The sequence below is a fragment of the Bacillus sp. Root131 genome (genome assembly GCF_001429475.1).
In the GTDB taxonomy this organism is placed as follows: Bacteria; Bacillota; Bacilli; order Bacillales; family Bacillaceae_G; genus Bacillus_A; species Bacillus_A thuringiensis_S.
Genome location: NZ_LMJQ01000012.1, coordinates 120,951 through 178,090 on the forward strand (window position 1 = coordinate 120,951; position 57,140 = coordinate 178,090).

Here is a 57,140-nt window from a genome sequence, read left to right on the forward strand (position 1 = left end):
ATTCTCTTTAAACCAATCATGCATCAATGTCTCTTTCACTAAATATTCAGAGGCAGAGTGTGACACCCCAATTAGAGACATATTCGTTTCTTTTACATAATCCATAATGAGAGAGTATTTATGTCGGCCGTAATCATTGTCGATATGGCAATGGATTTCTCCTGTAATATATGCTTCAGCACCTTTTTCTTCTGCTTCCTTCATTAAAGATACAACATCGCCACATCCAGCGATAATTGCGATTTTTTTGATGGAATCATGTCGTTTACCTTCGAAGTCTGTGTAAGGAATCTGGAAGAGTTGTTTTAGATGTTTTTGGAGTGCTTCTGTTGATGTTTCATCTATTTCACAAATAAGGCCAACTGGTTCTTGTTCTGGACCTCCATATGCAAAGTCGTCCACTACAGTAGCGTTTAATGCTTTTGCAATTGAAATACTCGTTCCATGCGTTTGATGAAAATCCATTGGTACGTGACATGTATATATAGAAAGTTGTTTTTCTTTTATTCCTTGCAAATATTTTTCAGGAATTGGTATGAAACCGCGGCCTGATCTTCCAATTGGATCACCGCACTCCATTACAAGGGGATGGTGCATAAAGAGTAAATCACCAGGTGTGGATTGTGAAATGAATGTTTCAAGAACGTCATCTGTAGGGAATACAGCTAAAAATACTTTGTTTACATTTTCAGATCCGTGCATCATAAGGCCGTTAAATAAATCTACAAAATTTGCTTCGAAAAATTGTTGCCAAGGAAATTTGATAGGATCATATACGGCTGGGATAAATCGACTAAAGGCGCTATCTTTTCCGTATTTTTCAATTTGGAATAAGTGATCGAGTGATTGCTCTATTTTTTTTAAGGCTGGCATGTTCAATAATCCTCCTTAAGATGATTCTTGCTTTATGAGTTGTTTGTATTCTTCGTAGCGAAATAAGAAGCGGATAGGAAACAAATAAAACCTAGAATCCAGCCGATAGAAGGAGAATAGGGAAGTACATGCTGTAATAGCATTTCGCTAGAAATGAAGAAACTACCAAATAGACTTAATAAAATAGGATATCGTTGTAGTTTGAACACGGATAGCAAACCTCCTTTCTCCTGCATGAACTACTCATAAAAGCTCGATTGCTGAAACTTTATCACATACATTGTATATTAGTCTTAATTTTCTGTATATAAATTTTAAGAAAAATGGTGATACAATATATGAATGATAAGAGAAGAGAGGATGAAGATTAACATATGTACGTTACTGTAACAGAAGCAGCATATAAAAAGATTATGGATACGATTCCAAGTGAAGCGAAATATATAAAGTTATTTTACGATAATGAGGGTTGCGGTTGTGTCATGAGCGGAATCATCGATTTAGTAGCTGTAGCAGAGAAAGATGAGCGCGATGTGGATATTGAATCAAGCACAATGAATTTTATCGCTGATCGTACAAAGCTTGTATTTATGGACGATAAGTTAACGGTTGATTGGCATGAAAGTGGAGGAACTTTTCAGTTGAAGAGCCCAAGCCAGTTTTATAATCCAAATATGAAATTACACGTTCGAGTATAGTAAAGGAAATGTGAGTCCAAAATGTATTTTGGACTCACATTTTTTTATTTTATAAGTCGCTATTATTGTCGATTTTTGTTGATAAGTCGATATATTGAAAAAATCGCTGATATAAATGGAGTTGCGCTGATATATTCAGAAAATCGCCGATATAATTTCATTTACCAAAACGGCCCAATAGTAAAAAGATTTTTTCACATAATGAAATGTACATGTGATTGAATTTTCTGTATAATCTTCTTTGCGGAGGGGATACGCATGAGAAGATGGGGAATTGAGTTATTAATTTTAAGTGTTGTTATTATTTGGGGGATTAACTATACGATTGCAAAGTATGGATTTTTAGAATTTACAGCAATTGAATTTACTGCACTTCGTATGATGGCGGCGGCACCGCTCCTGTTACTTCTTACTTTTTTTATTGAAAAGTCAGTTTATATGGAGCGAAAGGATATACCTAGATTAATCATCGTTAGCGTTGTAGGTATTGTACTGTATCAAACGTTATTTATGGAAACTGTCAAATATACATCCGCTACAAATGCCTCTTTACTCATTTCTATTTCACCTATTTTTACAACTGTATTTGCGATTTTTCTGAAACAAGAAAAGTTTTCTTCTCGAAAGCTCATAGGTTCTATCATTGCCTTTAGTGGTGCAGCATTAGTTTTAGTAGCAGGACATTCACTTGCTAGTTCTTTTTATGGCAATGGAATTGGACTTATTACATCAATATGCTGGGGGCTTTATCCTGTTTTAGCAGGACCATTAATTAAAAAATATTCAGCACTACGTGTTACCGCATGGTCAGCCTTAGTTGGCGCGATTCCGCTTTTATTGTTAAGTGGACCATATGTATTTATAATGCCATTTCACATTACACACGGAATGACACTATTCGCCTTACTATATTCCATTTTCTTTGTAACAGTATTCGGCTTAGTCATGTGGTATGTTGGTGTTCAAAAAATTGGGGCGTCACATACGATGGAATATATGTATATAACGCCGCTTGTAGCTGTTTTATTTGCAGCTATCTGGGCAAATGAATATGTATCGTTTCAACAAATCATCGGTGGAATTATTATTTTTTTCGGTCTATGGTTTGTGAAATCAGAGAAAGTAAAAGTTCATTCTACTGCGGGGGAACCTATATCAAAATAGGAAAACAGATCACCTATGATCTGCTTTCCTATTTTTTTATTTTTGGTAAGAAGATGAGAAATAAGATAGCAGTAATAAGTGGAATTAAGTTTAAAAATGGAATACGGAAGAGTGTAATAAGAATAATACCTGGAAGAAGAACACCGAGGACAGCGTAAAAAATGCTATGATTTTTCGTGTACCAATACAATGAAAGTCCGATAAGTGCAGGGATAATGAGGTGAATGAGAGCCATTAAAAAATAAATCATTAGACGCCCCCTTTATTTGTGTGTTTATTATATCATATCCGTATGTTCATAGATTGATATCATTTTTTTCATAAATGGACGAAAAAGTTTGAAAAACCGTCACAAAATATGAGAATATGATGTTCGAAATCTTGTATAATATTATTTTCTAAAAACATTTAAACAACATGAACATACTGTTTATGTTGTTTTTTAAGTTGAGTGAAATGAATTTTAAGTAGTATGAACTCGAAAGAACTGAGTTATACAGCTTTTGTTGGATAGATAAAAATTACTGAAGAGGAGAACAGCATGATTAGTATGTCACTAAGATCATTTAAAATCCAATCGTATTATATACTAGGTATTTTGTTACTAGGTTGGATGTTAACACCGTTTTCAGCACACTTTTTAGGCGCTGGAATTGGGCTTATTGTAAGTATGTATTGCGTTTGGCTTTTAGGGAGAAGAATTGAGAAGCTTGGAGATAGTATTGTAAAGAAGACGAAAGCACCGACACTCGGTATGTTTAACCGTTTTGCAGCTGCCATTTTGGGTGCTATTATTATGTACGAAATTGAGCACCACATGGTTATGTGGGCATTTGCAGTAGGGATTATGGGTGGTTATTTCTTAATTGTTGTTAATTTAGGATACTATAGCATGAAAGATGAGAAAGAATTAACGAAGAGCTAAAAAAGATAAAAAGATAAAAAACCTCTTTTGGATGGAATAGAGGATCCAGCGAGGGATAGAAGCGGTCAGAGCCTCTTTTAGCCCCATGCGATGTGAAACCAGAGAGATGTAATGAGTAGGGATATAATTTATATGTTCGAAACCGTGATTTGTCCCTGTGGAAATAGGTTTACTCTGGGATAAGTGATTCAGTGATGGATAGTACAACAGGAAGCGAAACTTTGCCTGAAATGCAGGTTTCTGCTACTAATAAGTTAACATGAAATCACGTATTAGTAGGACTTTTATGTTCTTTAAAAAATTTGGATATAATACAACAAATTATTCCGGTAATTAGAATAATATATTTTATCGTTTCACTTGTATGCTCAAATAAATTAACGTTAAGCATTACAAGTCCCCAAAATATTTGGAACGCTCCGTAAATGAATAAAATTTTTCCTGCACGAGAAAAATTTTTCATAGGCTTCACCCTTTCCTGTATATGTAAATTGTATCATAAAAAACTAAAAACGAATGATTATAAAATGAATTTTCTGTAATTTATCGAACTAAGTCACAGATGAAGAGATTAACGTTTCACTTTATATAAGATATAAAAAGAAGCTTACGTAAAAACATAAGCTTCTTTTTTATGTAAGTGTGTGTAACCGTTAAGCCGCATTGGGTTTTGTCGGTGAGTACGCGAAACTTTACGGTTACACGACACTTATTCATATGAGTAAAGGGTTATTCCAACAGAAAGTGTTAATTTAAGCGATTGGGCCGCCTAAGTTAATAATATCTTCAGAAACGCTTTCGAACTTTTTGAAGTTCTCTTTGAATTCATTTGCAAGCTCGATTGCTTTTGCTTTGTAAGCAGCTTTATCAGCCCAAGTTTGTTCAGGCATTAACACTTCGTCAGGTACACCTGGTACGTGAAGTGGAACTTCAAGACCGAAGATGTCATGTTTAGCTGTTTCAGTTTTTGCAAGTTCACCGCTTAATGCTGCTTGAATCATTGCACGAGTATAACCTAAGTTCATACGTTTACCAACGCCGTATTCGCCGCCAGTCCAGCCAGTGTTTACTAGGAATACTTTCGCATCGTGTTTCTCGATTTTTTCACCAAGCATTTCAGCGTAGCGAGATGCATCAAGTGGTAAGAATGGTGAACCGAAGCAAGTTGAGAATGTAGCTTGCGGAGATGTAACGCCGCGCTCTGTTCCTGCTAGTTTACTAGTGTAACCACTTAAGAAATGATACATAGCTTGCTCTTTTGATAACTTACTGATTGGAGGCAATACGCCAGATGCATCAGCAGTTAAGAAAATAATAGTATTTGGGTGTCCAGCAACACTTGGCAGTACGATATTGTCGATCGCATGCATAGGGTATGCAGCACGAGTATTTTCTGTTAAAGTAGTATCGTTGTAGTCTGCGATACGCGTTTGGTTATTAATGATAACGTTTTCTAAAACGGATCCGAATTTGATTGCATCGAAAATTTGTGGTTCTTTCTCGTGAGAAAGGTTTACACATTTTGCATAGCAACCGCCTTCAATATTGAATACACCGTTATCAGACCAACCGTGCTCATCATCACCGATTAATTTACGGTTTGGATCAGCAGATAAAGTTGTTTTACCTGTTCCAGATAAACCGAAGAATAGTGCTACGTCACCTTCTTCACCTACGTTTGCAGAGCAATGCATAGAAAGAATATCTTGTTCAGGTAGTAAGAAGTTCATAATAGAGAAGATTGATTTTTTCATTTCTCCAGCGTATTCTGTACCACCAATTAGTACAATACGTTTTTCGAATGAAACCATAATGAATGCTTCAGAGTTTGTACCGTCAACAGCTGGATCAGCTTTGAAATTCGGTGCAGAAACAATTGTGAACCCTGACTCATGAGTTGTTAATTCTTCTTCAGTTGGACGAATGAATAATTGATGTACAAATAAATTGTGCCATGCATATTCATTAATAACTTGAATTGGTAGGCGGTAATTGCGGTCAGCGCCTGCAAATCCTTTGAAGACGAATAACTCTTCTTTTTCTTTTAAGTATTCTAAAACTTTAGTATATAATTTATTAAAATGTTCTTCAGAAATCGGTTGGTTCACAGCTCCCCAAGCAATTTTGTCAGCAACCGATGCTTCTTTCACAATAAATTTATCTTTAGGAGAACGTCCTGTATATTTTCCTGTTGAAGTAGAAACGGCACCAGTAGAAGTTAATTTCCCTTCATTTCGCATTAATACTTTTTCCACTAATTGCGGAACACTTAGTTGAATCTGTGCATTGCTTCCGTTCAATAATTCGTGTAAACCAATTTGGACATTCACAGTACTCATATTTATATACCATCCTTTTCATTTAATGAAATATTTCTCGTAATCCCCAACAAGAGTATAACACAATTATATAAATAATGTATACTATTTATTTCTTTTTGTTTGTGTGAATGTATTATTTCCCTATTAATATTTCATTTTAGGCGTATTGAGAAAAACTTTCAGGAAAATGTGAATATTAATTGACAAATGAATATCATTTCTTTAGTATAGGTTGGGACGGATACTCTCTTATCCCGAGCTGGCGGAGGGACAGGCCCGATGAAGCCCAGCAACCTCACTTGTATTGATAAATGCAGGTGAATAGGTGCTAAAACCTGTGCGAGGCTACAGGTCTCGAACGATAAGAGCGAAGGGCAAAAAGCAGTATGCAAGTAGCAAATTAAACCTTTCCTCTATGTAAAGTAGGAAAGGTTTTTCTGTATGCTTGTGTGGGAGAATAAATGTATGTCGCAGTTTGTGGCAAATTAAGGATGAGTTCCGTACAATATATACAATTACTGTAGGGAGGTTTACCACATGACAAAAAAACGTCATCTGTTCACATCTGAGTCTGTAACTGAAGGACATCCAGATAAAATTTGTGACCAAATTTCTGATTCAATTTTAGATGCGATCTTATCAAAAGACGCAAATGCACGTGTAGCTTGTGAAACAACTGTAACAACTGGTTTAGTATTGGTAGCGGGGGAAATTACGACTTCTACTTACGTAGATATTCCGAAAATCGTTCGTGAAACAATTCAAGGCATTGGTTACACACGCGCAAAATACGGATTCGATGCAGAAACTTGTGCTGTTTTAACATCTATCGATGAGCAGTCTGCTGACATCGCTATGGGTGTTGACCAAGCGCTAGAAGCACGCGAAGGTCAAATGACTGACGCTGAGATTGAGGCAATTGGTGCAGGAGACCAAGGTTTAATGTTTGGTTTTGCATGTAATGAAACACAAGAATTAATGCCACTTCCAATCTCGCTTGCTCACAAATTAGCTCGCCGTTTAACTGAAGTACGTAAAGATGATACATTATCATACTTACGTCCAGATGGAAAAACGCAAGTTACAGTTGAGTATGATGAAAATGGTAAACCAGTACGTGTTGATACTATCGTAATTTCTACACAACATCACCCAGATGTTACATGGGAAGAAATCGATCGCGACTTAAAAGAGCACGTAATTAAAGCTGTAGTACCAGCAGAATTAATGGATGGAGAAACGAAATTCTTCATTAATCCAACTGGCCGCTTCGTAATTGGTGGACCACAAGGTGATGCTGGCTTAACAGGACGTAAAATCATCGTTGATACTTACGGTGGATACGCTCGCCACGGTGGCGGTGCATTCTCTGGTAAAGATGCAACAAAAGTTGACCGTTCTGCAGCATATGCAGCTCGTTATGTTGCGAAAAACATCGTAGCAGCTGGTCTTGCTGACAAAGCAGAAGTACAACTTGCATACGCAATCGGTGTAGCACAACCAGTATCAATTTCAGTTGATACATTCGGCACAGGTAAAGTATCTGAAGACGTACTAGTAGAACTAGTTCGTAACAACTTCGATCTTCGCCCAGCTGGTATTATTAAAATGCTAGACTTACGTCGCCCAATTTACAAACAAACAGCAGCTTACGGCCACTTCGGACGTACTGATGTAGATCTTTCATGGGAACGTACAGACAAAGCTGCAGCTTTAAAAGAGCAAGCTGGTCTATAATATATGAAAAAAAGCTTTGCGCGGTGAGCGCAAAGCTTTTTTTATTTCGTTTTACTTACAATTTGAATACATGAACTACAATATACTTCTCCATCTAGCTCAATATACTTTTTCATATTAGTCATGCCACTTGCTGGAAATGGCATATGAATCCAAGCCTTTTCATACGTTTGTATTTCCTTTTTACATGATTTACAAAGGGTGGGTTTCTTCTGGAACATATGTAATCAACCGTTCATTTGACGTGCTTTACCTGCGCAAAAGGCACTGCTTAGTAAAAATAGTGTCGCGAATATAATGCTTACTAATGTAGCGTATGGAATTGCGCCTTTTAAGGAAAAGCCGACAGTGATTGAAGCGATGAATAAGAGGATAAATGTTGTTGTTAATTTTTTATATAGTTCCATAATATGTAGACCTCCAATTTATTTTTTAGTACAAGTTTTAAAATTGAATTCTATTATGTAGAAAATATAAGGAGTAGCTAAAGATGTGTAGTCTAGGAGTATAAGAAAGTGCACTTTCCTTTTTGTGGATTAGTATACTTATATTGTATCATGTCGCATGATTGGCTTCATACATAATTGTGTAAAGATATGTATGATAAAATGAAGAAAAGTCTTTAAGAAAGGAAAGATAAAAAATGAGTGTAACTGAACATAAAAAACAAGCCCCAAAAGAAGTGCGTTGCAAGATTGTTACGATTTCCGATACACGTACGGAGGAAACGGATAAGAGCGGACAACTATTACATGAATTGTTAAAAGAAGCGGGCCATACAGTAACCTCTTATGAAATTGTAAAAGATGATAAAGAAAGTATTCAGCAAGCAGTGTTAGCTGGTTATCATAAGGAAGATGTAGATGTTGTATTAACAAATGGCGGTACTGGTATTACGAAGCGTGATGTAACAATTGAAGCAGTGTCAGCTCTATTAGATAAAGAGATTGTCGGGTTTGGTGAGTTGTTCCGCATGATTAGTTATTTAGAAGATATCGGAAGCAGCGCAATGTTAAGTAGAGCGATTGGGGGTACAATTGGGCGCAAAGTAGTTTTCTCGATGCCAGGATCGAGCGGGGCGGTTCGCCTTGCGATGAATAAATTAATTTTACCGGAATTAGGCCATATTACATTTGAGCTACATCGCCAATGAGTAGGTGGGCTGGAATTGTATTAGCGGGCGGTATGTCGAGTAGATTTGGTGAGCCGAAAGCGTTAGCGAGCTGGCAAGGTAGTACTTTTATTGAGCATATTTTGAAAGAGATGACAAGTGCGCTCCAAGAAGTTGTAGTCATTAGTCATTCTGATATAAAAGAGCGAGTAGAGCAATTCGTACAAGTTCCTGTTATAGAAGATATCCCGCACTATAAAGGGAATGGACCGCTGGCCGGTATTGTATCAGGAATGGAATACATAGAAGCAGATTGGTATGCTATTATGCCTTGCGATGCGCCAAATGTTTCGCATGAATGGTTTACCATTTTACTGGAGCAAACGAGCAATGAATATGATGCAGTTGTACCTATTATTAATGGAAGAAAACAGCCGCTACTTGCAGCGTATCATAACCGCGTGAAAGAAAAGATTTATGCTTTACTTCAGGAAGAGAAAAGAAGTATGGGGCAGCTTTTATCACAATGTAATGTGAAGTATGTTGCTGGAGAAGATGTACAAGCGAATACAGATTGGTTTATAAATGTAAATACAAAAGAAGAATATGTGCAGGCTCAAAAAGACCTTTCAAATGAATGAAAGGTTTTTTGATATACAGAATTGGGGAACAATTGCTGTATAAAGGTATGTGAGTAAGTTGATTTTAAGGGGAATTCTTAAAATCATTATACAGCAAAAACACTGTATAACCATATATTAATTTTTATGGGTTTTTATTACAAGTCTGTTTAGTTATGTTTATTTTTGCTATAATGAATATGGAAATAAATGATATTTCACCTTATGTATCATTCATTCAACTAAAATTTACAAGTGTGTAATAAACTCCCTTCGTTTTTTGAAGGGAGTTTTTCTGTTCAAGCAAGTAACTCTGATGCGGTATGCTGAAGGACTTCTTCATACTGGTTAAGTAAGCCGCGAAAGATCTCATCCCAGCTTTTTGATTTTGCAAAAGATGAAGCTGCTATTCCCATCTGCTCAAGTTTTTCTTCATTTTGCAATAAAGAATAAATGGATGATAGAAATGCATCCTCATTTTTAGGGGGACAAAGAATTCCCGTTTTTCCATCTGTAATAATATTTTTAACCCCGCCACTATTTGCACCAATGACAGGTGTGCCACATGCGAGTGATTCAAGTACGACATTTCCGAATGTTTCAGTAGCTGATGGAAATACCATTATGTTAGAACAAGCATATGCTTCAGCTAAATCTGCACTTTGTAAATAGCCAGTAAAAGTGACATTTGTTTGTGGAACAGCTTCACGCAAATTTGTTGCTAGAGGTCCGTCTCCTGCGATGAGCCAATGAATGTCGTTTCGAGTATGCGATGTTTTAACGATAAGGTTTTGCAACGTATCAATATCTTTTTCAGGAGCAATTCGTCCTACATAGGAAAGAACGTACTTAGCTGTAATATTATATTTTTTTCGGAATAGGTCTGTATTGTAAGCTGGATGAAAGAGTGTGCAATCTACACCACGTCCCCAAATGGAGAGGGCCTGAAAGCCTTTATTTTTTAATTGATGTAATGTTTCAGAGGAGGGAACAAAATTTTTTTGCATATGACTATGAAACCATTTTAAATAGTTCCAAAGCATATTGGAGAGAAATTCAATTTTGTAATAGCGTAAATACGCATCGAAATCAGTATGATAAGAACCGACAACTGGGATGTTTAACTTTTTGGCGTAATACAGTCCACAAAGTCCCATGTTGAAAGGTGTGGCAATGTGAATAATGTCAGGTTTAAAGGAATGAAGTTCCCGTTTAATACGCGGAGTAGGAAAAGAAAAGCGACATTCTGGATATAATATTGTTAACGGGATACTTCTCATCTTGTTCACATTAGCTACGAAATTATCTTCAGCTGTATGCTGAGGGGCGAAAACAGAATAGGCGATCTGTTCTTTCTGAAAGTAACTTGTTAATCGTTCTAACGTTTTCGCAACCCCGTTAACTTGTGGCGTAAAAGTATCGGTAAAAATGGCGACTCTCATCATATCACTCCTTTATGTGAAAAGTGGGATGAATTGATAAAAAGAGATGATGCCAGAGCAAGTGCCAAGGCACATGCCGACGAACACATCTGACGGATAGTGAAGTCCTAAATAAATACGTGAAATACCGACGCATAATGCTAACGGTAATAGGAAAGCAAGTAAGCTTGGATTATAGCAAATAAATGGAATGAAGACAGAGAAAACGGCTGTTGTATGACCAGACGGGAAAGAGTGGTCTTTTAATGGATGGACTGGATATTTCGCATCCTGAATTGTTAAATAAGGACGTTTTCGTGGATACCACCTTTTTAATATTTGTACAGGAATATGGCTAATTGCTAAAGAAATAGCAGTAGCGATTGCTGCTTGGTGTAAAGTCCCTTTTGCAAAAATTAAAAAGAAAAGTGTAAGTGCAATGGAGAAAGTAGCACCACCGATATGGGTAATATTGCTGAAAAAGATGTTTAATGTTTTTTGATCAAAGTAGCGATTAATTCCTTTAAAAATGTAACATTCTATTTTATATAATCCACTGACCTTCATGAAAATTCTCCTCCCTCGTTTACATATATATGGAGATATTAGCTTTTATTTTAATAAGATTTTGTTGAGGGAGTAATAATATTTTGTAAAGAAAAAGTTAGATTTTATATAAAAAAAGCTGCCAATCTTATGGCAGCGGAAATTTACTTCTGTAATGATTTATAATATTGACCTTTTTCAACGTATTGCGTACGAATACGCTCCATATCTTTACGGTCTTCTTCTGTTAATTCACGAATGACTTTCGCGGGACGACCGAAAGCTAACGTGTTTGGTGGAATTTTCTTTCCTTGTGAAACGAGGCTTCCGGCACCGATAAAAGCTCCTTCGCCAATTTCAGCACCATCTAATATAATGGATCCCATTCCAATTAAAGCATCCTTTTTAATATGACAGCTATGTAAAATAACTTGATGCCCAACTGTAACATCATCTTCTAAAATAAGAGGATACTGAGGGCTTTGGTGGAGTGTACATTGGTCTTGTACATTTACTCGGTCTCCAATGATTGTTGCTGACACATCACCACGGATGACTGTATTAAACCAAATACTTGATTCCTCGCCAACGGAAACATCGCCTGTAATCGTAACATAGTCAGCGATAAAAGCACTACTCGCAATTTTCGGATTTTTTTCTTTGTAAGGATATATCATGTAAAGTCTTCCTTTCCTAGAGACTAATTTTAGTGTATCAAATTATGAGAAAGAGTGAAATGGAGGAGGTCCATATGTGGAATTATGAAGCAGAGGAAGCGAAAGCTGTCATTGTTATCGTGCACGGCGCAATGGAATATCACGGACGTTACGAAGCCGTTGCGGAAATGTGGAATCATCTCGGCTACCACGTCGTGATGGGGGACCTTCCGTCACATGGAACGACTTCAAGAAATAGAGGACATATTGATTCGTTTGATGAATACATAGAGGAAGTTAAATTATGGGTGAAAGAAGCAAGAAAGTATAGGTTACCTATTTTTCTATTCGGTCATAGTATGGGTGGTCTTATTGTCATTCGTATGATGCAAGAAACGAAGAGAGAAGATGTAGATGGTATTATTTTGAGTTCGCCTTGTTTAGGGGTAGTGACTGGGCCCTCTGCTCCGCTTCAATTTGCTGCAAAAATATTAAATGTTGTGGCTCCAAAATTGCAATTTGCAACGAATCTTACGGTGGAAATGTCAACAAGGAATCATGAAGTGAGAGATGCAATGGAGAATGATTCATTGTTCTTGCGCAAAGTATCAGTACGTTGGTATAGTGAATTGATTAAGTCTATCGAAATTGCTCATAAAAAAATAGACGATTTTCCAGACGTTCCGCTCTTGCTAATGCAAGCATGTGAGGATAAACTTGTAGATAAAACACGTGTCCGCATGTGGTTTGATAATGTTAAAATAGGTGATAAGGCATATAAAGAATGGCCGAATTGTTATCATGAGTTATTAAATGAGTATGAGCGTGATGAAATTTTGAATTATATTCAGTCATTTACTGAAATGCATGTCAATAATATAGTAAAAACAAACAAATAAATCATTATTTGTACATTTAATAGAGGAGATGAAGGAAGAAGTGAACGTACCGAGTAATCCCATAACGCTCATGGCGAAAGTATACCGTGATGTGTTTCCGGTTGTACACCATGAGCTAGCGATGTGGAAAGAGCGTGCCTACCATATTCCGAATGATGAGCTTCATAGTCAGGCAATCGCAAGTATTGAGCATAAAACGTTTCATTGTGAGGGTGGTGGCATTTTATCGCTGCTAGCAAATGAACACCGAGAGGAATGTATTCGTTTTATCGTAGCGTATCAAACAATCAGTGACTATTTAGATAATTTATGTGATCGCAGTACATCACTTGATCCGAATGATTTTGCCGCTCTACATGAATCAATGTTAATGGCACTATCACCTGAAGTGGAAGGTGGCGGTAATTATTATCGTTATCGTGATGATCAAGATGATGGTGGTTATTTAGATGAACTTGTTGAAACGTGCCAAGATGTTTTAAAGAAAACGAAGCACTATGAAAAAATTGCTCCTGTTCTGCATGAACTTGCTTGTTATTATTGTGATTTGCAAATTCATAAACACGTGAAGTTAGAAGAAAGAGAGCCGCGCCTGAAAACTTGGTTTGAAGCACATAAAGAAAACTTACCTGAGATGAGTTGGTTTGAGTTTTCAGCATGTGCCGGTTCTACACTTGGAATTTTCTGTCTTGTAGCATATGCATTTCATGATGAATTACATGATGAAGATATTGCGAAAATTAGACAAGGGTACTTCCCTTACGTACAAGGACTTCATATCTTACTTGATTATTTCATCGATCAAGAAGAAGACCGTATAGGCGGGGATTTGAATTTCTGTAGTTATTATGAAAACGAGCAAGCTATATTAGATCGTATGAAACACTTTGTAGAAGAAGCAGAGAAGAGCATTGGTGATTTACCTCATGCGAAGTTTCATCGTCTCATAAGCCGAGGATTACTTGGTATTTATTTATCAGATCAAAAAGTATCAGCACAAAAGAATATGCACAAAATGGCACGGCGCATTGTAAAATACGGAGGCCTCACTTCACGATTCTTCTATTGGAACGGGAAGATGTACCGAAAGAAAATGGCGCAGTGATGAAGAAAACCACTCATGTAGAGTGGTTTTCTTTTTATTATGATCGTATTTTTGAAAATACATATATGAGAAGTTCAATCGCAAAAATAACTAAAACAGATAGTCCGAATAAAGGCATGACAGCGCCTAGTATAATCATCATGATAAAGAAAACGAGTACGCTTTTCTTATCTCTTTGCTTTGGAGGTGCTGCTAATTTTCCTTTTGGCTTTCTTGCTAACCACATTTTTACTCCGTAATAAATAAGAAGTAATAGAGATAATGTCGTTAGTAAGCATAATATTTTATTTGGCCATCCGAATAAATGTCCTTCGTGAAGTGGGATGCCGTAAGTGAACCATTGTGCAAGTAATCCATAATCACGATAGTCCGTTTTTGAAATGAGTTCCCCGCTATATTGATCAAAGTAAGCTGTTATCTCTTCACTTGGTGCAACATGCATACCTGTAATACCAGAACCGCTCGATTTCGAAACAGTGAATACACCTTTCGGATCAGCTGGTAGTGAAATAACATATGGCTTCTTTATTTCAATTCCTTTTTGTAATTCATCGACAGAAATTGCTTTCGGTTCATTTGAATTCGATTCAGGAGGAGCTTCTTTTCTTGTTGCCCACGGCAATTCTTTTACCTTTGATTCAGGCGGTGCCATGTACAATTTTGGATATCCGAGTGATTCATTAGAAGATGCAATTTTATAAATTTGGTTCCCCATAAATTCTGACCATGGCAATCCAGATGCGATTAGCAGAAAGAGAGGAATTGTAAATATAATACCGATAATAGAATGACGTCTTTTTGCCTTTTCTCGCTTATTGGATGATGGTGTGTTTTTGAATTGGCGTATACTCATGTACAATCCGGTTACAATTAAAAAGATTGTCCAGCATGCCGCAAGTTCTACAGTATAGTTGACGACAGTGCCACCAACTAAAAGAGAACTATGTAATTCCCGCATGATATTGGCAAACGTTTCACTTGCGTTTTGATCCCCAACAATTTGATTATTACTATCTAAATACACATATTTTTGTTGCCCAGTATACTCATTTGCAATCGTAAGTCTCGCATTATAATCCCCATTAAACTCACTAATTTTCGCCACGCTATAATGTGGATATTTTTTCTCTGTTAAGGAAATAGAATCAGCCATCGAAATAGATTCTGTTTGAGCGCTCTTTCCAAAATATAAATCTTTATAGATGAAATCTTCAACTTCCTCCCGAAATAAATACCCAATTCCGCTCAGTGACAAAGTAATAAGAAGCGGTGTAATAAAAAGCCCTGCATAAAAATGCCAACGCCAAAAAATGTAATGAAGCGAACGATTTACTTTCATACTTTCAGTTCCCCTAACCTTCCCTATATGAATAACTACTTATTTAATATAGCGAGATTAAGTGTGATTACTTTGAAAGAATTGTGAAGAAAGTTAAAAGTTTCTAGGGGTTTCAACGTTTATAAATGTTTCTTCTTATTTGATAAATACATTTCAACAACAGCATCAGCAAGACATTGAGAGGAATCAATAAAATCCTCACTAGCCACTACATTCAAATCAGTGCATGCGATAATTGCAGTATCTATTTCATCTCTCAGTTGTAAAACGAGCGTATTCCACAATTCGCGAGCTTCTTCAATCTCTCCAGATTTAATGCAAGTAATAATTTGATTAATGCTTTCCTGCCATTTTTCATGATGAATGTATTCTATATTACGCTTTGCAATCCCATCTTGGTAAATCCTAGCTTGAACAGTTGCTTCTGTTGCGAGAAGAGCGACTCTTTTTGTATTTTCAGGAATTGCTTGTAACGTTTCATCGACTATATTTAAAATCGGGATAGAAAGCGAACGCTGTAATTCTTCAAAATAAAGATGCGCCGTATTACACGGCATGGCAATAAAGCTTACGCCAGTACTTTCAAGTTTTTGTGCTCCGTCAATAATCGCTTTTTTCATCGCTCCGTGATCAATAGGGCGATCCATGTAAAACGGTGTTGGACACGAGTAGATCATCATATGAGGAAAGTCCATATCATGCTTTGCTCCGTATATTGTTTGGCACCTTGCTACAACTGTATCGACGAATGGTCCAGTTGATTTTGGACCCATTCCTGCTAGTATTCCGATCATTGGTTTGTCTCCTTTAAGATTGTATATATCCATTATATAGGAGGATAACAAAAAAACGTGCAGTGAATGCACGTCTTTTTTTGTTATGTTTTGTCGAACAATCGATATATCCGAGAAATCGTTGATATATTGTAAGTTATGATAGATATATCGAAAAAATCGTTGATATATCCCGAGTTACGATAGATATAATTGAAAAATCGTTGATATATTCCCCCGCATTAACGGGCAGTAAAACTCCCACCTTAAAATTCGCCTGGAGCAAAGAGGTTAGGTGGGAGATAAACTGCCCATAAATGCCCGATTGGTTCAACTAATAATCAGTGGGGATGCCCCCACTGATTAAAGTTTCACTTTATCGCTTTTCAATCGCCACAATAAATGGCGGGTTATTTTGCTGGTTAATGAAGCCATATCGTAGTACGTGAGCTTGTTTTTGGTCTAGTTTTTCAGCAAATGTAAGTACAGCGTCGCGTTCTACTTGTCCTTCTGGATGTCCGTGGTAAATGACAAGAACGATGATACCTTCAGGTGCCATTACTTCTAATAGTTGTTCGATCGCTGAGATTGTTGAGTTCGGTTTTGTAACGATATGCTTGTCTCCGCCTGGAAGGTAACCTAAGTTGAAAATTGCGCCTGTTACTTTTCCTTTTGCATCTTCTGGTAATACGGATAGAAGAGTATCGTGACTATCGTGAACTAAAACAGTACGTTCAAAAAGTTCTTTTTCTTTTAGATGAGTTGTTGAGCTTTCGATTGCCTCTTTTTGAATATCAAATCCAAATACTTTTCCGCTATCTCCAACGATTTCAGCTAGGAAGCAAGTGTCATGGCCGTTTCCTAAAGTTGCATCTACAGCGTAATCGCCTTCTTTTACTGCCGTTTGCAGAAGCGAGCGAGCAAACGGTAATACACGTTCTAATTTCATTTTTGTTTCTCCTCATTTGCATATTTTCCTTGCCAGCTTCCGCGGCGTACAAATTCTGCATCGATGGAATTTAATACTTCCCATTTATTTAAGCTCCACATTGGGCCAATCATTAAATCAGGCGGACCGTCACCTGTGATGCGGTGCACAATTACGTCTTCTGGAATCATTTCAAGTTGGTCAACAACGAGACTTACGTAATCTTCAAGAGAAAGGAACTCGAGTTGTCCTTTTTCATATTGCTTCACCATTGGCGTTCCTTTTAATAAGTGAAGTAAATGAATTTTAATTCCTTGTACGTCAAGCTTTGCTACTTCACGAGCTGTTTCCATCATCATGTCGTAATCTTCAAGTGGAAGACCATTAATAATATGAGAGCAAACTCTAATGCCATGCTTACGTAATTTATTTACACCTTCCACGTAAGATGGGTAATCATGAGCGCGATTAATAAGGTTTGCAGTTCGTTCGTGAACAGTTTGTAAACCGAGTTCAACCCAAAGGTATGTGCGTTTATTTAAGTCCGCTAAATATTCAACGACATCGTCTGGTAAGCAATCTGGACGAGTCGCGATAGAAAGACCGACAACGTCTTTTTCTGCTAGAAGCGGTTCGAATTTTTCTTTTAAAACTTCAAGTGGTGCATGTGTATTTGTGTACGCTTGGAAATAAGCGATACATTTTCCGTCTTTCCACTTTGAGCGCATTTTTTCTTTCATTTCATGATATTGCGTTATAACATCATCGCGGCGATCACCAGCGAAGTCACCAGATCCGGCAGCACTGCAAAATGTACAACCGCCGTAAGCAACTGTACCGTCCCGGTTCGGGCAATCGAAGCCAGCATCTAATGAAACTTTAAAGATTTTTTCACCAAATTCATTTCGTAAATGGTAATTCCATGTATGATAACGTTTATTGTCGTTTGTATATGGAAAAGGGTTTTGAACCTTCATTACTTTCCCTCCTAAGCCGAGTCAAAATGAAACAAAATCCATTATAACATACTCATAAGGTAGAGATGGAAGGGACACACTAAAGGGGAATTGAAGCAAGGAGGGACAATTATGGCAGAGCGTCAATCACTTGAATCGTATATTACACAAGCGGAACAAGCGGTGGAATATGCGAAAGAACAATTAGACCAAGGTATGAGACAAGAGCATTACAATACGATGGAGTATTTGGATGCGCAGTTACAATTAGAACAAGCATATAACGATTTACAAACGATGCAACAACATGCGAATGATGAGCAACGTGAGCAGTTAAATAGAGCACGTATGGCAATTCGCCAATTGCAACATCAAATGATTATTACACCGCACTAATAAGGAGTGAATGTAATGGCGAAACGTTCAGATCAAAATAATCCAGAGCAAAAAACGCAAAATGGACATAACGCTGAATTTTCGAATGAGCTTGATCCGATTGTTCAAGTAAAACAGCGTAATAGTAAAAAAGGACAACCGCAAAAATCGAAACAATCAGAGTAAACCAGGTCGAAATATGACCTGGTTTTATTTTGTTATATGACAATAATGTAAGATTACTGTAAGGTTTGTCGATAGTTGTGAGCAACTTTCTCCAGTAGAGTAAGGAAGGATTAAATTTTATACAAGGAGTTGCTGTATGGGGAACAATATTACAAACAAGCGAATTGATGAGTTAGATTACATTCGTGGCTTTGCACTACTAGGGATTATTTTAGTAAATATTCTCGCACTACTTAACATTAAAATTCCAGATCCTAATACAGTGGATGCTAGCTATCAAAGATTTTTATATTTATTTGTAGAAGGTCGTTTCTTCTCAATCTTCTCATTCTTATTTGGAGTGGGATTCTATATCTTTATTTCAAGAGCGATTGCGAAAGGGAAAAATGGCTATGTTTTATTTTTACGTCGCTTAGTAGCATTATTTATTTTTGGTTTAATTCATCACATGTTTCAGCCTGGAGAAGCATTAGCGTTATACGCAATTTGCGGGTTAATCGTTTTACCGTTTTATAAAGCGAAAAAAGAAGTGAACTTAGTACTAGGACTTATTTTGACAATTGCCTTCAGTGTAATGGGAGTTAAAGAGTTATTACCACTTGGCTTAATTTTATTAGGGCTTGCTGCAGGACAATATCGTGTATTTGAAAATCTCACGCAAAATATAAAGAAAGTCGCTATTTTTACAGGTGTTATGTTTGTTTTAAGTGTCGTAGCTGTATGGTATCAATACGGGCACGTTCCTGCTGAACCATTTATAAATATGATACTTGAGAATGATGATGGAACAATGAATGCTGCAGGCCAATTTTTAAAAATTGGTGTTACAGTAGGACCTATTATTTCAGCTTTCTATGTTGGAGCTTTAATTTTATTACTTCAATTAAAACCGGTTCAAACATTGTTAGCACCACTGAAATATTATGGACGAATGGCTTTAACAAATTATATTGGACAAACTGCAATGATTTTAATTGCGGGCAGTGTATTTAACTTTGCAGAAAACTTAACGTACATGCAGACGTTATATGTGTGTATTGCAATTTATGCAATTCAAATTTTGTTTAGCGTAATTTGGATGAAGGTCTTTAAAATGGGTCCACTAGAATGGATTTGGCGAGTTGTTACTTACTGGACGGTAACACCTTTAAAGAAATAAAGAGAGAAGTGGGTTGTTCCTTTTGTGGAACAGCCCATTTTTATTGTCATCTTTTTCGGTAAGTCGATATTACTTGTCGAATCGCTAATAAAATTTTCATTTATCAACGAACCTTACACACTCATCTTTTTTATATTACAAAAGTGTAAGGTAAATGTAATGTTAACAAATAGCAGTTCACTTCCAAAAAGCGCAAAATAGGTAATGGAAAAACAAGCGTAGGAGGATATATATGACGAAACCAGTTGTAGACGTGAAAAACGTCCAAAAAGTGTACGGTAAAAAAGGTGAGAACCAATCACATGCGTTAAAAGGTGTTTCATTCTCAATTCAAGAGGGTGAGTTTGTTGGAATTATGGGGCCATCTGGTTCTGGTAAAACGACATTGTTAAATGTAATTTCAACGCTTGATAAAGCAACGGGCGGCGTTGTTGAAATTGCGGGTACGGACATTACGAAAATGAAGCAAGGTGAACTTTCTGATTTTCGTTCACAAAAGTTAGGATTCATTTTCCAAGACTTCAACTTATTAGAGAACTTATCTATTTATGAAAACATTGCACTTCCACTTTCTCTTCAAGGTGTTTCATCACGTAACATTGGACCAAAAGTAGAAAAAGTAGCGGGTATGCTAGGGATTACAGAAATTCTTCAAAAGTATCCATCTGAAGTATCTGGTGGGCAGAAACAACGTTCAGCAGCAGCGCGCGCACTTGTGCATGAGCCAGCAATTATTTTAGGGGACGAGCCAACAGGAGCACTTGATTCTAAAAATGCAGCGAGTTTACTTGATGCGATGACAAACTTAAATGAAGAACAAGGCGTATCTATTATGATGGTTACACATGATCCGTATAGTGCAAGTTATTGTCAGCGAATTTTATTCATTCAAGATGGTGAGCTGTATAAAGAAATTCATCGCGGTGGTACGCGTGAAGAGTTCTACAAAGAAATTTTAGATGTACTTGCAGATTTAGGTACACAAAAAGCGTAAGAAAGGAGGTTCCAGTATGTTATTTAAACTTTCCATGTCGGGGCTGAAAAGTAAGCTGAAAGATTATATCGTCTTACTTGTCGGTCTTGTCATGTCGATTTCAATTTTTTACATGTTCCAAACGTTAGCGCTGAATAAAGCGTTTATCGAATCTAACTCAGTTATTCAATCAATTGGATTCGTATTCCAAGCAGGTTCATTTTTACTAGCTATTATAACGTTCTTCTATATTTTATATGCGAACTCTTTCTTATTATCTCTTCGTCAAAAAGAGTTCGGTATGTATATGATGCTAGGAGCAAAAAAGCATAAAGTTACATTACTTATGTTTATTGAAACGATCGTATTAGGCGCTGCGTCTCTTGCCATTGGTATTACAGTTGGTGTAGGACTTGCAGAGGGTATCGGACAATTATTAATGAAACAATTAGAATTTGCTGGTGAAGGCTATAAAGCATTTTACCTGCCATCTATGACTGTTACTTGCATCTTCTTCTTTGCGCTATTTGTATTATCAGCAATTATGAACAGTATTAAATTATCACGTATTTCTGTACTGCAACTTGTACATGCAGATGCACAAACAGAACGTGTTGTGGTAAAAGGAAAAATGACAGGTTTAGTTGCATTCCTAGCGGTTATTTTATTAGGTATTGGTTATGCAGCTATGATTAATATGGAAACATTAAGAGAAATGGGAATCCTTATTGCATTAGTTACAACAACAGCAGGTACTTATATGCTATTTGGATCACTCCTTCCAGTTATTATTAAAAAGTTAAAGAGTAATAAAAAGCGTAGTGAAAAAGGACTTAATGCTTTTACATTTGCACAATTAAATTTCCGTATTAATAGCTTAACAAAGGTACTTGCAACAGTAGCGATGTTAGTTGCTCTTGGAGCTGGTGCAATTTCAGGTGGTATGGCATTTAAAAATAACGTTATAAAAACGGTTGATGGATTTGAAATTTATGATTCAATTGTTCATAATCCTACAGCTGAAGAGAAGAAAATTTTAGATGGTATATCATTTAAAAATAAAGCTGAGTACCGTTATAAAGTAGACGACAAATATATTTATTATGTAAAAGAAGATTTAGAGAAACATAAGCCATTTATTCGAGATGGTGTAGGTAAAGAAAGTTTCGGTAAATATAAAGAAGTTTCAGGAGAAGCTCCAGTAGGTACAGTAGCAGGAGTGAGGTCAGAACAAGATAAAAATGAAAAAACAATGCCGGAAGAATGGGATGAGGCATTTAGAACAATCCAACCATATTATATATACCAAGATCGTGCCATTAAAGTTGTAGATCAAAAAATGTACGATACTGTAAATGGTAAAGAAGGAATCGTATTTACTGGAAAAACAGACGATTTCGTAGCATACACAAAAGAATGGAAAAAAATTGACGAGTTGCAGCTAGCTAAATATAAAAATGTAAAAGCTGAGCAAATGAGTAGTAAATATCAAGTGTATGACATGTTCTACGGTGTTGCGAGCGGAACAGTGTTTATGGGCTTCTTCCTTGGAATTGCTTTCTTAGCAATGATGGCAAGCTGTCTTATGTTCAAAATTCTTTCTGGTGCATCAAAAGATATTACGCGTTATCAAATGCTTCGTAAAATCGGTGTACGCCGTGAATTATTAACGAAATCAATTTATAAAGAGTTATTCTTAGTATTCTTATTCCCAGCAATTGTGGGTATCGCTCACGTATTAGTTGGTATGAATATTTTCGGATTTATTTTAGTCGATCCGTACTTCCGTATTTGGATACCAATCGTAATTTTCGTAGTTATTTACACGATTTATTACCTTATTACAGTTCAATTGTATAAAGGAATTGTTCTTCCGAAAGAAGATTAATAAAAAACCGAGCGAAATTGCTCGGTTTTTATTATTTTCAGAAAAAATACTTTAATGTTACTGAAATATATAATATAATGTAAATAAGTAACGTAATATAAAAGTAGAAGCAGCTGGATAAGGAAAGGAGGAATCCAATCTATAGAAAGAAGCTGAACTTTTATCCCCTATTTCTTTTCTAACCACAACGTATTTGTACAATCGTAAATTTCCAAATTGAAAATTGCTTGGATCACAAAAGTATATTGTGAAAATAATGGATAATACATGGAAATCTCATAGCATGATAAGGTAAAATGGACAACATGATGAGAAAATTACCGTTTATAAGATGAGGAGAATACATGTATGGAAGTTGTAGAGGCATTAAAAGATATAAGCCAAATTGAGGCTATGAAAAAATATTTAAAAGAGCACTCCCAGCGAGACTATCTTTTATTTGTTATTGGAATTAACACAGGATTAAAAATTACAGAACTACTTGGCATGAAATTTGAAGATGTATTAAATGAAGACGGGACTGTTAAAGAGTTTTATTCTCTTCCTGTGAAAGATGAAAAATTTAAACAAGATATTTATTTAAATACAAAAGTAAAAGAAGCGCTTTTAGATTACGTACAATCTATTGGCGTTAAAAGAGAAAATTACGTATTTCAATCTAATAAAACGCCAAATTCAATTACGCGCCAACAAGCGTATCGTGTAATTCATAATGCTGCAGAAGCAGTTGGAGTTGTTGGTAAGATCGGAACGAATTCAATGCGAAAAACGTTTGGATTTCATGCATACAAAAGAGGGATAGCGATTGCGCTATTGCAAAAACATTTTCATCACGCGACTCCATCAGAGACGCTAAAGTATTTAGGTATCTCAAAGGATGAGACCTTTAAAACGGAGATTGATGTCGATTTATAAAAGCCGTAACTAAAAAAATTAGGAGGCGGAAAATATGAATATTAGAGAGAGTGAACTGCCGGGTATTGGATGTAAGTTTGAAGTGATTACAAAAGGTAATGAAAAGATGGTTATCGTTATTCATGATGATGGCCGAAGAGAAATGTACCATTTTGATGCTGATCATGAGGAGAGTATTTCAAGCGTCTCTCTTCGTGATTCTGAAGCGAGACAAATTGCAGCTATATTGGGTGGAATGGTGTATAGGCCACAAGCTTTAGATACGATTGAAATGGCCTTTGAAGGATTATCAATTGAGTGGTTTAAGGTGGAAAATAATGCACCAGTCGTACAAAAAACAATTGGTAGTTTACATGTCCGAAACACATATAATGTAACGATTATTGCCATTTTGAAAAAGAATATGAAGAAGTTCTTTAATCCAGGCCCAGATTCTATCATTGAAGCTGGCGATATGCTTGTATTATCAGGTGAAAGACATGAAGTAAAAAGAATTATTAATGAGTTGCTTTCAGTAGGAGGGGATTCATAATCGATGGATACTTTAATCTTTGAAGTTGGGACTGCGTTAGTATTAGTCGCTTTTGCAGCTATTCTCGCTGCAAAGTTAAAGTTCTCGATTATTCCGTTTCTCATTATACTCGGTATGCTAGTGGGGCCTCATGCCCCAGATTTAGGGCTTATCGATTTAAGATTTATTGAAAGCGGAGAAGTTATTTCCTTCCTTGGCCGTGTTGGCGTTATATTCCTCTTATTCTATTTAGGCTTAGAATTCTCAATTAAAAAATTAATTAAATCAGGAAAATCAATTGCTTTTGGGGGAACTGTTCATATATCGCTTAATTTTATATTAGGTTTACTTTACGGATATATAATGGGTTTCCCCTTATTAGAAACATTAATTATTGCTGGGATCATAACAATTTCATCGAGTGCAATTGTTGCGAAAGTAATTGTTGATTTAAGAAGATCTGGTAATAAAGAGACGGAACTAATTTTAGGAATCATTATGTTTGACGATATCTTTTTAGCGGTATATTTATCAGTCGTTTCAGGATTAGTACTCGGAGGGGCAACGTCATTTGTAGGTGCTCTCACATCCATTTTAATCGCAGTAGGGTATATGTTACTATTCTTTGTAGTTGCTAGAAAAGCTACAAGGTTTTTAAATAAAATGTTAGATATTTCGTCCAATGAAATTTTTATTATTGTAATATTCGCTATTTTGTTCTTTGTAGCAGGATTTTCAGAAACGATTCATGTTGCAGAGGCGATTGGAGCATTATTACTAGGACTCGTCTTTTCAGAAACGGAGCATAGTGATCGAATTGAACAGCTCGTTGTTCCGTTTCGTGATTTCTTTGGAGCTATATTCTTTTTCAGCTTCGGTTTAAGTATAGATCCATTTTCACTTGGAGGAGCAGTGTGGTTGGCATTAGGAGCAGTTTTTATTACTCTTATCGGTAATTTTACCGCTGGAATGGTTGCGGGGCGTAAAGCGGGATTATCGCATAAGGCTTCTACGAATATTGGTTTAACACTTGTATCACGCGGAGAGTTTTCCATTATCGTCGCGAATATTGGAATTGCGGGCGGCTTAATGGCAACGATTAAACCATTCTCAGCCCTGTATGTTTTAATATTGGCATCGTTAGGACCTTTGTTAACGAAAGAATCTGGGAGAATATATTCCGTATTAGATAAAATATTTAAATGGAGCGCTAAAGAACGTGCGAAGCGAGAAAAAGAAGTTGGATAATATAAATAAGGGGAGACTGTATGAAGTTCATACAGTCTCCCCTTATTTATATATTGTTACTGATGTCGTTTTTGTCGGTAAGTCAATATATTTTCAAACAGGGATCAGTATAATTTCATTTACCGATGAACCATTATCTGAATTTCATCAACTATTAATCAGTTGCCTTCCTATTTAAAAACGACTACAATTTTACTGTTATATATATGAACGAAAAAAATAGAATAGGAGGGGAAACTATGCCAAGGAAAGTATGCCTATTAGTAGCTGGGATGATTATTAATGTCACGGGTGCTTCTTTTTTATGGCCTTTTAATACAATTTATTTGCATGATCACCTAGGAAAATCTTTATCTGTGGCCGGAATGGTATTAATGATCAACTCGCTTACTGGTGTAATCGGAAACTTGCTCGGCGGTGTTTTATTTGATAAATGGGGCGGTTATAAATCAACTTTAGTAGGAATTGTTATTACACTTGTATCAATTTTAGGTCTTGTGTTCTTCCACGGTTGGCCGTTATATGTTGTGTGGCTAGCGTTAATCGGCTTCGGTTCTGGAATGGTCTTCCCATCGATGTATGCGATGGTTGGTACGGTTTGGCCAGAGGGCGGAAGACGGGCATTTAATGCGATGTACGTTGGACAAAATGTTGGTATTGCGATTGGAACAGCGTGTGGTGGATTAGTTGCATCATATCGTTTTGATTATATTTTCTTAGCGAATTTTATTTTATATTTTGTTTTCTTCTTAATTGCTTTTATTGGATTCCGTGGTATGGAAGACAAGAAAGAGCCAGGAGTGCAAAAGGAAATCGAAACGAAAAAAGGTTGGTCACTTACACCTGGATTTAAAGCACTTCTGATCGTGTGTGTAGCATATGCTTTATGCTGGGTTACATACGTACAGTGGCAAGGAGCGATTGCAACACATATGCAAGAATTGAATATTAGCCTTCGTCATTATAGTTTATTATGGACGATAAATGGAGCTATGATTGTTTGTGCGCAGCCACTTGTTAGTATGCTAATTCGCTGGATGAAGCGTTCTTTAAAACAGCAAATTATGATTGGAATCTTCATTTTTGCGGCGTCATTCATTGTGTTAAGTCAAGCGCAGCAATTTACGATGTTCCTCGTTGCGATGGTAACATTAACAATCGGTGAATTATTTGTGTGGCCAGCAGTTCCGACGATTGCAAATATACTTGCACCAAAAGATAAACTAGGTTTTTATCAAGGTGTTGTAAATAGCGCGGCGACTGTAGGGAAAATGTTCGGGCCGGTCGTTGGCGGAGCGATTGTTGATTTATACAATATGGAAGTATTGTTTATAGCAATCATGGTAATGCTTGTAGTAGCGCTTATAGCAACGAGCATGTATGATAAACGAGTAAAAGTAGAAGAAACAGTTGAAGAAAAAATTGCAGTTTAGTTTGACGGAACATGTAACATGTTTTAGAATATATTTAAATAAAACAACCTTTAGAACAAGGGAGATAGCTCGGCTGTCTTAAGACGAATTCGTTAGTTATTAAAAGTAACGATTAACCGAGAAGCCCCGCTTTAAGTAAGCTTTTTAGAGATACTAAGTGGAGGGTAGTTCACATTAACTCATATGTGTAATAACAGTGAGAAGGAGTAGTAGTAATAGAAGCTGGTTTAGAGAGTTGACGGTCGGTGCAAGTCAATCCACGTTTCGTTATGAACTCGCCTTTGAGTTGCAGTTGTGAAACTAATAGTAGCAATTGCCGTTAATCCACGTTACGGATCTAAGCGAATGTATATTTTTACATTAATTTAGGGTGGTACCGCGGGAATCTATAACCTCTCGTCCCTTTCTAGGGATGAGAGGTTTTTTGTATTTTGGGCGGTGAAAATAAATAGAATTTCAAGGAGGGTATCTCATGAGCTTTAATCATCAAGATATTGAGAAGAAGTGGCAAGGGTACTGGGAAGAGAATAAAACATTCCGTACGCCAGATGAGACAGAAAAACCAAAATTTTATGCACTAGATATGTTCCCATATCCATCAGGTGCAGGCCTACACGTAGGACATCCAGAAGGTTATACAGCGACAGATATTTTATCTCGTATGAAGCGTATGCAAGGGTATAACGTTCTTCATCCAATGGGATGGGATGCATTTGGTCTTCCAGCAGAGCAATATGCACTTGATACTGGAAATAGCCCAGCTGAATTTACAGAGCATAATATTAATACGTTCCGTAACCAAATTAAATCACTAGGTTTCTCTTATGATTGGGACCGTGAAGTAAATACAACAGATCCAAACTACTATAAGTGGACACAATGGATCTTCTTAAAACTATTTGAAAAAGGCTTAGCTTACGTTGATGAAGTACCTGTAAACTGGTGTCCAGCACTTGGTACAGTACTTGCAAATGAAGAAATCATTGACGGTAAGAGTGAGCGTGGTGGACATCCAGTTGAGCGTCGTCCGATGAGACAGTGGATGTTAAAAATTACAGCTTACGGAGATCGTCTATTAGAAGATCTAGATGAGCTTGATTGGCCAGAAAGCTTAAAAGATATGCAACGTAACTGGATCGGTCGTTCTGAAGGTGCAGAAGTACACTTCAATATCGATGGTACAGACGAGAAGTTCACAGTATTCACAACGCGCCCTGATACACTATTTGGTGCAACATACTGTGTACTAGCTCCGGAACATGCACTTGTTGCAGAAATTACAACAGCAGAACAAAAAGAAGCGGTAGAAGCTTACATTAACGCTGTAAAAATGAAGAGTGACCTAGAGCGTACAGAACTTGCGAAAGAGAAAACTGGTGTATTCACTGGTGCTTACGCAGTTAACCCAGTAAACGGTGAGAAATTACCAATCTGGATTGCTGACTATGTTCTTGCAACTTACGGAACAGGTGCCGTAATGGCAGTTCCAGCTCATGATGAGCGTGACTATGAATTCGCATCAGTATTCAATCTTCCGATGAAGGAAGTTGTAAAAGGCGGAGATATTACGAAAGAAGTGTACACAGGTGATGGTGCACACGTAAACTCAGCATTCCTTGATGGATTAAATAAAGAAGAAGCAATCGCAAAAATGATTGAATGGCTTGAAGTAACGAGCGCAGGAAATCAAAAAGTAACGTACCGTCTGCGTGACTGGTTATTCAGCCGTCAACGTTACTGGGGTGAGCCAATTCCGGTAATTCACTGGGAAGATGGGACAATGACAGCTGTGAAGGAAGAAGAATTACCATTAGTTCTTCCGAAAACAGAAAACATCCGTCCTTCAGGTACAGGTGAATCACCACTTGCTAACATTGACGAGTGGGTAAATGTTGTTGATCCTGAGACTGGTAAAAAAGGTCGTCGTGAAACAAATACAATGCCACAATGGGCTGGTAGCTGCTGGTATTACCTACGTTACATCGATCCAAACAATAGCGAAGCACTTGTAGATCCTGAAAAAGTAAAACAATGGCTTCCAGTTGATATTTATATCGGCGGAGCAGAGCATGCTGTACTTCACCTACTATATGCTCGTTTCTGGCATAAAGTATTATACGATATCGGGGTAGTTCCAACGAAAGAGCCGTTCCAACAATTATTCAACCAAGGTATGATTTTAGGTGAAAACAACGAGAAAATGAGTAAATCAAAAGGTAACGTTGTAAACCCTGATGATATCGTAGCAAGCCACGGTGCAGATACACTTCGTCTATACGAAATGTTCATGGGACCATTAGATGCTTCAATCGCTTGGTCTGAAAATGGTCTTGACGGAGCTCGTCGTTTCCTAGACCGCGTATGGCGTCTATTCGTTCAAGATAACGGTGAATTAAGTGAGAAAATTACTGACGCACCAAATAAAGAGCTTGAAAAAGCTTACCACCAAACAGTGAAGAAAGTAACAGAAGACTATGCAGAGCTTCGCTTCAACACAGCGATTTCTCAAATGATGGTATTCATCAATGATGCATACAAAGCTGAAACACTTCCGAAAGAATATGTAGAAGGTTTCGTAAAAATGATCGCACCAGTTGCACCTCACATCGGGGAAGAGCTATGGAGCAAACTTGGATATAATGAAACAATCACATATGCAAGCTGGCCAATATTTGATGAGTCTAAACTTGTAGAAGATGAAGTTGAAATCGTTGTTCAAGTTATGGGTAAAGTTCGCGCAAAACTAACAATGAGTAAAGACGCATCAAAAGAAGAAATGGAACAACTTGCACTTGAAGCAATTCAAGACCAAATTGAAGGGAAAACAGTTCGTAAAGTAATTGTTGTTCCTGGAAAACTTGTTAACGTTGTTGCAAACTAATTCATTCTAAATAAAAGCTCAGAGCATTTATGCTCTGAGCTTTTTTGTGTAGAAAATAATCTCTGAATCACTTTAGTCTAAGTTTTCAATTATTCCACTACGTATAAATAAAAGAGCGGAATTCCCATACAGACAAACACCTATTTTTCTATAGGAAATATGATAAAAAAGGTAGGCTAAATTGAGTAGAAGAGGTGAAAGGAATGAAAGGGATGGACAATAATGCACCACATGGCTTCTTCGGAGGTGAATCGGATAGTTATGAACAAATGATGTTAATGGGAGGGGCTGGCCAACAAGGATACGGTGGAATTCCGAGCTGGATGGGTGGAGCAGCAGGAGGGTTCCAAACATCGGTAGCTGGCATGCAAACTGGAATGCCTACATCAATGGGGGGCTTTTCGACATCAGGGGGTGGAATGCCTACAGTAACAGGAGGATTTCCGACATCAGTAGCTGGCGTACAGACAGGATTTCCAGTAGGAGCACCAACTACATTTCCTTCTTTCGTTGGAGGAGTGCAGACAGGATTCCCGGTACCGGGAGTGGGTGTTGTAGCTGGAGGAATAGGTGGGTATCCGCAAGTTGTTCACGGTCATCATGGACATCACCATCATCAAGGCCAACATGGTCATCATGGACACCATCATCACCAAGGTCACCACGGTCATCATGGACATCATCATCACCAAGGTCACCACGGTCATCATGGACATCATCATCACCAAGGTCACCACGGTCATCATGGACACCATCATGACCAAGGTCACCACGGTCACCACGGTCATCAACAACAAGTACATCACCACGGTCACCACCACATTCATCCGCAAGCTGTTCTTTATCAAACTCACCAAGGCCATCAAGGCCATCAAGGCCATCAAGGCCATCAAGGCCATCAAGGCCATCAAGGCCATCAAGGCCATCAAGGCCACCAAGGCCACCAAGGTCACCAAGGTCACCAAGGTCACCAAGGTCACCAAGGTCACCAAGGTCACCAAGGTCACCAAGGTCACCAAGGTCACCAAGNAGGCCATCAAGGCCATCAAGGCCACCAAGGCCACCAAGGCCACCAAGGTCACCAAGGTCACCAAGGTCACCAAGGTCACCAAGGTCACCAAGGTCACCAAGGTCACCAAGGTCACCAAGGTCACCAAGGTCACCAAGGTCACCACGGTCAACACGGTCAACACGGTCATCAAGGCCAACATGGTCAACAGCACCAACAGCACCAACAGCACCAACAGCACCAACAGCACCAACAGCACCAACAATACCAACAATATCAACAGCAACAATCTTCTCCTTGGGCAGGTGGAATTGGAGCAGGAGCAGCAGGGGCAGCGGCAGGAGCAGCTAGCATTAGTGGAGCAGCAGGACACGCGGGACACGTGGGTCATTAATGAATTGCAGAAAAAAGACATAATAAAAAACTGCTAGGAAATCCTAGCAGTTTTTTTCAGCTTCTTTGCGCTGACGTTCGATTTCAGCACGAAGTTGTGGTTCTGGTGCTTGCCAGCCTTCTGGTTTTAGAATTTTGCCATCGCCTTCACGGAATCGGGGTTTTCCATCAGGGAATAGTTTTGCCATGTTTGCGTTATTTACAATTTCAAATCCTTTATCAGGACGTACGCCCATTTCGGCAAACGTTCCGAATGCAAAGTAAATAAGGTCAATCAGTGCATCGTATTGATCTTCAACAGTCGTTGCTTCTAGAAATTCTTCTAGCTCTTCTTGCATAAAACTTGCACGAATTTTTGCACGCTCTTCTGTTAGTTTTGTTGGAGTATTTTTCACAGGATGTCCGAACTCTTCATGCATTTTTGCAACAAGTTCGAATCCTTTATCTAAACCTTTTTCGTTTGCCATGTTGTTTCATCCTTTCTCGTTTTCTGCCGAATTTCATTGTAACATAAGGTGATTATGAAATGAAAAGAACATCTTATCGAAATAAGATGTTCGCTTGTTATTCTTCTTTTTTTATTAAAAGGGATAAAATAAGATCGATGCCAAAAATACCGACGAGTAACATTGGTATAACGACAAGTAAATAACGTGTGAAGGAAACATTTTTTAAGTATGTATGAGCAAATAAAAAGACACCGAGAAATAAAATACCATTTAAAATAGGCTTTACTAATTTTTTAGACATAAGCTCCCCCATAAATATCTTCTCTCTCTATTTGATAATAAAAAACTCCTCTCTCCGTTGTATCATGCTGGAGAGAGGAGTTCAATCATTTCTCATTCAATGACACCAGAATTTGTAATATTTACGGTGTATTTTATATGAACCGGAACATCTTTATACATTTGTCTCCATTCTTCTAATTTGAATGGGCGATAATGTTGTCTATATTTTGCTCCTAGTGCAAGAGGATCAACATTTAGAGATTTAAACTGTTTAATTAGTTTTGTAGCTTTTGCATCTAATTGTTTTTCGATTGATTTGGCTATTTTTGTTGTATTTTTTTTGTTTTCTAAATTAAATTTTCTAGAAAGCTCCTGAATACGAGCATCCATCTTAACGTGAATATAGAAAGAAGGTTTCCCATCTTTTATGTTTACTTCGTAGGTAGGAACGGAACGAATGTTATTAATCATTGCATAGCCAGGATTTGTTTTAAATTCATGTGAGTCCAAGCGGTGCTTTTCTAGCAGTCCTTTGAAAACAAACATATCGTGATACTTAATTGTTCCGACCAACTTATCCTTTTTCAAAAGACCAATACCAGTAATTTTTATTTTATCTCCATGTTTTTTTAGGATAGGCATATAAGAATCTTGTCCTTCACGGTAGTACCTGAAGGCACCTAAATATAAATTGTCAGTTGGCAATGGCCCAGTGTCCATATTATGTTCTAACATTTTTTTTATATAAATCGCAACATTGTAAGAGGTACTATATTTTCCTTTAAATAGTTCAGTACCACTGCCTTCTAATAGTCCAACATACAGTGAGTTACCAATATTCACATCACGAATTAATGTGTCAAAGGAAGTTGATAATCCTTTTTTAGCAATCTTTGTTGTGAATAAGGCAACACGCATTTGCCCGCTTGCGAACGGTTGCGAAGATTCCAAAGATGTATCTGCCTTTACTTGTTTTACTGCGTTTCCTGTTCCTTCATAAACTTGAACTTTATTTCCCTTTTTTTGTATGGGACAAACAAATGTAACTTTTACTTTATTATCTTTTGCTGTATCGAAGGCAGCTCCTTGAATGAGCTGAACATCATCAATAATATTTTTTTGTAAACAACCAGTTAGACTGAAGACACTGATGCAAATAAGAAGTATTAATTTTCTTTTGGTTTTTTCCATTTTTTTTTCACCCACACAATAATAAATAGAATTGGGATGTATACATATATAAGCCAAAAACTAACTTTAGATGTATTGCTAATAAAATCATTAATATCATGCCTATTTGTTAAAAGTTGTGAAACAACTAAGGTGATAAGCATAAATGCAATTAAAATACCTCGTTGTTTTACACGAAAGATTTCATGTGTTCCTCGAGTAGCGGCCCATAAAGGTAGAATAAAGCTTGTAATAATAACGAGAGCATAACCGGAAATAGCAATATACTCAAGTCGCTCGATAAAAGGAAGCTTAATAACTTGTGTCATGGACAGTTGAGACCAAATTGTTTTGAGTAGTTGTTTTTCGCTAAAGAATGTAAAAGCGAGAATGGTACTAAATAAATATAAGAAGTTAGAGAATAATGCACCATATTGTGCAAATTTATGGGATTTTTCTGGTTCTTTAACAAACGGATAAACCATAAGGAAAATTTCAAATCCTGTCATACTATAAATGGATAGTTGAGCTGCTTTCAAAATATCTGTAAAAGAATGTGAAAACATTGGAAGTAAATTATCCCAATGTGAGAATTTCAAAATGAAAAGACTTAGAAAAAGATAACCTAATGTTCCACCAACGGAAATAACACAAATTCCTGTAATGACGCGGAATCCTGATGAAATAATGTAATAACTTATTAAACATAAAAAGAAAGTGAGCATCCAGGTGGATGCGCTAGGAAACATCCACACTTGAATAATTTCGACATAGGTTCGAACGACAGAAATACTTACAATAAAAAAATAAGCCATAAAGATGAGACTAATACCATTTCCAATCCATTTTCCAAAAATCTGTTTGTGTAAATCAATTAAGTTTCCTTCTGTATTTTTTAATGAATAATACATCATCCAGATGAGAATATGAATGATAATTCCTGTGAGGAGAACTCCTATCCAGCCGTCGTATCCGGCGGCTTTTGCTATAATTCGAGCGAAGCCGAGAACGCCAGCTCCAAATTGTGCACCGTGAATTAAGAAGAAAACAAAGATAGGAGATATTTGATATTTTTCTTGAACTTTACTCATCAATGCACCTCATTTCTTAATCATCAAAGTCCGATCTATGTTTTGTTGAAATCCCTTTTGCTGATTTTTTTACATGTTGTGGTCTTGCTTGTACATCTCTTGTATCAATCATTGTTAAAGGAAAACGAATCCAAGAGTCCTTAACGGATTGTTGTCTTGTCGGATAAAACAAAGCGTACGGCTTACGTAAGGAAGTAAGCCTGAATAGATGAGTAAATAAGAAGATAAATCCAAGAGAAATCCCGAACAATCCGCCTATTTCTGCAAACATAAGAAAAGGAAAGCGTAGTAATCGAACAGCGTTACCCATTTTATAAATAGGTGTAATAAAAGAAGCGAGTGCTGATAGTGCAACGATAATTAATAAAATGTTACTCGTTAACCCAGCTTGTACAGATGCTTGCCCGATTACGATACCGCCCACAATACCGAGTGTTTGCCCCACTTTCATCGGTAACCTTGCGCCGGCTTCTCTTAATAAATCAATAACTAATTCCAAAAACAGTGCTTCAATTAAAGGTGGGAATGGAACTTGCGCTCGAGATAAAATCAATGTTTCCAGCAAATCGCTTGGAATTAGTTCATAATGATAATTTAAAACGGCAACATATAATGGAGCTGCACAAATCGAGAAAAGGACAGCGATAAGTCGTAAAACTCTTGAAAATGTTGCATATAGCCAAGAGACATTATAATCTTCTGGTGAAATAAAGAAATCGAAATATGATACGGGCGTTAATAGAACATTTGGTGAACCATCAACAAAAATTGCAATTTTCCCATCAATTAGTGCTTTTGTAACTCTATCAGTGCGCTCTGTATTGATATAGAGAGGAAAAATCGATTTTTCACCCATTAATTCTTGTAAATAAGCACTATCATTAATTTGATCATATTCAAGAGCGCGTAATGACTCTTCTAGAAAATCTACATTATCTTTTTCAGCGAGGTTGTCTAAATACATCATGACAACTTTTGTTTTGGAAAACTCGCCGATAATCATTTCTTTTGTTTGTAAATCTAAAACAGGAAGACGTTTTCGAACTAAATTAATGTTTGTATCAATATCCTCTACAAAACCTTCTTGCGGACCAATAACAGTTGATTCGTTTAAAGGAGGGGTTGGTGCACGATAATTATCAATTGCAATGTTTGCAAGCATACACTTTTGATCTTGCTGATTCAATTGAATAATCGCATGCCCCTTTAAAACCATATCCTCAATTTTTTGTAAATCGTTCGTAATTGTAATGCCGCTCATCGGAATATGTTCTTTTAGTTGTTCTAGAGAAGCACAGGGTTTCTCTAAAAGAGTGGGCATTAAATATTTCTGTAATTTCTCTCCATCAAGTGAAGGGCGATAGTAAGAAATCCAATAAGGCATCGTTTCATCGTCAGATGTATGGTAATTAATAAAATCACTAGACTTTTTAAGTTTCTCTATTAAATCTTGTAGAGAATGAATACGGTCTTTTTCTGGTTTGGTAAAGTCATAAATACTATTACCTCCAGAGCTTTGTTGCTTACTTTGAGAAGAATCACCTTGTTTAGCACTTTGTTGCTTATCCCGAGAAGAATCATCTTGCTTAGAGTTTTGTTGTTTCTCTTGAGAAGAGTCATCTTGCTTAGAGTTTTGTTGCTTACTTTGAGAAGAATCATCTTGCTTAGAGTTTTGCTGTTTATCTTGAGAAGAATCATCTTGCTTAGAGTTTTGCTGTTTATCTTGAGAAGAATCATCTTGCTTAGAGTTTAGTTGTTTCTCCTGAGAAGGGTCATCTTGCTTAGAGTTTTGCTGTTTCTCTTGAGAAGAGTCATCTTGCTTAGAGTTTTGCTGTTTCTCTTGAGAAGAGTCATCTTGCTTAGAGTTTAGTTGTTTCTCCTGAGAAGAGTCATCTTGCTTAGAGTTTAGTTGTTTCTCCTGAGAAGAGTCATCTTGCTTAGAGTTTTGCTGTTTCTCTTGAGAAGAGTCATCTTGCTTAGAGTTTTGCTGTTTCTCTTGAGAAGAGTCATCTTGCTCGTTATTTTTACCTTTAGTATGTTTCATACTTCTAGTCTGTTCTTTGTTATCGTCATCTGGATTGTTAGACTGCTGCTCCCAGTTATCGGCTTCTTTTGCCTCTGTTGTATTTGATTTTTTTTTCTTACGAAACCAATTCCAAATCATATGTATGCCCTCTTTAATTGTGTAATATAGTGCTATTTTGTGGCTAATTTTGTATATTATTCATTTATTTATGAAAAGAAGGAGGAGATTGGTTTACATAGAAAAAAACCTTTAGTAAGCAGTTCATACTATAACGGGGAGAGGGAGAGTCTGTGCAAATTGTAAAAAAGGAGAAGTTTGTTTTAAAAGAATTTACGTTTGAAAATGGTAGGGAAATTCCTGTTCAAATGGGATACGAGACATATGGTACGTTGAATAGAGAAAGGTCAAATGTGATTTTGGTTTGTCATTATTTTAGTGCAACAAGTCATGCGGCAGGAAAATATACAGTGCATGATGAGGAGTCTGGTTGGTGGGATGGGCTCATTGGACCTGGAAAAGCAATTGATACAAATAAGTATTTTGTTATATGTACGGATAATCTTTGTAATGTGCAGGTGAAGAATCCATATGTGATTACAACAGGACCGAAATCGATTAACCCAGAAACTGGAGAAGAATATGCTATGGATTTTCCGGTTTTTACATTTCTTGATGTAGCTCGTATGCAATATGAGTTAATAAAAGGTATGGGAATTTCAAGGTTACACGCTGTAATCGGACCGTCGGCGGGGGGAATGATTGCACAACAATGGGCGGTTCACTATCCACATATGGTAGAGCGGATGATTGGCGTTATTACGAACCCACAAAATCCAATTATTACGTCTGTAAACGTAGCACAAAATGCGATTGAGGCAATTCAACTGGATCCAAGTTGGAAAGATGGAAAATACGGAGAAGAGCAGCCGATAAAGGGGCTTCATTTAGCAAATAGAATGATGTTTATGAATGCGTTTGATGAGCATTTTTATGAAATGGCATTTCCTCGTAATAGTATAGAGATAGAACCTTATGAAAAGTTTTCTACATTAACATCATTTGAAAAAGAGATAAATAAAGCGACATATAGAAGTATAGAGTTAGTAGATGCAAATTCATGGATGTATACTGCGAAGGCAGTTTTATTGCATGATATTGCACATGGGTTTTCTTCACTAGAAGAATCTCTTTCTAACATAGAAGCGAATGTACTTATGATTCCGTGCAAACAAGATTTGCTTCAGCCGCCACGTTATAATTATAAAATGGTAGACATTTTGCAAAAACAAGGAAAATATGCGGAAGTGTATGAGATAGAAAGTATAAATGGGCATATGGCAGGAGCATTTGATATTCATTTATTTGAAAAGAAAGTTTATGAATTTTTAAATCGGAAAGTATCTAGTTTTGTGTAGGAAATAAATTATGTGAAAAAGGTGCAATATGTGTAGTAGGCACCTTTTTTTACATGATTTGTAGACGGAATATATATGTAGCGATTGCTATGCCGAAGAACGCTATACTAAGTAATAGAAATAAGAATGACATTTCTTGGGGAGATTTTATCTTTTTATTATTTTGCATACTAAGTGCAATAATTGCAGCGATTAAGAACACAATGCCCATAATGAAAAGAAAAAGCGACATTTTAATCGACTCCTTTCATAAAACAAGTATATTGAGGATACAATGTGCTAGTTATGTTTGTAAAGAATAAGTTTTGCGAGAAAATTGAGAAATAGCTTTTCGATTCTTTGCGTTCTTTCTTTTGCATGCTAAAATTGGTAGAGAATGTTTGTGGAAAAGAAACTAAAGGTTTTATTGTATATAAGGAGGAACTACATATGACAGAAGTTAAAACAATTACTACAGAAGAGGTACAAGTGCGTTTAGAAAATGGAGAAACGTTATTTCTAGTAGACGTAAGAGAAGATGAAGAAGTAGCGGCAGGAAAGATTCCAGAAGCTGTACATATTAAAATGGGCGATATCCCACATAAAGTAGACTTCTTTAATAAAGAGAATGAATATATCTTTATTTGTCGTTCAGGAATGCGCAGTGAAAATGTATGTCATTATTTAAATGAGCAAGGATTTAAAACAGTGAACATGGTTGGCGGTATGCTTCAATATGAAGGTGAAACGAAATAGTTAATAGTTAAAAACTTGAAACGAGTCTGTTTCAAGTTTTTTTCTTTTGCATACAGTATAAAAAAGGAGGAGGGGTAAATGGGGGTTAATTTGCGTAAAGTAAAAATTATTAATAATACAGGAGCTGTTAATGTTGGTGACTGTTATGATATCTCGCCTTTAGCTGTGGCGAAAGTATATGCAGGAGCTGGAGGATCGAGTGCGGCTATTTTTTTAAATGGAAAAAGACAGCCAGAAGCGGTGATTAGAACATCGGTATTTCTTCCGCCTTTGGCAACGAGTACACGTACGTTAGGTTCATAAAGGAAAGGTAGAGTGTAATTATGCCTGCGCATATAAAAGAGTTTGTTATTGTTAATAATACTGGGAATATATTTACAGGTGATAATTTGAGTGATACTTCATTTACTGCTACGAAATCGTATAGTGGTTCAATGGGGTGTACTTGGATTGATGTTGTTACAGTAATAGGGACAGAAACGAAGCTTTGTTTACAGCCGGGAGATTCGGTGACGACGACATATACAAGGGGCACCCCTGCTGGTACTGTAACAGGAACAAATATGGGGCAAAGTGTAAATACATCGGGTATAGCGCAAGCTGTCCCTAATACAGATAATATGGATTCAATTGCAGGACTCCCTTAAGGAATTAAGGGAGTTTTATTTATTTGAAATAAAAATAGTCTTGGAGATTATTTTTGTAAATAGATTAAGAAGAGGTTTATTTATTATGAAAAAGACGGTTTGTAGGTGGTGAAAGTGTGAAGAATCGTGATAATAAAGGGAAACAACAATCTAATTTTAGAATTCCACCAGAACTTATTGGTCCTACTTTTCCTCCTGTTCCAACCGGATTTACGGGTATAGGGATTACTGGTCCAACAGGTCCACAAGGTCCGACTGGACCGCAAGGACCGAGAGGATTTCAAGGTCCAATGGGAGAGATGGGTCCGACTGGACCTCAAGGTGTGCAAGGGATTCAAGGTCCAGTTGGACCAATAGGTGCAACTGGACCAGAAGGGCAGCAGGGAGCACAAGGATTGAGAGGACCACAAGGAGAAACTGGAGCGACAGGACCTCAAGGTGTGCAAGGGTTACAAGGTCCGATTGGTCCAACGGGAGCGACTGGGGCACAAGGTATACAAGGGATACAGGGATTGCAAGGGCCAATTGGAGCGACAGGACCTGAGGGACCTCAAGGAATTCAAGGCGTCCAAGGGTTACCGGGTGCAACTGGTCCACAAGGAATACAAGGAGCACAAGGGATACAAGGAACACAAGGACCGAGTGGAAATACAGGTGCAACCGGAGCAACGGGTCAGGGGCTAACAGGTCCGACTGGAATAACAGGCCCAACTGGGATAACTGGACCATCTGGAGGACCTCCTGGCCCGACGGGGCCAACTGGTGCGACAGGTCCGGGTGGCGGACCGAGTGGGAGTACAGGTGCGACTGGAGCAACGGGGGATACTGGGGCTACAGGAAGTACAGGTGTAACAGGAGCAACGGGAGCGCAAGGTCCCCAAGGAGTTCAAGGGATACAAGGCCCAACGGGAGCTACAGGAGCAACAGGAGCGACAGGTCCACAAGGAATTCAAGGCCCGCAAGGAATCCAAGGCCCAACAGGGGCTACAGGAGCAACAGGTTCCCAAGGACCAACTGGAAATACAGGTCCAACAGGTTCACAAGGAATACAAGGTCCAACTGGTCCAACAGGAGCTGGAGCAACCGGAGCAACAGGAGCGACCGGGGCGACTGGAGTCAGTACAACTGCAACATATGCATTTGCGAATAATACATCAGGAAGTATTATTTCTGTTTTGTTAGGTGGCACGAATATTCCGTTACCAAACAATCAAAATATTGGACCAGGAATAACCGTTAGTGGTGGAAATACTGTATTTACAGTTGCGAATGCAGGAAACTATTATATAGCCTATACAATTAATTTAACGGCAGGATTACTTGTAAGTTCCCGTATAACTGTAAATGGCAGTCCGCTTGCGGGAACGATAAACTCTCCGGCAGTGGCTGCAGGTTCATTTAGTGCAACAATAATCGCTAACTTGCCTGCTGGAGCTGCAGTTAGTTTACAATTATTTGGAGTAATTGCGTTGGCTACATTATCTACGGCAACGCCAGGGGCTACTCTAACGATTATTAGATTAAGTTAATAAGCAGAAAACCTTGTATCTGGAAGTAAACCTCATTAACCAGGGGGAGTGGATACCCTCTAATTATTTAAAGTTTCACTTTATTCACTTGGGCAAAAACATCGCAGTCCGAAAATATATTATAATAGAATGAAAAGAAAGAAATTTGGCAGAAAGGGAGGGTGGCGATGCAGGAGATGGTTAAAGATTTTTTTGGACGCCCACTTCAAGATTTACGTATATCTGTCATTGATCGTTGCAATTTTAGATGTACATATTGTATGCCGGCGGAAATATTTGGGCCAGATTATGCTTTTTTGAAAGATGAGTTTTTACTAACTTTTGATGAAATTGAGCGTTTGGCAAAATTATTTGTTAACATCGGTGTACGAAAAATTAGAATTACTGGCGGTGAGCCACTGCTTCGTAAAGATTTAACAAAACTGATTGCACGTCTCGTGAAAATTGATGGGCTAATAGATATAGGGTTAACGACAAATGCTATCCATTTAACGAAACAAGCGAAGGCATTAAAAGAAGCTGGATTACATAGAGTGAATGTTAGTTTAGATGCGATAGATGACGACATATTTAGGAATATTAATGGTCGAAATATTAATACGAAACCGGTGATTAAGGGAATTATAGCAGCTAAAGAGGCGGGGCTGGAAGTAAAGGTAAATATGGTTGTGAAAAAAGGGATGAACGATCATCAAGTACTTCCGATGGCTGCGTATTTTAAAGAGCAAGGAATCACGCTTAGGTTTATTGAGTTTATGGATGTTGGTAGTACAAATGGGTGGAATTTTGATCAAGTGGTTACAAAACGAGAATTGATTGAGATGATTCATAAGGTGTATCCGCTTGAGCCAGCTGAAGTCCATTACTTTGGTGAAGTTGCGAAGCGATATCGGTACGTTGGAACAAATGTTGAAGTTGGTTTTATTACATCTGTTTCTGAGTCATTTTGTGCCTCTTGTACGAGGGCAAGAATTTCGGCAGATGGAAAGTTTTATACGTGCTTATTTGCGACAGAGGGTTTGAATGTAAGAGAACTTCTTAGAGGAAATCTTTCGGATGAGGAGTTATTAAGTGTTATACAAGATGTATGGATGAATAGAAAAGATAGGTATTCGGATGAACGGACAGAAGAAAGTGCAAAAAATCGTCCGAAAATCGAAATGTCTTATATAGGAGGATAAGAAAGGGGGCTATCGCATGCAGGAGCGATATTCAAGACAAATATTATTTTCTGGTGTTAGAGAAGAAGGACAGAGAAAAATAAGAGAGAAGCATGTGCTTATTATTGGTGCTGGTGCTCTCGGTGCGGCAAATGCAGAAGCGATTGTTAGAGCAGGTGTTGGAAAAGTAACGATTGCTGATCGTGATTATGTAGAATGGAGTAATTTACAAAGACAACAACTATATACGGAAGAAGATGCAAAGCAGTATAAACCGAAGGCGATAGCGGCTGCAGAACATTTACAAGCGATTAATTCTGAGGTGGAAATAAATCCAGTTGTGACGGATGTAACGGTGCAAGAAATGGAAGAGCTAGTGCGTGATGTAGATTTAATATTAGATGCGACAGATAATTTTGAAACGCGTCTTCTTATTAATGATATTTCACAAAAGTATAATATTCCGTGGATATATGGTGGGTGTGTCGGAAGTTACGGAGTAACGTATACAATTTTACCAGGGAAAACACCGTGTTTTCGCTGTTTAATGGAGCATCCGGCGAGCGGAGCAACATGTGACACAGCTGGTATTATACAACCGGCAGTACAATTAGTAGTTGCGCATCAAATTACGGAAGCGCTGAAAATATTAGTAGAAGACTTTGGGGCGCTTCGTGAAACGATGTTATCATTTGATCTTTGGAATAATCAACAGATGGCATTTAAAGTGAATAGGCAGAAAAAAGATACTTGTTTATCTTGCGGAAGGTTACGTACATATCCGAGTTTAACATTTGAAGCACAAACAAAAACAGAAGTGTTATGTGGGCGAAATACAGTACAAATTCGCCCGGGTGTGCGGAAGAATTTTAATTTAGAAGAAATTAAAAAGCGCTTACAAAGAAGTGTAGAGATAAAGGCGACACCTTATCTATTATCATTTCCGGTAGAAGAATATCGTTTTGTTTTATTTACAGATGGCAGGGCGTTCATTCATGGGACGAATGATATGAATGTAGCGAAAAGTTTATATGCAAGATATATAGGTTGAACCTAAAGGAAATCCTTTAGGTTCAACGGAGAGAGGATTATGAATTTCTCGTATAATCTCCACTTTTTCCACCTGTTTTTTCAAGTAAGTATGTTTCGCCGATAATCATACCTTTATCGACAGCTTTACACATATCATACACAGTAAGAGCGGTAGCGGAAGCAGCTGTTAAAGCTTCCATTTCAACACCGGTGCTACCTTCTGTTTTAACTTTTACTTCAATGAGTAAACGATATTGTTCTTCTGATTGTTTCCAATCAAAAGAAACGTCAACACCTTTTAATAATAAAGGATGGCACATTGGGATAATATCAGAAGTTCGTTTCGCAGCCATAATGCCTGCGATTTGCGCAACTGCTAATACGTCACCTTTCCCAATTTCATTGTGAGAGATTTTATCGTAAATTTCTTTCGTAACGACAATGCTAGAGCACGCAATTGCTGTTCGAACGGTTGCTTTTTTGTCACTTATATCAACCATTTTTGCGCGTCCTTGGTCATTAAAATGTGTAAATGAAGACATGGAATTCCTCCTTGAAGTAATTTCTATTGAATACATAAAGTTTAATCGAGATAAAAAAAATTGCAAATATGAGGTGAGAAACGATGGTAGAAAAACGAATTCCAATTCAAGTTGCTGAAGCAGTAGAACGGGTAATGAAATATGCGAAGCATGGTGAAGTAGAAGAAATTTCTATTACGGAAAGTTACGGGAGAATTCTCGGGGAAGATGTTGTCTCAGATCATGACGTTCCTCATTTTGATCGTTCCCCTTACGACGGTTTCGCCATTCGAGCAGAAGATACGAAAGGAGCAACCCAAGAGAATCCAGTTGAATTTGAAGTAATAGGAGAGATCGGGGCGGGTTCTGTTTTTTTAGAAGAAGTAGGAGCTTTTGAAGCGATTCGAATTATGACAGGAGCAGCTATTCCAGAAGATTGCAATGCAGTTGTAATGCTAGAGCTGACAGAAGGATTTGAGAAGAACGGAAAAACATATATGAAGTTAAAACGCCCTTTTAATAACGGTGACAATGTGTCGTTTAAAGGAGAAGATATAAAACAAAATCAAGTTCTCGTTAAGAAAGGTGTGGCAATTAATCCAGGAGTTGCGGCCTTACTAGCAACGTTTGGATATAGCACTGTGAAAGTTATAAAACAGCCTGTTGTCGGTATTGTAACGACAGGGAGTGAATTATTAGAAGTACATGAGCCGTTAGAACCGGGGAAAATTAGAAATAGTAACTCGTATATGATCGCAGCTCAAATTATGAAAGCTGGCGGGAAAGTTCGTTATTATGGTCAACTCGCGGATGAGTTAGATGCATGTTTTACAGCTATTCAATTAGCGATGGATGAGGTCGACATTTTAATTACAACTGGCGGTGTATCGGTAGGAGATTATGACTACTTACCAGCTATTTATGAAAGGTTACAGGCGAATGTACTCTTTAATAAAATAGCCATGAGACCTGGAAGTGTAACGACAGTAGCTGAATTTGATGGGAAGTTACTTTTCGGTTTATCAGGAAATCCGTCTGCTTGTTATGTAGGCTTTGAATTATTTGTCCAACCAATTATAAAAACGTATTTGTATGCGAAGGAACCTCACGTATATAGAGCGGATGCTATTTTACAAAAAGATTTTCCAAAGCCAAATCCATTTACTCGTTTCGTAAGAGCAAACGTAACGATTGTGGACGGGGCGTTACAAGCGATGCCGGTCGGTTTAGATAAATCGAGTGCAGTATCTTCACTTGCAGATGCGAATGCTTTTATTGTGTTACCTGGAGGAACGAGAGGATTTGAGACCGGGATGAAAGTATCTGTATTATTGTTAGAGCACTCTGAGGGATGTGATTGGCCATGGGCAAAGCCACTTCAATCTTACAAATAGTAGGATATCAAAATAGCGGAAAAACAACGCTTGTGGAGAAAATAGTGCATGCATTAGCTGAACGGGAAATGAAGGTTGCTACCATTAAACATCACGGGCACGGAGGTTTTCCAGAAGTAGCGCAAAAAGATAGCGAAAGACACCGTAAAGCTGGTGCTGTCGTAAGTAGTGTAGAAGGTGCTGGATTGCTTTCACTTTCTTCACTAAGAAAGAAATGGTCCTTGCAAGAAATTATTCGCTTATATGAGTTTTTTGAAGTGGATACAATTTTAATAGAGGGCTATAAAAAAGAGAACTACCCGAAAGTAGTGTTACTTCGTTCTGCGGAAGACGTTGAGCTTTTACATAAAGTAGAAAATATAGTAGCGATTATTACGTGGTATGATGCCCCGGCAAATATACGAGAAGAATATAAAGTATTTCATATAACAGAAGAAGAGTTGTACATAGACTGGTTTTTACAAACGGTTAGGAGTGCGAAATGACAAATACATATTATGAAGTAATTAATACAGAAATCTTGATTGAAGAGGTAACGAAGAAAGTGATTCGACGTGAATGCGGTGCTGTTACAACATTTATTGGAACCGTTAGAGAGTTTACGAAAGGGCGTCGTACATTATACTTAGAGTATGTTGCTTATAAGACGATGGCAGAAAAGATGCTAGAGAAAATTGGCCTGGAAGTGAAAGAGAAATGGCCGGATACATATGTTGCGATTACACATCGCATCGGTACGTTGCAAATTTCTGATATAGCGGTTGTTGTTGCTGTTTCAACACCACACCGTAAAGCGGCTTATGAAGCGAACGAATATATTATGGAACGCATAAAACAAATTGTTCCGATTTGGAAAAAGGAGTTTTGGGAAGATGGTGACTCATGGATTGGTGATCAATTAGAAAAAACACCATATCCGGCGGGAGAGCCTGGGAAGGAGCTATAAGTATGATTCGAGTATTGTTATTTGCGCACTTGCAAGAAGAAGCAGGGACAAGTGAATTACAAATAGAGAAAGAAAATATTACGGTTGCAGAGTTAAAAGATGTTGTTGCGAAAGAATATAATGTACCAGTTTCAGAGCCAATTATGGTTGCGATTAATGAAGAATACGCAAATGAAGATGACAGGGTCCAATCTGGTGATGTTGTTGCACTAATTCCACCAGTGAGTGGTGGTTAATATTGGATTCATTAAAACGACTTTCCTAAGTAGGGGAAGTCGTTTTTTTATGGCGTTTTTGAGAACACTAACTTATAGGATAAGGAGGACGTTATGAAAAAAATATGTGTAATTATTACAGTGATATGTTCTATCTTTTTCTCTTCTCCAAGTGATTCTTTCGCGAAAGAATCAAGGGAACAGCTTTTAGAGAGTGCTTTATTGAATAGGTACTATTCGGTTATTAGACAAGTGACAAAAGATCAATATGAATGTGATTCAGTTATAAATATAAAGCGTCTCGGCAGGAAAGATGAATTTGTTCCTAGATTTGAAGTGACGCTACAATTTCTTACTTTTCAAGGGGCGCATAATCCCCCAAATGACAAAGTTACACTTACTTTGGAGGATTATTTAGATCATATAAAGGTAAAAAATGTGGAGCGAGAAAAGAATGTTTCTAATGATGTTGTAGAAAAGATTTGTGCTCGCAAAAAAGAAAAAATGAAAGCTCATTCTAATGATTGAGAGTGGTAACTTATTCCGCTATTTTGCGGGATGATTAAAGTTTCAATTTATGACATTTTACAGAGAAAGGTAATGGGCGATGGATATATTTTTAGCAATTTTACCAGCTATATTTTGGGGAAGTATTGTGCTATTTAATGTAAAACTGGGTGGGGGACCGTATAGTCAAACGCTCGGAACAACGTTTGGAGCACTTATTTTCTCAATTGTTGTTTATATTTTTATGAAGCCAGTATTAACACCTACCGTTATTGGAGTTGGAGTTGTTTCAGGTTTATTTTGGGCACTTGGTCAGGCGAATCAATTAAAAAGTATTGATTTAATGGGTGTTTCGAGGACGATGCCAATTTCAACAGGACTTCAATTAGTCGCGACGACTTTATTTGGCGTTATCGTATTTCATGAATGGTCCACGACAATATCGGTCGTCCTTGGGATTTTAGCGCTCGTTTGTATTATTATCGGTGTTATTTTAACATCGCTTCAAAGTGAAGAAGAAAAAAATGCAGAGCAAGCAGCAAACTTTAAAAGAGGTATCGTAATTTTATTAATTTCAACAGTCGGTTATTTAGTTTACGTAGTAGTGATTAGACTATTTAACGTAGATGGTTGGTCAGCTTTGTTGCCACAAGCAGTTGGTATGGTGTTAGGTGGGATTTTGCTTACCTTTAAACATCAGCCATTTAATAAATATGCAATCCGAAATATTATTCCAGGATTAATTTGGGCAGCTGGAAATATGTTTTTATTCATTTCGCAGCCGCGTGTTGGAGTCGCAACAAGTTTCTCGCTATCGCAAATGGGAATTATTATTTCCACGCTTGGTGGGATTCTTATATTAGGTGAAAAGAAAACGAAACGCCAATTAACGGGTATCGTTGTCGGTATCGTTTTTATTATTGCAGCCGGAATTATGTTAGGTATAGCCAAAAGTTAAAGGAGGTATAGAAATGTATAGTGATTTAGCAGGGAAAGTTGTCGTTATTACAGGATCAGCAACTGGTCTCGGAAGAGCGATGGGAGTGAGGTTTGCTAAGGAAAAAGCGAAAGTGGTTATTAATTATCGCTCACGAGAATCAGAAGCAAATGGTGTGTTAGAAGAAATTAAAAAGGTAGGCGGCGAAGCGATTGCTGTAAAAGGTGATGTAACGGTCGAATCAGATGTTGTGAATCTCATTCAATCTGCTGTGAAAGAGTTTGGTACGCTTGACGTTATGATTAATAATGCAGGGATAGAAAACGCGGTACCGTCGCATGAAATGCCGCTTGAAGATTGGAATAGGGTAATTAATACAAATTTAACAGGTGCTTTTTTAGGAAGTCGTGAAGCGATTAAATATTTTGTAGAACATGATATTAAAGGGTCTGTCATTAATATGTCTAGTGTTCATGAGAAAATTCCGTGGCCACTATTTGTGCACTATGCAGCAAGTAAGGGTGGTATTAAACTGATGACAGAAACGTTAGCGCTAGAATATGCGTCAAAAGGTATTCGAGTAAATAATATTGGGCCAGGTGCAATTAATACGCCGATAAATGCAGAAAAATTTGCTGATCCAAAGCAGCGTGCTGACGTAGAAAGTATGATACCGATGGGCTATATTGGAAAACCTGAAGAAATTGCAGCAGTAGCAACTTGGCTTGCTTCTTCAGAGGCGAGTTATGTAACGGGAATTACGCTATTTGCAGATGGTGGAATGACGTTATATCCATCGTTTCAAGCTGGGCGTGGGTAATATGAAAAGGACAAAGAGTTTTATCTCTTTGTCCTTTTTACAAAAAAAATAGCGTTCAGCTATTTTAAATTTAATGATTAATTGTATCTTGAAGAAATTCTGTTGCTTGATGTTCAGTAACATTTTGTACGAGCGCGACTTCGCTAATCATCATTTTTCGGGCATTATCTAGCATTTGTTTTTCGCTCGCATTTAATGTTCTCTCTTTATTACGGCGAAGTAAATCCCGAACCACTTCTGCGCTATCTTGTAAATTGCCATTTTTCATTTTTTCCATATTCATTGTATATCTTTGTTTCCATGAGAGTGATGGGTCTGACTCCCCGTTTTGAAATTCAAGAAGTATATCATCTAACGTACCTCGATCAACGATATAACGAATACCTGATTTTTTTAATTGTTCCATCGGAAGCATTACTTGCATATCTTTACTAATGATGCGTATCACACAATATTGACGTGAAGTACCTAATATTTCTTTCTCTTCAATTGCTTCGATAATTCCTGCACCGTGCATTGGATAAACGATTTTATCACCAATTTGAAACAAATCATCCACCTCCATATGTGGTAACCACTTTTAATGATAGCATACGTATGTAAAAATGTTAAATTTTATATAATAACATAATATTTATATTCGAGTCAATAAGGTAAAGTGCTTTTTTTATGTTTTTTTGGGGATTTTATTTATAGTGATTTTTTTAGAAAAATAGTACAGGTGAAGAAAGAAGGCATATCCACTTATTTTTAAGCATAAAATGTAAAAGCGCTAATACAATATACCTAAATCCGTTCTTTGCAAAGGAGGGAGAGAAGGTGGGGCGCACAATAAAAATTGATATTACAAATAAAGTTGTAGCTAAATTTAGACCAAATTATTTGGAATTATATACGAGTAAATTTATGATAGGTAAGTTTTATGTCTATACTGAAGATAAAAAATATGTGTTAGAAGACGGATATATATATGAGAATGGAAAGTTTTATCGCATCATAGATACGCACCGTGGCAATAATCAAGCGGCGGAGGGCTGCGATCTAGGATGGTGTTAACATGATTCGTGTGAAAGTGTTTGATGAAAGTCACGAAAAAGACTTAGAAGACGCTGTGAATGTTTTTTTGAAAAAGATTGATGATAGCAACTTTGTAGATATTAAGTACCAAGTTGGTGTTTCCATTAACGACGATGAAAACCAAATTTATTGTTTTTCAGCAATGATCGTTTATAAAGCATAAAAAAGAGCTGGCTCATCCAGCTCTTTTTTATGTTTTATGTTGGGACAACATGTGTCGGTAATACGTTCATAATAGATTGGGTTGTGCCTGATTTCTTTGTCGTTAAAAGAGGCTCCCCTGTTTCATGGTTTTGGGCATCTTTACACATACCAAGGTGATAACGATCACCTAAAAATGGATCAATATAAAAACCGTTTTTGAATACTTTATCATTCGGATGTTTTTCATGATGAATATCAGAGCAGTTAATGCAATAGAACATAGCGTTCAACCCCTTTTTATTTTGTTTGAAAAAAGTGAGTCGGTAGTCATTTCGCTCCTAAGGAAATGTTGAGGAGAAGAGAAATAACTACCTACTCAAATGGTGGGCATATTCCTTCTGATTTGTCATATCTCGCGTATTGTCCCTGAGGGAAGGAGGAGAGACGAAGTACGCATGATATAAGTAAGGCACTTCTTTCAATATGAATGATGGAGTTTCATGTTGAGAGAAGTTTTTATTTTGTATTGCCTTTGTGAGTATATTATGAGGAAATGCTAAGAGGGTGTTTGTCCTGTTGAAAAAATGTTGAGAATTTCTCAACAGTAAAAGAATTAGCGTTGACATGAAACCAAAAGGTGTTATATCATCAAAGTACAACCAAAAGGTGTTATGTTATAACGCGGAGTAAAGGAGAATGAAAATGGAACAACAAAATACATTAAATGATATTAAACAAACAATCGTTTTTAACGCGTCTATTCAAAAGGTATGGAGTGTAGTATCAACTGCAGAAGGGATTGCGTCATGGTTTATGCCAAATGATTTTGTATTAGAGGTAGGACATGAATTTCATGTGCAATCACCATTTGGGCCATCACCATGTAAAGTGTTAGAAATTGATGAGCCAAACCATTTATCTTTCTCATGGGATACAGATGGCTGGATTGTTTCATTTAATTTGAAAGACTTAGGAGATAACAAAACAGAATTTACGTTAATTCACGGCGGCTGGAAACATCCTGATGAAATTCTTCCGAAAGCAAATGCGAAGAGCTCTATTATTCGCGATAGAATGAGCGGTGGTTGGGTAGCGATTGTAAATGAAAAACTGAAAAAGGTTGTCGAAGGCTAAGTGTCCTCGTCAGCAGCGAAATATGATGTATTTCAAGCAATTGCTGATCCAACCCGCCGAGAAGTAATACGGTTATTAAGTGACAAAGAGTTACCGATTTCCAAAATAACGGATCATTTCCCGATGAGTCGTACTGCGGTTGTAAAGCACCTTCATATTCTTTCGGAAGCGAATTTAGTAAGTGGAAGAAAAAGCGGAAGAGAGAAGATATATCGTTTGCATCCAGAACCATTAGAAGAATTACAACAGTGGCTCTCGTATTATGAGCGTTTTTGGGATAATAAATTATCCATGCTGAAACATATTGTGGAGAATGAAGAGTAGATGTTATGTAAAAAGGATGACCAAAATGGTCATCCTTTTTATTGTTGCTCACTTGTTTGTGTAGCTGGCTTTAATAAAATCCAAGCGATAATTAATGTACATACTGCTAATACGAAAGTGCTCATATAAATGACGTGTACGCTTGATGCTAATGCGGATTGTGATTCGGTTACTACGTTTGCTGTAGTACCGCCATGTCCACCAGATACAAGATCAAGATTTTTAATACCACGTGCGTGAATCATCGTATTGAAGATTGTACCGAATATTGCAGCACCTAACGTTTGACTAAATGTATTAATAAATGTGTTTAAACCAACAGCTGTTCCGCGTGTATGAGCTGGGACTGCTGCTTGAATTGTTACCATGTAAATCGGTGTCACAAGCCCCATTCCTAAGCCGAATAATCCAACTGCTACATAAATAAGGAACGATGGTGAATTGGTTGATAGTGTAAATAATAAGAACGTAGCGACTGATAAAATGCTAGCCCCAAGTAAAATGATTTGTTTCGTTTTTAATTTGCCTACTAAGTTACCAGAGAAAATAGCGCCAAATGTCCACATAACAGGGATTGGCATTAAAATAAGTCCAGCTTCTGTAGCGTTTTTTCCTAATACACCTTGGCTCCAGATTGGTAGGTACATTGTAATACTAATAATCATTGCGCCAGCAATAAGAGTTAATATATTTATCGTAGATAATGTACGGTTAGAGAAAAGTGTTAAAGGAATTAATGGTTCCGGAGATTTTTTCTCGATGAACAAGAAAATAATGAATGAAATAGCGGCAAAGATTAATAGGCCGATAATTGTCATGTCTCCCCAGTTTTGCTTACTGCTACCTGTTAATAATGCATATAGTAGAGCGATTGTACTTAATGAAAAAACTGTTGCACCAAGATAATCGATATGGTGTTTAGCGGGCTTAATAGATTCTTTGTAGTAAATTGCAATCATTAAGCAAGCGATAATTCCAAATGGAACGTTTAAGAAGAAAATATAGCGCCAAGAAAGGGAATCAACTAAAAATCCACCTACTAACGGTCCGATAACACCGGATACACCCCAAACGGCACTCATCCAACCTTGTGCTTTCGCGCGGTCTTTCGCTTCGCTATATAAGTCTCCAATTATCGTCATTGTGATTGGCATAACAGCACCAGCACCGATACCTTGAAGAGCGCGGAAGAAAATTAATTGTTCCATCGATGTAACGACTCCGCAAAGTGCAGAACCGACTAAAAAGATTGTAGCTCCGATCAGTAAAACTTTTTTACGGCCGAATAAATCAGCGAGCTTTCCGTATATTGGAGTCGAAACAGCTGTTGCAAGCATATAAATTGCATATACCCAACTAACAAGTTCGACGCCTGACAAATCACTCGTTATACGAGGGATTGCTGTACTAACAATCGTTCCTTCTACCGCAGAAAGAAACGTCATTAACATTAAAGACATCATGACTTTTTTTCTCATTTGTTTTCCCCTTACCCTTTTTTAAATATTCAACAATATAAAATATAAAGGTACTAAGGTATATAAAGCAACAAAAAAGCAATGGAAAGTTACATGGAGCAGATGTTTGTCGCTTCTTGTCGGTAAGTCGATATATTTGAGAAATCGCCGATATAAGTTGTAGAATCGCCGATAATGATTTCATGGCAATATTAAAAAAGAAACAGGAATCCCTGTTTCTTTTTTAATATTGCATTTTCGCGTTTTCTCCAGCTGTCGTTCCAGCAATTCTACCAGTAACGAGGGCTGATGTAATATTATAGCCACCAGTATAACCGTGGATATCAAGAACTTCTCCGCAGAAATATAAGCCGTTCGTGAATTTAGAAGACATTTCTTTCGGATTAATTTCTTTCACGGATACACCTCCGCCAGTAACGAATGCTTTTTCAATTGACTGCGTACCATTTACATTCACAGTAAACTCTTTAAAGTCTTTCACAAGTGCACGAATCTTTTCGTGAGAAACTTGTCCAGCTTGTTCACTACCGTCAATTTCATTTTTTTCTAATAAGAATAGGAAGTAACGTTCAGGGACATAACCTTTTAAAACGTTTTTAATTCCTTTTTTCGGATCTTCTTTCATTTGTTTCAGCATGCGCTGAAATAGTTGCTCACTATTTTCCTCTGGCAATGCATCAATACTCATTTGTATTGTGTTCGTTTTAAACTTTTTCAGTGCTTTCACGACGAATTGACTACAGCGAAGAGCAGCAGGACCAGATAGGCCGAAATGAGTGAAGAGCATGTCCATTTTGTGAGAAATGATAGCTTTTCCTTTCGGGTTTAATACGCTTAAGTTTATATCACGTAAAGCAAGACCTTGTAATGAGCGATCACGTATAAACGGCTCGTTTGACAGGATAGGTACTTCTGTTGGGAATAATTCTGTAATTGTATGACCTGCTTTTTCAGCCCAAGCGTATCCGTCTCCAGTGGAACCAGTTTGAGGAACGGATTTTCCGCCAACAGCGATAACGACATGATTTGTTTCTAACACTTCGCCTGTTTGCAGTACAACTGCCTTCGTTTGACCATTTTCATATTCAATCGTTTCAACAGGCGTATTTGTACGGATTTTTACACCTAAGTCTTTTAATCGTGTTAAAAGTGCATCTACAACAGATTGCGCTTTGTTTGACACGGGGAACATGCGACCGTGGTCTTCTTCTTTCAATTTAACACCAAGATTTTCGAAGAATGTAATAATATCTTCATTATTAAAAAGAGAAAAAGCGCTGTATAAGAAGCGACCGTTTCCTGGTATATGTTTAACAATTTCATCAAGTGGTAGACGGTTCGTTACGTTACAGCGTCCGCCACCAGAAATCGCAAGTTTACGCCCAAGTTTATTTCCTTTATCAAGAAGCAGGACATTTGCGCCTTCTTCTGCAGCACCAATTGCAGCCATTAGCCCAGAAGGACCGCCGCCGATGACAATAACATCATAATGCATAATATATCGACCTCATTTTCTACATTTCCTGCCTAAAAGAATAGCATGTTTTCCGTTAAAAGAAAAATAGAGTGAAGTACTGCTTAATGAGAGAATTGTGGTACAATACAAAAGTTAGAGTTCAGCACTATCCTGCTATTTGTAGGCGATAAGACTAAAACCTCAAGATTTAGGAGAAGTAAATAGGGAGTCTGTTAGCCTGTAAATGCTCGAATGGTTCAACTAATAATCAGTGGAGAAGAACACCCCACTGATTAAAGTTTCATTTTATGTAGATGTAGGAGGATTTTTGTATGTCCGATTCGAAATTTCTGCGCGGAACGCTTATTGTTACGCTAGGGACATTTTTAGTAAAGTTCTTAGGCATGATTTACGTCTTCCCGTTTCATGCATTAGTAGGTACAGAAGGCGGAACGCTCTATACATATGGATACATTCCATATACGATCTTTTTAAGTATCGCAACGGCAGGTGTGCCGCTTGCTGTTTCAAAATTTGTTTCCAAATATAATGCGCTTGGCGATTATAAAACGAGCCGGAGAATGTTCCGCTCGGGAATGGTTATGATGATAGTAACAGGAGTTCTTTCGTTCCTAGTACTGTACATGACGGCACCGTTGTTTGCAGAAGCGATGCTTGGTAAACAAAGTATACACAATAATGTAGGAGAAGTTACGACGATCATTCGTCTTGTAAGTTTCGCACTTATTGTTGTACCAGCAGCGAGTTTAATTCGTGGTTATTTCCAAGGTCACCAGTCTATGGGACCAACTACCGTTTCACAAATTATTGAACAAATTATTCGTATCGTCTTTTTATTAGCAGGTAGTTTTATCGTTATTAAAGTACTTGGCGGTACAGTTGCAACAGCAGTTGGAGTAGCGACATTTGCTGCGTTCGTTTCAGCGGTTGGAGCACTCGGTGTGTTAATTTGGTACTGGTTAAAACGTAAAAAATATTTGGATCAATATTTAATTGAACAAACTGTACCAGAATCAACAGTAAGTACTGTTCAATTGTTTAAAGAGTTATTCGCATATGCGATTCCTTACGTTGTAATTGGGTTAACAATTCCTTTATATCAACAAATTGATACATTGACATTTAACTCAATTATGCAGGCGATTGGTCAAGGTGATATCGCAGAGCGAGCGCTGGGTATTTTCACAATGTGGACGCATAAGTTAATTATGATTCCTGTATCACTTGCAACAGCGTTTAGTTTAACGCTTGTACCAGCAATTACAAAATCATTTACTGAAAAACAATACCGCTATTTGAAATTACAAATTACACAAACATTCCAGGCAAATATGTTTTTAACATTGCCAGCAGTTATCGGTATTTCAACACTTGCATATCCAATTTACACTGCTTTCTATGACTCAGATCCATTAGGTGGACAAGTATTAATGTGGTATGCACCAGTTGCATTGTTATTTGCTTTATTTACAGTAACAGCGGCAATTCTTCAAGGGATTAATCAGCAAAAGCATGCAATTGTCGCGCTTATTATGGGTGTTATTTTGAAATTTGTATGTAACGTAATCTTTATTCGTTATTTCGGTACAGTAGGAGCAATTCTAGCGACCGCAGTTGGTTTCTTAGCTTCTGTTTGGTATACAAATCGACAAATTAAAAAATACGCACACTATTCATTCGGTGTTGTATATAAAAGAACATTCCAAATTGCAGTACTGACACTTATAATGGTCGTTGCTGTAAAACTATCACAATGGCTTCTATCCTTCATGATTTCGCCTGATGGCCGTATTGGTGCTCTTATAACAGTTGCGATTTGTGCAGGTATTGGTGGTCTTGTTTACGGATTGTTAGCAATTCGCACAGGAGTACTTGAAAGAGTATTTGGCGGAGAAGCATTGGATAAAATTCAACGTAAACTTGGTAGTAGATTTAAAATAAAGTTGAAATCAAGAGGGGCGTAATTACGTCCCCTTTTCTATGATAAATAAAGAAGGTGAAAAGCGTGAGATTAGATAAATTATTAGCGAATATGGGATATGGAAGTAGAAAAGAAGTAAAGAAATTATTGAAAGATGGCGTTGTGAAAATTGATGGAACGCCAGTAAAAGATGCGAAAGTTCATGTAAATGTAGAAGAGCAAGAAGTTATGATTCACGGTGAAGTTGTGGAATACAAAGAGTTTGTTTACTTAATGATGCATAAACCACAAGGTGTTATTTCAGCGACGGAAGATGATAATCATGAAACAGTAATAGATTTATTAGAATTAGAAGATGCAATCTTTGATCCGTTCCCAGTTGGACGACTTGATATCGATACGGAAGGTTTCTTATTGATAACAAATGATGGGAAGTTATCACATCAATTATTATCTCCGAAAAAGCATGTGCCGAAAAAATATTATGCACACGTTGCAGGAGTAGTAACAGAAGAGGATGTAAAAGAGTTTGCTAAAGGTGTTATCTTAGACGATGGCTATGAAACAAAACCAGGTACGCTTACAATATTGAAAAGCGATGATATTTCCGAAATTGAGCTTGTGATTACAGAAGGGAAATTCCATCAAGTGAAGCGTATGTTTGAAGCGGTAGGGAAAAAAGTAGTCTACCTAAAGAGAACGGAGATGGGTCCGTTAGTATTAGATGAAGAACTAGAACTTGGACAATACCGAGAGCTAACAGATGAAGAAGTAGAAATGTTAAAAACATATCAAGTAGATACTGAAAAGTAGTACCTTTATAGGCGCAGAAAAGACCCCTTTCTAATAGTTAGAAAGGGGTATGTATTTATTTACATACAATTATTTTTTGTTATGAGGTCATTCTCACTTTCTTTCCTGTTGTTGTCCACTTACCGCGGCAAGGGCTATACACGAGTTCATTAAACTGCAACACATTTAGATCACGTTGTATCGTTCGCGGTGTGATCCCGAACTCATCTACAAGGTCTTTCGTCGTTACCGTTCCGTTTTCATTGATGTACATATAAATTGATTTAATGCGTGTTAGCATACGAGTAGTTGTAGGTTTCAAGAGAAAACCACTCCTCTACTAGTTTTTTTGACCCCATTCAGGAAAGAAGGTCGTTACTACCATTGTACTCTACATGATAAAATTCATGCTTTAATCTACTTAAATTTTACAAAAGTTTAACAAAAATTCATATAGAAAAATATTGGTAGTTGACATTGTATATATGGTCAGTCAACTAACACATAAAATTCTACGTAAAACGCCAAATTCCTGCAAATTTTTTTGAAAAAATAAAAGAAAAACTAATAAGAAATGTCTGAAATATTACAATTGTTCGGTATTTAGTTTTCGTGTATGGCATAAGGGATTTCGGTTTGCTATGATGAAAGAGATAATATAGTGAAGGATGGATGCGTGATGTCAGCGATTAATTGGACAGAAGAAGTTGCAAAACGAAAAGATGATTTAATTCGTGATACACAACAATTTTTACAAATTAAAAGTGTATGGGAAGAAGAATCGGCGAAAGAGGGCGCACCATTCGGTGAAGGGGTAGAAAAAGCGCTATCTTTCATGTTACATAAAGGAGAAGCTGAAGGTTTTGCTTCTAAA

The 57,140-nt window shown here is 37.3% G+C and carries 66 protein-coding genes, 1 pseudogene, 1 riboswitch and 1 other annotated feature (2 of these 69 cut by a window edge); of the genes and pseudogenes, 41 read left to right on the top strand and 26 right to left on the bottom strand.

The features are described 5' to 3' along the window. Both ASE54_RS21485 and ASE54_RS36455 read right to left on the bottom strand, forming a co-directional pair. A protein-coding gene (locus ASE54_RS21485) for a Nif3-like dinuclear metal center hexameric protein (RefSeq protein WP_001111118.1) crosses the window boundary here: on the bottom strand, positions 1-873 show its 5' portion. Its footprint begins 48 nt before the window's first position; only the first 873 of its 921 coding nucleotides appear in the window; the start codon lies at positions 871-873; its stop codon lies off the left edge, out of view. A gap of 32 nt (positions 874-905) precedes the next feature. After that, positions 906-1,082 carry a hypothetical protein gene (locus ASE54_RS36455; RefSeq protein ID WP_003310431.1) on the bottom strand — a complete coding sequence of 59 codons (177 nt, stop codon included), beginning with the start codon at positions 1,080-1,082 and terminating at the stop codon, positions 906-908. A gap of 165 nt (positions 1,083-1,247) precedes the next feature. On the opposite strand from ASE54_RS36455, the gene ASE54_RS21490 reads away from it, so the two are divergent. After that, positions 1,248-1,571, top strand: a complete 324-nt coding sequence (locus tag ASE54_RS21490) for an iron-sulfur cluster biosynthesis family protein (RefSeq protein ID WP_000289572.1) — start codon at positions 1,248-1,250, stop codon at positions 1,569-1,571. Positions 1,572-1,829: 258 nt separating this feature from the next. Beyond that, entirely contained in the window at positions 1,830-2,735 is a 906-nt protein-coding gene (locus tag ASE54_RS21495; protein WP_001255403.1) for an EamA family transporter, read from the top strand. A 28-nt stretch (positions 2,736-2,763) separates the two neighbouring features. Here ASE54_RS21495 and ASE54_RS21500 read toward each other — a convergent pair whose 3' ends face one another. Next, positions 2,764-2,985 (bottom strand): hypothetical protein, encoded by a 222-nt coding sequence (locus tag ASE54_RS21500; RefSeq protein ID WP_000639042.1) that lies wholly within the window; start codon positions 2,983-2,985, stop codon positions 2,764-2,766. 291 nt (positions 2,986-3,276) lie between these two features. On the opposite strand from ASE54_RS21500, the gene ASE54_RS21505 reads away from it, so the two are divergent. Then, positions 3,277-3,660, top strand: coding sequence for an ATP synthase subunit I (locus ASE54_RS21505; protein ID WP_000624926.1), 384 nt, complete (start codon positions 3,277-3,279; stop codon positions 3,658-3,660). Between the two features lie 265 nt (positions 3,661-3,925). Here the strand turns inward: ASE54_RS21505 and ASE54_RS21510 are convergent, their stop codons facing one another. Together ASE54_RS21510 and pckA are read right to left on the bottom strand one after the other, a co-directional pair. Next, positions 3,926-4,123, bottom strand: a complete 198-nt coding sequence (locus ASE54_RS21510) for a hypothetical protein (protein WP_000788100.1) — start codon at positions 4,121-4,123, stop codon at positions 3,926-3,928. A 289-nt stretch (positions 4,124-4,412) separates the two neighbouring features. Then, the gene (gene pckA, locus ASE54_RS21515) at positions 4,413-5,999 is read right to left on the bottom strand and encodes a phosphoenolpyruvate carboxykinase (ATP) (RefSeq protein WP_000108823.1); all 1,587 of its coding nucleotides are present in this window, start codon (positions 5,997-5,999) and stop codon (positions 4,413-4,415) included. Positions 6,000-6,227: 228 nt separating this feature from the next. Continuing rightward, positions 6,228-6,349, top strand: a riboswitch (SAM riboswitch). Positions 6,350-6,518: 169 nt separating this feature from the next. On the opposite strand from pckA, the gene metK reads away from it, so the two are divergent. Continuing rightward, a complete protein-coding gene (metK, locus tag ASE54_RS21520) occupies positions 6,519-7,718 on the top strand; it encodes a methionine adenosyltransferase (protein ID WP_000163117.1) in 1,200 nt (399 codons plus the stop codon). Positions 7,719-7,759: 41 nt separating this feature from the next. Here the strand turns inward: metK and ASE54_RS21525 are convergent, their stop codons facing one another. Then, positions 7,760-7,939: a hypothetical protein gene (locus ASE54_RS21525; RefSeq protein WP_014895354.1), complete on the bottom strand. Its 180-nt coding sequence runs from the start codon at positions 7,937-7,939 to the stop codon at positions 7,760-7,762. A gap of 6 nt (positions 7,940-7,945) precedes the next feature. After that, entirely contained in the window at positions 7,946-8,125 is a 180-nt protein-coding gene (locus tag ASE54_RS21530; RefSeq protein WP_000424798.1) for a hypothetical protein, read from the bottom strand. Positions 8,126-8,361: 236 nt separating this feature from the next. On the opposite strand from ASE54_RS21530, the gene ASE54_RS21535 reads away from it, so the two are divergent. Then, positions 8,362-8,871 carry a molybdenum cofactor biosynthesis protein B gene (locus tag ASE54_RS21535; protein ID WP_000117130.1) on the top strand — a complete coding sequence of 170 codons (510 nt, stop codon included), beginning with the start codon at positions 8,362-8,364 and terminating at the stop codon, positions 8,869-8,871. Further along, positions 8,868-9,470 carry a molybdenum cofactor guanylyltransferase gene (locus tag ASE54_RS21540; RefSeq protein ID WP_000092360.1) on the top strand — a complete coding sequence of 201 codons (603 nt, stop codon included), beginning with the start codon at positions 8,868-8,870 and terminating at the stop codon, positions 9,468-9,470. The genes ASE54_RS21535 and ASE54_RS21540 overlap by 4 nt, the downstream gene beginning before the upstream one ends. Positions 9,471-9,748: 278 nt before the next feature. On the opposite strand, the gene ASE54_RS21545 is transcribed toward ASE54_RS21540, so the two are convergent. The 3 genes from ASE54_RS21545 to ASE54_RS21555 form a co-directional block, all read right to left on the bottom strand. Next, positions 9,749-10,891 (bottom strand): glycosyltransferase family 1 protein, encoded by a 1,143-nt coding sequence (locus tag ASE54_RS21545; RefSeq protein ID WP_001261652.1) that lies wholly within the window; start codon positions 10,889-10,891, stop codon positions 9,749-9,751. Between the two features lie 12 nt (positions 10,892-10,903). Next, the gene (locus tag ASE54_RS21550; RefSeq protein WP_000868582.1) at positions 10,904-11,437 is read right to left on the bottom strand and encodes a phosphatase PAP2 family protein; all 534 of its coding nucleotides are present in this window, start codon (positions 11,435-11,437) and stop codon (positions 10,904-10,906) included. A gap of 143 nt (positions 11,438-11,580) precedes the next feature. Beyond that, the gene (locus tag ASE54_RS21555) at positions 11,581-12,093 is read right to left on the bottom strand and encodes a gamma carbonic anhydrase family protein (RefSeq protein WP_000640205.1); all 513 of its coding nucleotides are present in this window, start codon (positions 12,091-12,093) and stop codon (positions 11,581-11,583) included. Positions 12,094-12,167: 74 nt separating this feature from the next. Between ASE54_RS21555 and ASE54_RS21560 the strand changes: the two genes are divergently transcribed. After that, the gene (locus ASE54_RS21560) at positions 12,168-12,971 is read left to right on the top strand and encodes an alpha/beta hydrolase (protein ID WP_000267429.1); all 804 of its coding nucleotides are present in this window, start codon (positions 12,168-12,170) and stop codon (positions 12,969-12,971) included. Positions 12,972-13,011: 40 nt separating this feature from the next. After that, positions 13,012-14,076 carry a tetraprenyl-beta-curcumene synthase family protein gene (locus ASE54_RS21565; protein ID WP_001102476.1) on the top strand — a complete coding sequence of 355 codons (1,065 nt, stop codon included), beginning with the start codon at positions 13,012-13,014 and terminating at the stop codon, positions 14,074-14,076. A gap of 37 nt (positions 14,077-14,113) precedes the next feature. On the opposite strand, the gene ASE54_RS21570 is transcribed toward ASE54_RS21565, so the two are convergent. From ASE54_RS21570 to ASE54_RS21585, 4 genes are all read right to left on the bottom strand, one after another. Then, positions 14,114-15,415, bottom strand: a complete 1,302-nt coding sequence (locus ASE54_RS21570; RefSeq protein WP_000867801.1) for a PepSY domain-containing protein — start codon at positions 15,413-15,415, stop codon at positions 14,114-14,116. Between the two features lie 119 nt (positions 15,416-15,534). Next, the gene (locus ASE54_RS21575) at positions 15,535-16,209 is read right to left on the bottom strand and encodes an amino acid racemase (protein ID WP_000579345.1); all 675 of its coding nucleotides are present in this window, start codon (positions 16,207-16,209) and stop codon (positions 15,535-15,537) included. A gap of 355 nt (positions 16,210-16,564) precedes the next feature. Next, positions 16,565-17,137 carry a class I SAM-dependent methyltransferase gene (locus tag ASE54_RS21580; RefSeq protein WP_000764475.1) on the bottom strand — a complete coding sequence of 191 codons (573 nt, stop codon included), beginning with the start codon at positions 17,135-17,137 and terminating at the stop codon, positions 16,565-16,567. Next, positions 17,134-18,093 carry a TIGR01212 family radical SAM protein gene (locus ASE54_RS21585; RefSeq protein ID WP_000868035.1) on the bottom strand — a complete coding sequence of 320 codons (960 nt, stop codon included), beginning with the start codon at positions 18,091-18,093 and terminating at the stop codon, positions 17,134-17,136. Before ASE54_RS21585 ends, ASE54_RS21580 begins: the two co-directional genes overlap by 4 nt. A gap of 111 nt (positions 18,094-18,204) precedes the next feature. Between ASE54_RS21585 and ASE54_RS21590 the strand changes: the two genes are divergently transcribed. From ASE54_RS21590 to ASE54_RS37195, 12 genes and pseudogenes are all read left to right on the top strand, one after another. Beyond that, positions 18,205-18,468 (top strand): YtzC family protein, encoded by a 264-nt coding sequence (locus tag ASE54_RS21590; RefSeq protein ID WP_000840867.1) that lies wholly within the window; start codon positions 18,205-18,207, stop codon positions 18,466-18,468. 15 nt (positions 18,469-18,483) lie between these two features. Then, entirely contained in the window at positions 18,484-18,633 is a 150-nt protein-coding gene (locus ASE54_RS21595; RefSeq protein ID WP_001129340.1) for a hypothetical protein, read from the top strand. Between the two features lie 136 nt (positions 18,634-18,769). After that, on the top strand, positions 18,770-19,792 hold the full coding sequence (locus ASE54_RS21600; RefSeq protein ID WP_000527710.1) for a DUF418 domain-containing protein: 1,023 nt from the start codon (positions 18,770-18,772) through the stop codon (positions 19,790-19,792). A 232-nt stretch (positions 19,793-20,024) separates the two neighbouring features. Then, on the top strand, positions 20,025-20,786 hold the full coding sequence (locus tag ASE54_RS21605) for an ABC transporter ATP-binding protein (protein WP_000165855.1): 762 nt from the start codon (positions 20,025-20,027) through the stop codon (positions 20,784-20,786). A 16-nt stretch (positions 20,787-20,802) separates the two neighbouring features. Further along, positions 20,803-22,653: an ABC transporter permease gene (locus ASE54_RS21610; protein WP_000897786.1), complete on the top strand. Its 1,851-nt coding sequence runs from the start codon at positions 20,803-20,805 to the stop codon at positions 22,651-22,653. A gap of 348 nt (positions 22,654-23,001) precedes the next feature. Beyond that, on the top strand, positions 23,002-23,568 hold the full coding sequence (locus ASE54_RS21615; RefSeq protein ID WP_000454200.1) for a tyrosine-type recombinase/integrase: 567 nt from the start codon (positions 23,002-23,004) through the stop codon (positions 23,566-23,568). A gap of 34 nt (positions 23,569-23,602) precedes the next feature. Further along, positions 23,603-24,100: a cation:proton antiporter regulatory subunit gene (locus ASE54_RS21620; protein WP_001026053.1), complete on the top strand. Its 498-nt coding sequence runs from the start codon at positions 23,603-23,605 to the stop codon at positions 24,098-24,100. 3 nt (positions 24,101-24,103) lie between these two features. Then, positions 24,104-25,327 (top strand): cation:proton antiporter, encoded by a 1,224-nt coding sequence (locus tag ASE54_RS21625; protein ID WP_000380177.1) that lies wholly within the window; start codon positions 24,104-24,106, stop codon positions 25,325-25,327. A 239-nt stretch (positions 25,328-25,566) separates the two neighbouring features. Beyond that, on the top strand, positions 25,567-26,760 hold the full coding sequence (locus tag ASE54_RS21630; RefSeq protein ID WP_001137530.1) for an MFS transporter: 1,194 nt from the start codon (positions 25,567-25,569) through the stop codon (positions 26,758-26,760). A gap of 187 nt (positions 26,761-26,947) precedes the next feature. Continuing rightward, positions 26,948-27,167: a binding site (T-box leader), on the top strand. Between the two features lie 65 nt (positions 27,168-27,232). Further along, a complete protein-coding gene (gene leuS / locus ASE54_RS21635; RefSeq protein WP_000009441.1) occupies positions 27,233-29,641 on the top strand; it encodes a leucine--tRNA ligase in 2,409 nt (802 codons plus the stop codon). 203 nt (positions 29,642-29,844) lie between these two features. After that, positions 29,845-30,670: hypothetical protein (locus ASE54_RS21640; protein WP_235567856.1), on the top strand; the 826-nt coding region annotated here is incomplete at its 3' end. A gap of 1 nt (position 30,671) precedes the next feature. Then, positions 30,672-31,044, top strand: a pseudogene (locus ASE54_RS37195) (hypothetical protein); the annotation flags it as partial. Between the two features lie 43 nt (positions 31,045-31,087). Here ASE54_RS37195 and ASE54_RS21645 read toward each other — a convergent pair. The 5 genes from ASE54_RS21645 to ASE54_RS35020 form a co-directional block, all read right to left on the bottom strand. Then, on the bottom strand, positions 31,088-31,510 hold the full coding sequence (locus ASE54_RS21645; protein WP_001262632.1) for a hypothetical protein: 423 nt from the start codon (positions 31,508-31,510) through the stop codon (positions 31,088-31,090). 97 nt (positions 31,511-31,607) lie between these two features. Then, positions 31,608-31,793: a hypothetical protein gene (locus tag ASE54_RS21650; RefSeq protein WP_000038780.1), complete on the bottom strand. Its 186-nt coding sequence runs from the start codon at positions 31,791-31,793 to the stop codon at positions 31,608-31,610. 92 nt (positions 31,794-31,885) lie between these two features. Continuing rightward, positions 31,886-32,965 carry a Ger(x)C family spore germination protein gene (locus ASE54_RS21655; protein ID WP_000416067.1) on the bottom strand — a complete coding sequence of 360 codons (1,080 nt, stop codon included), beginning with the start codon at positions 32,963-32,965 and terminating at the stop codon, positions 31,886-31,888. After that, entirely contained in the window at positions 32,941-34,035 is a 1,095-nt protein-coding gene (locus tag ASE54_RS21660; protein WP_000049049.1) for a spore germination protein, read from the bottom strand. Before ASE54_RS21660 ends, ASE54_RS21655 begins: the two co-directional genes overlap by 25 nt. Positions 34,036-34,051: 16 nt before the next feature. Then, positions 34,052-36,199, bottom strand: a complete 2,148-nt coding sequence (locus ASE54_RS35020) for a spore germination protein (RefSeq protein WP_082603670.1) — start codon at positions 36,197-36,199, stop codon at positions 34,052-34,054. A 152-nt stretch (positions 36,200-36,351) separates the two neighbouring features. On the opposite strand from ASE54_RS35020, the gene ASE54_RS21670 reads away from it, so the two are divergent. Next, positions 36,352-37,476: a homoserine O-acetyltransferase gene (locus ASE54_RS21670; protein WP_001167626.1), complete on the top strand. Its 1,125-nt coding sequence runs from the start codon at positions 36,352-36,354 to the stop codon at positions 37,474-37,476. A gap of 49 nt (positions 37,477-37,525) precedes the next feature. Here ASE54_RS21670 and ASE54_RS21675 read toward each other — a convergent pair whose 3' ends face one another. Further along, positions 37,526-37,708, bottom strand: coding sequence for a hypothetical protein (locus ASE54_RS21675; protein ID WP_000051780.1), 183 nt, complete (start codon positions 37,706-37,708; stop codon positions 37,526-37,528). 197 nt (positions 37,709-37,905) lie between these two features. Between ASE54_RS21675 and ASE54_RS21680 the strand changes: the two genes are divergently transcribed. From ASE54_RS21680 to ASE54_RS21705, 6 genes are all read left to right on the top strand, one after another. Next, complete coding sequence (locus tag ASE54_RS21680; RefSeq protein ID WP_000141224.1) at positions 37,906-38,211, top strand: rhodanese-like domain-containing protein; 306 nt, start codon at positions 37,906-37,908, stop codon at positions 38,209-38,211. 78 nt (positions 38,212-38,289) lie between these two features. Next, positions 38,290-38,514, top strand: coding sequence for a spore germination protein (locus ASE54_RS21685; RefSeq protein ID WP_000538719.1), 225 nt, complete (start codon positions 38,290-38,292; stop codon positions 38,512-38,514). 20 nt (positions 38,515-38,534) lie between these two features. Then, the gene (locus ASE54_RS21690) at positions 38,535-38,858 is read left to right on the top strand and encodes a hypothetical protein (protein WP_001110864.1); all 324 of its coding nucleotides are present in this window, start codon (positions 38,535-38,537) and stop codon (positions 38,856-38,858) included. 116 nt (positions 38,859-38,974) lie between these two features. Further along, positions 38,975-40,387, top strand: a complete 1,413-nt coding sequence (locus tag ASE54_RS21695) for an exosporium leader peptide-containing protein (protein ID WP_000796061.1) — start codon at positions 38,975-38,977, stop codon at positions 40,385-40,387. Between the two features lie 167 nt (positions 40,388-40,554). Next, a complete protein-coding gene (gene moaA, locus ASE54_RS21700) occupies positions 40,555-41,568 on the top strand; it encodes a GTP 3',8-cyclase MoaA (protein ID WP_001157112.1) in 1,014 nt (337 codons plus the stop codon). 16 nt (positions 41,569-41,584) lie between these two features. After that, positions 41,585-42,598 carry a molybdopterin-synthase adenylyltransferase MoeB gene (locus tag ASE54_RS21705; RefSeq protein WP_001158115.1) on the top strand — a complete coding sequence of 338 codons (1,014 nt, stop codon included), beginning with the start codon at positions 41,585-41,587 and terminating at the stop codon, positions 42,596-42,598. Positions 42,599-42,635: 37 nt separating this feature from the next. Here ASE54_RS21705 and moaC read toward each other — a convergent pair whose 3' ends face one another. Then, complete coding sequence (gene moaC / locus ASE54_RS21710; protein ID WP_000094146.1) at positions 42,636-43,121, bottom strand: cyclic pyranopterin monophosphate synthase MoaC; 486 nt, start codon at positions 43,119-43,121, stop codon at positions 42,636-42,638. Positions 43,122-43,204: 83 nt separating this feature from the next. Between moaC and glp the strand changes: the two genes are divergently transcribed. The 7 genes from glp (at position 43,205) to ASE54_RS21745 (ending at position 47,919) form a co-directional block, all read left to right on the top strand. Next, the gene (gene glp / locus ASE54_RS21715) at positions 43,205-44,494 is read left to right on the top strand and encodes a gephyrin-like molybdotransferase Glp (protein ID WP_000229702.1); all 1,290 of its coding nucleotides are present in this window, start codon (positions 43,205-43,207) and stop codon (positions 44,492-44,494) included. Then, complete coding sequence (mobB, locus tag ASE54_RS21720; protein WP_002081993.1) at positions 44,458-44,979, top strand: molybdopterin-guanine dinucleotide biosynthesis protein B; 522 nt, start codon at positions 44,458-44,460, stop codon at positions 44,977-44,979. The genes glp and mobB overlap by 37 nt, the downstream gene beginning before the upstream one ends. Next, on the top strand, positions 44,976-45,440 hold the full coding sequence (gene moaE, locus ASE54_RS21725; protein ID WP_000185946.1) for a molybdopterin synthase catalytic subunit MoaE: 465 nt from the start codon (positions 44,976-44,978) through the stop codon (positions 45,438-45,440). The genes mobB and moaE overlap by 4 nt, the downstream gene beginning before the upstream one ends. A 2-nt stretch (positions 45,441-45,442) precedes the next feature. Next, on the top strand, positions 45,443-45,676 hold the full coding sequence (gene moaD, locus ASE54_RS21730; protein WP_000621773.1) for a molybdopterin converting factor subunit 1: 234 nt from the start codon (positions 45,443-45,445) through the stop codon (positions 45,674-45,676). 93 nt (positions 45,677-45,769) lie between these two features. Beyond that, positions 45,770-46,183, top strand: coding sequence for a DUF3888 domain-containing protein (locus ASE54_RS21735; protein WP_000717657.1), 414 nt, complete (start codon positions 45,770-45,772; stop codon positions 46,181-46,183). A 79-nt stretch (positions 46,184-46,262) separates the two neighbouring features. Next, on the top strand, positions 46,263-47,120 hold the full coding sequence (gene glcU / locus ASE54_RS21740; protein WP_000350863.1) for a glucose uptake protein GlcU: 858 nt from the start codon (positions 46,263-46,265) through the stop codon (positions 47,118-47,120). A 13-nt stretch (positions 47,121-47,133) separates the two neighbouring features. Then, complete coding sequence (locus ASE54_RS21745) at positions 47,134-47,919, top strand: glucose 1-dehydrogenase (RefSeq protein WP_000286680.1); 786 nt, start codon at positions 47,134-47,136, stop codon at positions 47,917-47,919. 70 nt (positions 47,920-47,989) lie between these two features. Here the strand turns inward: ASE54_RS21745 and ASE54_RS21750 are convergent, their stop codons facing one another. Further along, on the bottom strand, positions 47,990-48,484 hold the full coding sequence (locus ASE54_RS21750) for a CarD family transcriptional regulator (protein WP_000451446.1): 495 nt from the start codon (positions 48,482-48,484) through the stop codon (positions 47,990-47,992). A gap of 254 nt (positions 48,485-48,738) precedes the next feature. Here ASE54_RS21750 and ASE54_RS21755 point away from each other — a divergent pair, with 254 nt between their 5' ends. Next, positions 48,739-48,975 (top strand): DUF2553 family protein, encoded by a 237-nt coding sequence (locus ASE54_RS21755; RefSeq protein WP_000533804.1) that lies wholly within the window; start codon positions 48,739-48,741, stop codon positions 48,973-48,975. Position 48,976: 1 nt separating this feature from the next. Beyond that, on the top strand, positions 48,977-49,159 hold the full coding sequence (locus ASE54_RS21760; RefSeq protein ID WP_000621751.1) for a sporulation protein Cse60: 183 nt from the start codon (positions 48,977-48,979) through the stop codon (positions 49,157-49,159). Between the two features lie 34 nt (positions 49,160-49,193). On the opposite strand, the gene ASE54_RS21765 is transcribed toward ASE54_RS21760, so the two are convergent. After that, complete coding sequence (locus tag ASE54_RS21765) at positions 49,194-49,421, bottom strand: DUF3973 domain-containing protein (RefSeq protein WP_000498990.1); 228 nt, start codon at positions 49,419-49,421, stop codon at positions 49,194-49,196. A 421-nt stretch (positions 49,422-49,842) separates the two neighbouring features. Between ASE54_RS21765 and ASE54_RS21770 the strand changes: the two genes are divergently transcribed. Both ASE54_RS21770 and ASE54_RS21775 read left to right on the top strand, forming a co-directional pair. Next, on the top strand, positions 49,843-50,274 hold the full coding sequence (locus tag ASE54_RS21770; protein ID WP_000437764.1) for an SRPBCC domain-containing protein: 432 nt from the start codon (positions 49,843-49,845) through the stop codon (positions 50,272-50,274). Then, positions 50,275-50,598: a metalloregulator ArsR/SmtB family transcription factor gene (locus tag ASE54_RS21775; protein WP_000098837.1), complete on the top strand. Its 324-nt coding sequence runs from the start codon at positions 50,275-50,277 to the stop codon at positions 50,596-50,598. Positions 50,599-50,636: 38 nt separating this feature from the next. On the opposite strand, the gene ASE54_RS21780 is transcribed toward ASE54_RS21775, so the two are convergent. After that, entirely contained in the window at positions 50,637-52,076 is a 1,440-nt protein-coding gene (locus tag ASE54_RS21780; RefSeq protein WP_001228024.1) for an MDR family MFS transporter, read from the bottom strand. 223 nt (positions 52,077-52,299) lie between these two features. Next, positions 52,300-53,571 (bottom strand): NAD(P)/FAD-dependent oxidoreductase, encoded by a 1,272-nt coding sequence (locus tag ASE54_RS21785; RefSeq protein WP_000558871.1) that lies wholly within the window; start codon positions 53,569-53,571, stop codon positions 52,300-52,302. A 293-nt stretch (positions 53,572-53,864) separates the two neighbouring features. On the opposite strand from ASE54_RS21785, the gene ASE54_RS21790 reads away from it, so the two are divergent. Further along, positions 53,865-55,517, top strand: coding sequence for a polysaccharide biosynthesis protein (locus tag ASE54_RS21790; protein ID WP_001284026.1), 1,653 nt, complete (start codon positions 53,865-53,867; stop codon positions 55,515-55,517). Positions 55,518-55,558: 41 nt separating this feature from the next. Further along, on the top strand, positions 55,559-56,287 hold the full coding sequence (locus tag ASE54_RS21795; protein ID WP_001234949.1) for a pseudouridine synthase: 729 nt from the start codon (positions 55,559-55,561) through the stop codon (positions 56,285-56,287). A 79-nt stretch (positions 56,288-56,366) separates the two neighbouring features. On the opposite strand, the gene ASE54_RS21800 is transcribed toward ASE54_RS21795, so the two are convergent. Next, a complete protein-coding gene (locus ASE54_RS21800; protein WP_000805512.1) occupies positions 56,367-56,588 on the bottom strand; it encodes a DeoR family transcriptional regulator in 222 nt (73 codons plus the stop codon). A 357-nt stretch (positions 56,589-56,945) separates the two neighbouring features. Here ASE54_RS21800 and pepV point away from each other — a divergent pair, with 357 nt between their 5' ends. Next, on the top strand, positions 56,946-57,140 hold the beginning of the coding sequence (pepV, locus tag ASE54_RS21805; RefSeq protein WP_001274235.1) for a dipeptidase PepV. The gene runs 1,212 nt beyond the window's last position; 195 of the gene's 1,407 nt are visible here — the first part of the coding sequence; the start codon lies at positions 56,946-56,948; the stop codon falls past the right edge of the window.

Coding starts and splice junctions, on each gene's coding strand:
- ASE54_RS21615 (WP_000454200.1), top strand. CDS start 23,002: ATGGAAGTTGTAGAGGCATTAAAAGATATAAGCCAAATTGAGGCTATG.
- ASE54_RS21525 (WP_014895354.1), bottom strand. CDS start 7,939: ATGTTCCAGAAGAAACCCACCCTTTGTAAATCATGTAAAAAGGAAATA.
- ASE54_RS21780 (WP_001228024.1), bottom strand. CDS start 52,076: ATGAGAAAAAAAGTCATGATGTCTTTAATGTTAATGACGTTTCTTTCT.
- glp (WP_000229702.1), top strand. CDS start 43,205: ATGGTAGAAAAACGAATTCCAATTCAAGTTGCTGAAGCAGTAGAACGG.
- moaE (WP_000185946.1), top strand. CDS start 44,976: ATGACAAATACATATTATGAAGTAATTAATACAGAAATCTTGATTGAA.
- ASE54_RS21570 (WP_000867801.1), bottom strand. CDS start 15,415: ATGAAAGTAAATCGTTCGCTTCATTACATTTTTTGGCGTTGGCATTTT.
- ASE54_RS21495 (WP_001255403.1), top strand. CDS start 1,830: ATGAGAAGATGGGGAATTGAGTTATTAATTTTAAGTGTTGTTATTATT.
- ASE54_RS21785 (WP_000558871.1), bottom strand. CDS start 53,571: ATGCATTATGATGTTATTGTCATCGGCGGCGGTCCTTCTGGGCTAATG.
- moaA (WP_001157112.1), top strand. CDS start 40,555: ATGCAGGAGATGGTTAAAGATTTTTTTGGACGCCCACTTCAAGATTTA.
- ASE54_RS21645 (WP_001262632.1), bottom strand. CDS start 31,510: ATGGCAAACGAAAAAGGTTTAGATAAAGGATTCGAACTTGTTGCAAAA.
- ASE54_RS21765 (WP_000498990.1), bottom strand. CDS start 49,421: ATGTTCTATTGCATTAACTGCTCTGATATTCATCATGAAAAACATCCG.
- ASE54_RS21545 (WP_001261652.1), bottom strand. CDS start 10,891: ATGAGAGTCGCCATTTTTACCGATACTTTTACGCCACAAGTTAACGGG.
- ASE54_RS21625 (WP_000380177.1), top strand. CDS start 24,104: ATGGATACTTTAATCTTTGAAGTTGGGACTGCGTTAGTATTAGTCGCT.
- ASE54_RS21750 (WP_000451446.1), bottom strand. CDS start 48,484: ATGGAGGTGGATGATTTGTTTCAAATTGGTGATAAAATCGTTTATCCA.
- ASE54_RS21680 (WP_000141224.1), top strand. CDS start 37,906: ATGACAGAAGTTAAAACAATTACTACAGAAGAGGTACAAGTGCGTTTA.
- ASE54_RS21745 (WP_000286680.1), top strand. CDS start 47,134: ATGTATAGTGATTTAGCAGGGAAAGTTGTCGTTATTACAGGATCAGCA.
- ASE54_RS21655 (WP_000416067.1), bottom strand. CDS start 32,965: ATGGAAAAAACCAAAAGAAAATTAATACTTCTTATTTGCATCAGTGTC.
- ASE54_RS21500 (WP_000639042.1), bottom strand. CDS start 2,985: ATGATTTATTTTTTAATGGCTCTCATTCACCTCATTATCCCTGCACTT.
- ASE54_RS21535 (WP_000117130.1), top strand. CDS start 8,362: ATGAGTGTAACTGAACATAAAAAACAAGCCCCAAAAGAAGTGCGTTGC.
- ASE54_RS21790 (WP_001284026.1), top strand. CDS start 53,865: ATGTCCGATTCGAAATTTCTGCGCGGAACGCTTATTGTTACGCTAGGG.
- ASE54_RS21760 (WP_000621751.1), top strand. CDS start 48,977: ATGATTCGTGTGAAAGTGTTTGATGAAAGTCACGAAAAAGACTTAGAA.
- ASE54_RS21560 (WP_000267429.1), top strand. CDS start 12,168: ATGTGGAATTATGAAGCAGAGGAAGCGAAAGCTGTCATTGTTATCGTG.
- ASE54_RS21510 (WP_000788100.1), bottom strand. CDS start 4,123: ATGAAAAATTTTTCTCGTGCAGGAAAAATTTTATTCATTTACGGAGCG.
- ASE54_RS21600 (WP_000527710.1), top strand. CDS start 18,770: ATGGGGAACAATATTACAAACAAGCGAATTGATGAGTTAGATTACATT.
- ASE54_RS21770 (WP_000437764.1), top strand. CDS start 49,843: ATGGAACAACAAAATACATTAAATGATATTAAACAAACAATCGTTTTT.
- ASE54_RS21690 (WP_001110864.1), top strand. CDS start 38,535: ATGCCTGCGCATATAAAAGAGTTTGTTATTGTTAATAATACTGGGAAT.
- ASE54_RS21585 (WP_000868035.1), bottom strand. CDS start 18,093: ATGAAGGTTCAAAACCCTTTTCCATATACAAACGACAATAAACGTTAT.
- moaC (WP_000094146.1), bottom strand. CDS start 43,121: ATGTCTTCATTTACACATTTTAATGACCAAGGACGCGCAAAAATGGTT.
- ASE54_RS21735 (WP_000717657.1), top strand. CDS start 45,770: ATGAAAAAAATATGTGTAATTATTACAGTGATATGTTCTATCTTTTTC.
- ASE54_RS21650 (WP_000038780.1), bottom strand. CDS start 31,793: ATGTCTAAAAAATTAGTAAAGCCTATTTTAAATGGTATTTTATTTCTC.
- ASE54_RS21610 (WP_000897786.1), top strand. CDS start 20,803: ATGTTATTTAAACTTTCCATGTCGGGGCTGAAAAGTAAGCTGAAAGAT.
- ASE54_RS21595 (WP_001129340.1), top strand. CDS start 18,484: ATGGCGAAACGTTCAGATCAAAATAATCCAGAGCAAAAAACGCAAAAT.
- ASE54_RS21580 (WP_000764475.1), bottom strand. CDS start 17,137: ATGAAATTAGAACGTGTATTACCGTTTGCTCGCTCGCTTCTGCAAACG.
- ASE54_RS21490 (WP_000289572.1), top strand. CDS start 1,248: ATGTACGTTACTGTAACAGAAGCAGCATATAAAAAGATTATGGATACG.
- ASE54_RS21555 (WP_000640205.1), bottom strand. CDS start 12,093: ATGATATATCCTTACAAAGAAAAAAATCCGAAAATTGCGAGTAGTGCT.
- ASE54_RS21605 (WP_000165855.1), top strand. CDS start 20,025: ATGACGAAACCAGTTGTAGACGTGAAAAACGTCCAAAAAGTGTACGGT.
- ASE54_RS21620 (WP_001026053.1), top strand. CDS start 23,603: ATGAATATTAGAGAGAGTGAACTGCCGGGTATTGGATGTAAGTTTGAA.
- ASE54_RS21540 (WP_000092360.1), top strand. CDS start 8,868: ATGAGTAGGTGGGCTGGAATTGTATTAGCGGGCGGTATGTCGAGTAGA.
- glcU (WP_000350863.1), top strand. CDS start 46,263: ATGGATATATTTTTAGCAATTTTACCAGCTATATTTTGGGGAAGTATT.
- ASE54_RS21575 (WP_000579345.1), bottom strand. CDS start 16,209: ATGATCGGAATACTAGCAGGAATGGGTCCAAAATCAACTGGACCATTC.
- metK (WP_000163117.1), top strand. CDS start 6,519: ATGACAAAAAAACGTCATCTGTTCACATCTGAGTCTGTAACTGAAGGA.
- ASE54_RS35020 (WP_082603670.1), bottom strand. CDS start 36,199: ATGATTTGGAATTGGTTTCGTAAGAAAAAAAAATCAAATACAACAGAG.
- ASE54_RS21685 (WP_000538719.1), top strand. CDS start 38,290: ATGGGGGTTAATTTGCGTAAAGTAAAAATTATTAATAATACAGGAGCT.
- ASE54_RS21630 (WP_001137530.1), top strand. CDS start 25,567: ATGCCAAGGAAAGTATGCCTATTAGTAGCTGGGATGATTATTAATGTC.
- ASE54_RS21505 (WP_000624926.1), top strand. CDS start 3,277: ATGATTAGTATGTCACTAAGATCATTTAAAATCCAATCGTATTATATA.
- ASE54_RS21660 (WP_000049049.1), bottom strand. CDS start 34,035: ATGAGTAAAGTTCAAGAAAAATATCAAATATCTCCTATCTTTGTTTTC.
- ASE54_RS21590 (WP_000840867.1), top strand. CDS start 18,205: ATGGCAGAGCGTCAATCACTTGAATCGTATATTACACAAGCGGAACAA.
- pckA (WP_000108823.1), bottom strand. CDS start 5,999: ATGAGTACTGTGAATGTCCAAATTGGTTTACACGAATTATTGAACGGA.
- ASE54_RS21530 (WP_000424798.1), bottom strand. CDS start 8,125: ATGGAACTATATAAAAAATTAACAACAACATTTATCCTCTTATTCATC.
- ASE54_RS21550 (WP_000868582.1), bottom strand. CDS start 11,437: ATGAAGGTCAGTGGATTATATAAAATAGAATGTTACATTTTTAAAGGA.
- ASE54_RS21675 (WP_000051780.1), bottom strand. CDS start 37,708: ATGTCGCTTTTTCTTTTCATTATGGGCATTGTGTTCTTAATCGCTGCA.
- leuS (WP_000009441.1), top strand. CDS start 27,233: ATGAGCTTTAATCATCAAGATATTGAGAAGAAGTGGCAAGGGTACTGG.
- ASE54_RS21705 (WP_001158115.1), top strand. CDS start 41,585: ATGCAGGAGCGATATTCAAGACAAATATTATTTTCTGGTGTTAGAGAA.
- moaD (WP_000621773.1), top strand. CDS start 45,443: ATGATTCGAGTATTGTTATTTGCGCACTTGCAAGAAGAAGCAGGGACA.